Source organism: Streptomyces flavotricini (assembly GCF_020639365.1).
GTDB classification, from domain to species: Bacteria; Actinomycetota; Actinomycetes; order Streptomycetales; family Streptomycetaceae; genus Streptomyces; species Streptomyces flavotricini.
Genome location: NZ_JAINUL010000001.1, coordinates 8,301,823 through 8,343,094 on the forward strand (window position 1 = coordinate 8,301,823; position 41,272 = coordinate 8,343,094).

Genomic DNA, 41,272 nt, shown 5'->3' on the forward strand with positions numbered 1-41,272 from the left:
GAGGACCGCGAACGAACCGCGACCGGAGAACTCCGGGACGCACGAGCACGGTTCGCCGCCCTCGCCACAACGGTCCGCTCGCGCGCCCTGGCCGCCGCCCTGCACACCGTCGGCCGATGCCTCCAAGCCGCAGAACGGGATGCGGAGGCCGGAGCGGAACTACTCGACGCGCAGACCGTAGAGATCGTCCACCTCCGCTCCCGGCCCGCCGCACCCCGCCCCGCCTCCGCCCGGGCACTGACCGCGGTCGTACCGAACAACTGGGAAGAACTCGCCCACCAGGCACGCCACGCGTGCGTGCACCTCGTCCTCGCGGACATCACCGAAACCACCCACCCCCTGCGCGGCCACCCCCTCGAGCAGGTCTGGATCCGCCGCACCTGGCAGACCCTGGCCACACTGAACAGCTACGCCGCGGCGAAGACCGCACACGGACCCCGACTCCTGCCGCACCTGGCCGCCTACCTGCGCTGGCCGGACGCCGCCACGCTCTTCCCCGCGACCCGCCACGCCCCCCGCGAATCCGCACGCCTCATGGCCAGTCCCCGCCTGCACGAGGCCCGTTGCTTCCCCGTGCCGCGCACCATCCACCCTTCGGGCCGGGTCTTCATGGGTGAGCACGTCCGCATCGGCTCAGGCCGCCCCCCGGCCCCGCGCCTGCACCTCTACGACGACACCGGCGGCCGCACCGGACAGATCCACATCGGATACATCGGCACGCACCTCCCCAGCCTCCGCACCAACTGAGCCTGGCCGTCCCACGCCTCGCTTCAGGGGCGGTCGATGCCGTCCGTGTCGAGGGTGCCGGCGGCGATCTGCGCGGCGAGGTCAGAGAGTTTGATCCGGTGGCTGCGGGCGTGGCGGCGCAGTGCGGTGAACGCGGCGTCGGGGTCGGTCCGCCAGCGCTCGGCGAGGATGCCCTTGGCCTGCTCGATGGTGATGCGGCTGTTCAGCGCCGCTTCCAGCTGCTGGTGCTCGGCGATCTGGCGGTCGATGGTGCGCTGCTGGAGGATGGCGATGGTCGCGACGTCGGCGAGGGTCTGGGCCAGGCGTACGTCGGCTGGGGTGAGGGTGCGGGTGTCCCGGTGAAAGAGGTTGAGGGCGCCGATGACATGGTGGCGCAGGCGCATGGGCAGGGCATGGGTGGTGGCGAACCCGGCCGTGCGGGCGCGGGCGGCGAAGGCGGGGAAACCGACCGTGGCCGCAGGGGTGTTGAGGTCGACATTCAGCCAGATCTGGCCGGTGCGGTGGCATTCGACGCACGGGCCCTCATCGTGCTGGAGGGCGAAGAGTTCCAGCAGTCGTGTGTGCTCGTCGGAGGCGGCGATCAGCTGGAGGGTGTCGCTGTTGTCGACGAGCATGACGCCTGCGGCGGAGACATCGAGGAGTTCGACGCAGCGTTCGCACAGTCGCTGAAGGAAGTCGATCAGGTCGAAATCGTCGAGCACCGTGTCGACGGCTTCGATGACGACTTCCAGGACGCGGGCTTCGCGGTTCATGGCCTTCACTCCTTCGTTCGGCCAGATGCGTCCGGCTCCGGTAGTTCTCGAAAATGCACCCGCCGGGCCACCACGTCCGCGGCGACGTCGGCGACGGGGCGGGCATGGCGGTAGGAATAGGCGCGCAGGAGCAGCAGGGCCTGGGGCAGGGTGACGTCTGCCTGCACGCTGATCATTCCGGTGGCCTGGTGCACGGCCGCACGGTGGAACTGGGTGTGACCCTCCGTGGTGGCGGAGGTCTGCGGGTCGAGGGGTCTGTCGAGGATCACGGCGAGCATGGCGGCCGCCAGGATCCGGGCGTCCATGACGGCCCGGGCCGTCATGGGGCCGGGGGCGGCACGCTGGAAGGTCACCGTGCCCAGGCATGCGCCGCCCAGGTGCAGTGGCATGCAGAACACCGCCCGCACGCCGAGTGCGACCGCCTCGCCCAGCAGCATCGGCCACCGGCCCGCTTCCACGGTGCCCAGTTCGGGCTCACTCACGGCGCTGAGGCGGGCAGCGGCGTCCCAGGCAGGGCCTTGTCCGAGCGTGAACTGCAAGTCCTCGAAGTCCGCGCTGACACCGGGGGAACACCACACGAGCTCGCTGAACCCCTGCGCCGTGGTCAGGGAGACCGCGAGGCCGTCGAAGCCCAGGACGACGGCGCAGCGGGCCGGGTCACCGCCGAAGAAGTCCGAGCTGCCCGTTTCGGGACGGAGCTGGGCGAGGACCTGGGCCATCGCGTCACTACCCGGCATGTGCCTCACCTCCCCGCCCCGACTCGCAGGCCCGCGAGGTTGCCTCCAGCTTAGACCCGGCTCAGGGCCCGGCTGGCCGTCTCCCGCATGCTGGAAACGCCGGGACGGCGGCCGTCCCGGTCCGGTGTCAGGGAGGAAACGTCACTCCAGACGCGTTCGGGTGAATGCGCTGCGTCACGGAGGTGTAGGGGCCGCACGAACCGCCACGCTTACCGCCCTACCGGGGCCCCCGCAGGCCGCCGCCTGTCCCTTCCAGCACGGGCGCTTGTGAATGCCCCGCCCGCGCTCCGCCCGACACTTGTCGGCCTTGTGGCCCGGCCGACGATGCCGGCGCTTCCCGTGGTCCTACACGGTGGCCGGCAGGATGTGGTCGCCGACCTTGTCCGTGCTCAGGCACAGCGAGCAGACGACCGCGTCGTGGGCGACACAGGCGGCGAGATCGGGACGCTCGTAGGACTGGTGGCAGACGTGGCAGTCGAGGGTGGCTGCGCTTGGGTTCCCATCGGCGTCCAGCAGGGGCTCGCTGATGCCGTCGTCGCTGCGGCGCAGGTAGTAGCGGCCCTTGGTGACCACGGCCATCAGCGGGGTGACGACGAAGGCGATGACGGCTGCGGCCACGGGCGAGTACGGCTGGAGGGTGTCGCCGAGGAGGTGGAAGTACATGGCGATCGACAGGCCGGAGGCGGCGACGAAGGCCACGACCCCGACCGGATTGACCGCGTGGAGCATGCCCCGGCGGAACTCCGGCTGGAGCGGGGACAGCTTCAGCGCGTACTTGTTGATGCCGATGTCGGTGGCCACGGTGACCACCCAGGCGATCGCGCAGTTCGAGTAGAAGCCCAGGATGCTGCCCAGGAAGCTGAACATGTCGGCTTCCATCATGGCGAGTGCGAAGGCCAGGTTGACCAGGACGAACATCATGCGGCCGGGGTAGTGCTTGGTGACGCGGGTGAAGGAGTTCGTCCAGGCCAGTGAGCCGGAGTACGCGTTCGTCACGTTGATCTTGATCTGGCTGATGACCACCAGGACCACGGCCAGCGGGATGACCATCCAGGACGGCATCATCGCGTCGAAGGCGCTGCGGAACTGCTGGATGGGCTCGGGAGCAGCCGCCGGTCCGACCTCGGCGATGATGTACACGGCCAGGAAGACACCGATGGCCTGCTTGAGCGCACCGAGCACGACCCACCCGGGACCGGCCATGACCACGGCGGTCCACCAGGCGCGCTTGTTCTCCTCGGTCTTGGGCGGCATGAAGCGCAAGTAGTCGATCTGCTCCCCGATCTGCGCGATCAAGGACAGGCACACACCCGCTCCGAGCATGACGGAGGCGGTGTTGACGGCGCCGTCGCCGTTCGTGCCGGGGTAGGCCAGGAAGCGGTCGACGGTGCCGGGGTCGTTGGTGATCAGGTAGACCAGCGGACCGGCCATGAGCAGCAGCCAGATCGGGGTGGTCCACACCTGGAGCGTGCTGAGCGCCTTCATGCCGTAGACGACCAGCGGGATCACCATGAGTGTGGAGATGGCGTACCCCAGCCACAGCGGCAGCCCGAGGCCCAGTTTGAGGCCTTGGGCCATGATCGAGCCTTCAAGAGCGAAGAAGATGAAGGTGAAGCTGGCGAAGATGACGCTGGTGACGACCGAGCCGTAGTAGCCGAAGCCGGAGCCGCGGGTGATCAGGTCGAGGTCGATGTTGTAGCGTGCGCCGTAGTATGCCAGCGGGAATCCGGTGATGAAGATGACGACCGCGGCGACGGCGATGGCCACGAGCGCGTTGCCGGTTCCGTGGGCCAGGCCGATGCCGGCGCCGATGGAGAAGTCGGCCATGTAGGCGATGCCGCCGAGCGCCGTGGTGGCCACCACCATGGGCGTCCAGCGGCGGTAACTGCGGGGCGCGAAACGGAGGGTGTAGTCCTCCAGCGTCTCCTTGACCGCCTGGTCGGCAGGGGTCCTCGTCGTTTCTGTGGTGGTCCGTCGTGACTCGGTGGTGCTCATGCCACGCCTCCCGTTGGCGCTCGGTGCAGGTGATGCGATGCGATGCGGAGCCCCGTATGGCGCCGTTGGCAGGACGGGGGTGGTGGGGTCATGAGTGTTTTGCGGCAACCCTGTTCACGGCTGCGGTCCCACGGTCGCTCACGCTAGAAAGCGGTTGTTACCCCGGGTGCGCGTTGCGGTGAACACCTTGTTGCCGCAGGCGGCGCCGCCGCCTACGTACGCTGCACTCGCGCAGGCCCGGGCCGCTTGTTGGCCCGACGGGCGGACCGGACATGGCTGGAGTCGCCCGCGTGCCAGACCTGCTTGTCCGCGGAGGTTGCGTGCGACGACTCGACGGTGATGCGGACCTTCGTGACCTCGCCGACGCGGAACGGACGCCGCTGGCCGCCCGCCCCCTGATCCGGGGTCAGCCGGCGCGTGTGACCTTGCCGTCCTTCCCGGTGATCGTCGCCGTGACGCGGTGCGGCAGGGCAGACTCGCCGATCTTGTCGGCCCGCACGGAGACGCCCGGGGTGATGATCAGGTCCAGGAGCCTGATCGGCTCCTGCCGCCGCTGGCACCTTCTGCCGATTCCCGGGATCCGGGTGAGGGAGGTCGCCCGGGGAGATGTCCAGCCCAACCGACTCCCCATGGCCGTCGGACCCCGGGGCATCCGGACCGGCAGAGCGCCTTCGACGGACTGCCGGGTGGGCCGCTGGGCAGCGCGACCGGAGACGGGGGCGGCGATGCCCTCGGTGCGCAGCGCGGTCTGGTCGTGCATGCGGCCGGGCCGCAGGGCGCCGGACCACAGGGTGCGGCCCTGGTGGTCGCTGATCGTGGTGGTCTTGAGGGTGTTCTGCCTGTGCTTGCCGGAGACGAAGGCGCGGCGGCCAGGCCGGCCTGCCCCGGGGCGGTTGACCTGGGCTTCCATCCCGTCGATCCGCAGAGTCACGGCCTCGGCTTCTGCATAGGCGAAAACATCGGCCAGGGTGCGCAGGCGCACACCGGGACGGTCGGGAACGGCGAACCCCTGCTCGGCGAGCAGCGGGCGGATCTCGGCGAGGGCCCGGCCGATCGTGGAGGACCCCGCCTCGTGGAGCACCCCGAGGGCCTCATGGGTAAGGCCAGTCCGCAGATGTGTGAGTCGAGTGTGGCCAGCAGCCGGTCGGTGAAGACGAATTCGTGCTTCGGCCCGGTTCCTGCCTGACGCTGGCGGGCTCCCTCGCGCCGTTGGTGGCGTGCAGACTCACAGCGCGCCTCCCGACGCGGAGCGAGTTCTTCCACCAGCGCGCCCAGATGCTTACCCGAGAGGCCGCAGAAGGCATGATGTGACATGGCCGCGCGGACTTGTTCGATCTTCACAACCCAGACAACTCGCGCGGCCTTCCGTATGTTGCCTGCCGTGACCGAGATCGATCGCGAGGCAGTCCGTGACGAAACCGGCGTCGCGTCGCGCAGCGCGCCCTGATCGCGATCTGGCTGCCCCGGCGGGGTCGCGGAGCTTGATCGCTCGCTGACTCGCCGCGCTCGCTCACAGCTGCCTCCAGGCCGTCGATACAGGTAGCGACCGGGCTGGCTCTGGTCACCTGTCTGTGCGGTCTAGACCGGGGCCCCGGGCGTTGTACCGGACTACGGCAGGACGAGAGGCACGGTGATGGTGAGGTGTTCGTCGGTGGTCGGCAGGGCGGTGGCAAGAGCGTTCATACGAGCTGCGAGGTGGCCGATCACCCGGCTGGTCAGTTCCTCGTCCCACTCCGCTGTGCCTTCCGGTGGCAGGCGCATCTCCCCCCTGGCAGGCGGGTTGTCACCGAGATAGCGCGCGGTGTCCATGTTGACGCCCCAACAGGCCAGTGCGATCTTCACCTGCCCGGGTGCCGCCCACTGCGCCCGGATGTGGGCGCACATGCTGAAGCCGTCCCCGCCGAATGTGACCGTAGTGGAGAACGACCTGCCACGGGGGTATTGCCGTATCAGCTTGAGTACTGCTGGTTCCACAACGGCTCGCGCCATAGGTTCCGTATACACCGTCTGCCCCCTGTCGAGCCTGGCCTTCAGCATTCCAGACGGGGCCTGCGGCGGACAGATCGTCTGCCGTCCCGACCGCTTCCTCTCCGGGGGAACGCTGTGCACCTCGTGGTACTCGGCAGCGCCGTCGCCCGGCACCTACCGGAGATCCGCCGGATGTTCCCCTCGGCTGTAGGCGCCTCGCCGTGGCAGTTCATCGAGACCGGCCCCGGCGACGGCGTGTGGGACAAACGGCGCGATGCCGGACCCCGTGCCGGCTGCGAGCCAGGCATGCGGTTCACCCGCATCGTGCCCGGGGCCCAGCTCATCCACGGCATCAACCCCCTCCACCAGGGGTGCTGCCGCAAGTTCATCACCGGCCTCACCTCAGGCCGGTGACCGATTCCCGACATCGCCTCCGCGGAACGGCAACTGCGGCGGGCGTTCCTGTCTCTGGGTGGACAGGGGCTATGCCGGGAGACCTATCGGTGTGGGTCAGGACTGGCCTTGCTGCGTCATGTTGCGCGGCTGCGCCTGTTCTTCGGTCGGTGCCCCTTCCTCTGAGCCGTCATGGGCGTCCTCGTCACCGGCGACGGCGGTGACGACGAGTTCGGGCTCGTCGGCGCGGAGGTCACCCATCCGAGACGGAGCAGGCAGCGGCTCGATCACCAACCAGGCCTGATCCCTCAGTCCATGTCGTCGCACCAGCAACGACCAACCGACTTTGCGGACACGGCCCAGAGCGTCGGGGCGCCTCCCGGCCTCGTGGCGAGCCGCTGACGCTCGACGGCGTCATGGACCGGGGTGGCCGATCCGGCCAGGACGCCACGGAGGCCCCGCGCGCCGCTGCCCGGAGGCCAACCGAGCCGAGCCGTCGGGTGGGAGATGAGGAGCTGGTCACCAGGCAATTGCGGAGGAACCCGCGTTGGCTGCGGGGAAACAAGAACGGGGGATATTACTCACCACTTCGAAGAGGGTCGGTGTTCGAAGTGGCAGGCGAAAAGCGTAAATTATAGCGATTTCAACTTCGGGGTCATATGAATTACGGGAAGCGTCGGCGCGCCCGTGCCGCGGAAATTTCGTGAGATCACCCGCCTGGCGGCTCTTCTCGTATTTGGCGGGTTTGAATTTATTTTTGGACGAAGGGATCTGCCTCGTGTGAGTTAATCCGGCCCCATTTGACGAAGGGGGTATCGGATGATAATAACGGCGAATCTTGATATTTTCGTTGCGCATCGCGGGATTGAGTATGTTTTTAATCCTCCCTGCTTCTTGCTGTCTGTTTTTGACGCGTGAATGTTGCTGCGTAATATGCGGCGACAAGACAAGGCTTCCCGGGCGATCGGTAGGAGCCCGGTACGCCACGGCCCCCCATAGGAAGTGGCCCCCTCGATGAAGCTAAATATCCAAGCGGCTCAGCGCCGCACCTTTTCCGGCTGGCTGGCTTCGGCCGTCGCCGTAACGGTTGCCGGTGTCATGGCCGTTGGGATGCCGACGCAGGCCCTGGCCATCGCGACAGCCGTGCCTCTGGGCACCACCGCCAGCTACTCCGTTCTTGCAGGTCAGGGGGTCACCAATACGGGCCCAACGGTGATCGACCACGACCTCGGGACGCACCCGAACCCGGCCATCACCGGATTCCCGCCCGGCCGGGTCCTCGGTGCCGTGCACCCGGCGGATGCTCAGGCCCTCCAGGCCAAGAGCGATCTGATCATCGCCTACAACAACGCGGCCGGCCAGGCCGAGGACTTCGACCTTCCGGCGGCCATCGGCTCCGGAACGTCCGGCCCCACCGAGCTGATTCCGGGCGTCTACACAAGAGACCCGGCCGGCAGTGTCGGACTCACCGGCGACCTGGTCCTGAATGCCGGGGGAAACGCCAACGCAGTCTGGGTGTTCCAGATTCCCGCAGCCCTGACGACGGCAACCTCCAGCCGGATCCTCCTCACGAACGGCGCTTCGCCGTGCAACGTGTTCTGGCAGATCGGGAGTTCGGCTGAGCTCAACACCAACACCACCTTCGTGGGCACCATCATGGCCCTGACTTCGATCTTCCTGCGAACCGGGACGAACATCGAGGGTCGGGCCCTGGCCCGTAACGGTGAAGTGACGATGGACAACAACCGGATCTTCCTCGGCGGGTGCGCCACCGGCGGAACCACCACGGGAACCACCACGGGCACGACCACGGGCACGACCACCGCCGGCACGACGACCGGCACGACCACCGGAACTCCGACCGCCGGATCGACGACCGGTACGACTGTGGGTCTGATCGGTGGTGGCCTCCTGGGCGGACCGATCGTCGACCTCGTGTCCGGCGGCACCTCGGGGAACATCGCCGGCAACACCTCCGGCAATACGGCCGGGAACACGACGGGCGGGCACGGCGGTCAGCCTGGCAAGCCGGGCCACGGCGGGCCGGGCGGCCCGGACCACGGCGGCTTGGAGCACTACGGGCCGAAGCACAACGGGCCGGAGCACGGCGGGCCGGAGCACGGCGGGCCGGACAAGGGGCATGACGAGGGACCTGGTAAGCCGGACCACGGCCACGGCCACGGCCACGACGGGAAGCCCGCCGACCACTACGGGTACGGCAACAAGCCCGCGGGCCACGAGGGCTAGGCAGCAGGCTGCACGAACCCCGTTCATCGGATGACGGCGCGCGGCGGGAACCTCATCGAAGCCGCCGCGCGCCGTCGGTGAGTCGCTCAGACCTCAGACGAACAGTAGACATGAGAAGGACCGGGTGGGCGGTGTCGAGCGGAATTGAATCTGCGGGCGTGAAGGAACTTCATCAATCCGATTCCGGCCCGGTCCCCCGACAACGTGATGACGAAGTGGCCATGCCGAGCAAGCGGCCCATGGGAGTTCGCGCAATGCAAGCTGGGCTGCGCACTGCCGTGGCCGTCTGCCTGGTGACGACTCTGGTTCACGTCGTCCTGGTCTTCCTTCACGTGGCCCCCGCCAACCCTGTGTCGAAGCGGTACAGCTCACAGGTGAACGGGTGGGTGTACCCGCTCTTCGAACAGAACTGGCGGCTCTTCGCCCCAGACCCCGATTCCTTCAACCGAACAATCCTGGCGAGAACAGCACATTCCGACTCCAAAGGATCGGTGCAGGTGACCCCCTGGTTCGACCTGGCTGCCGTGGACCATTCCGCAGTCGACCACAATGTTTTTCCGAGTCATACGTCCCAGAACCTGCTGCGCCGCGCCTGGACCTCTTACGTCGAAACACATGGAGGAAGCGACACGGCACGCTCGGAACGGGCCGTGATGCTGCAGACGTACCTGCGGAATGTCGCTGCGGACCGCGTAGCCGCCCTCAACGGCGGTGGCGGCACCTTCGAGTTCATTCAGCTCCGGGTCATCACACTGCCCGTCGCTGCGCCCGGCGCAGCGTCCCGGAACCGCCCGCCGGCACCCAGCGAGGACCGGCTCCTGCCCTGGTGGAAGGTGACCTCGCATGGGAAGTGAACAGATCCCCCAGTTCCCTTCCACGGCGCCCACGCCGCACCGGCGTGCGGCTCAGGAGGCTTCGGTCGCCGGCACGGCCGACCGGTGGTTCCTGGAGCGGATCGGTGCCCTGTGGGCGCTTCTCACCCACCGTCCGGTCTCCCTGTACGCCGCGTCGGTTCTGCGCATCGGCTACGGGCTGCTCTATCTGGTCTACCTGCTGCGCGAGTTCCCGCATCGTGACGAGATCTGGGGGCCCGGCTCGCCCTGGACACCGGCGCTGGCGCGACAGCTCTTCGACCAAACGGGCTGGAACAGCATCCTGATCCTGTCCGACAACCGCGCCTACTTCGAACTCTGCTACGTGATGGCCCTCGTCACGTCGGCGCTGTTCATGCTGGGCTGGCGGACCCGGGCCATGTCTGTCCTCTTCGCCGTCGTGGTGGCCTCGTTCCATGCCAGGTCGATCTTCATGACGGACGGGGGCGACAACCTGATCCTGCTGATGGCCCTCTACCTCGTCCTCACCTCGTGCGGTCGGCGCTGGTCTCTGGACGCGCGCAGGAACCGGCTCTTGGCAGCCCGTGCGGGAGACGTGCCGGAGCCGGTGAGGAGCTTCTCCGCACAACAACTCCACGATGCCCGTACCACCTTGACCACGGTGGTGCACAACTGCGCCATGCTCGTCATCGCGGCACAGGTCTGCTTCCTCTACGGATCGGCAGGCCTGTACAAGGTCCAGGGCCCGACCTGGGGGAGCGGCACCGCTCTCCACTACGCGCTGAACCTCGAACTCTTCCAGCCCTGGCCCGCACTCTCCCACCTCGTGGACGAGTACCCGATGATGATCGCGATCGCCAGCTACCTGACGGTGCTCTTGCAGGTCGCCTTCCCGTTCGTACTCTTCGGCAGGCTCAAGTACCCCGTTCTGACCGTGCTGCTGGGCATGCACATCGGCATCGCAGTGCTCCTGGGACTGCCTCTCTTCTCCGGCGCGATGATCGTTGCGGACGCCGTGTTCCTTCCCGACCGCTTCTACGCCTTCCTGCCGCGCCTGTGGCGACGCGCGGCACAGCGCACGGGGACGCGGCCGTCGGCCCCCGACCGAGCGGCAGGAGCCGTATCCGTACCTCCGCAGGGCAGGCCCGGAGTACCCGGCTCCACGCATCGAGCCGTCTCTGCGCAGAAGGACATCACGCCGGCTACCGGGCTCGCATCCGAGCACGGCTGAGCAGCCGCGCGGACGGCGGCGCGGTCACGGGCTGCGCCGGCCGTAGTGCGGGATGAGGCCGCGGTGGCGGCACAGGAAGGCACGGTCAACCCGGGCAGGAGGGCTGGGTCCTCCTGCCGGGCGGACGATGGACGGTGTCGGCCTGGAGCCCCGCATCGTCCAGGGCGACGTCGAGTCGTGCTTCTTCGCCGGGCCCAGGCAGCACTCCTTCCCGTGATTTGCCCAGACTTCCGCCGGAACATCAGGTCCAGCGGCCTCCTGGCTGATGAGACCGATGCCTCGGTCGGCTTCGAACGATTGCACGACACCGCAGGGCGACATGCTTCCGCTTCCGGCTCCGCGCCGTAGTGGCACGCATCCTCGGCCGCCGAGCTCGGGGAACACTCTGCTGCTCAGCTCCCGCATCACAGCGCTCTGCCGCCTCATCGCCTCCGCGATGCCCGAGTCCGCCTGGCGCGGCCGCGCGGCCGCGCGGTGCGCGATTCCGGCCGGATCAGTGGGTTCGGTGGTATCTCGTGGGAGGACCGCCACGGGTCGCACGGTGTGTACGTGCCGCGAAGGAGCGGCCTGGCCCCCATTCTGAGGCCAGGCCGTTCCCGGCAGGGGGTGAGCGGGCGATCCCACGCCCGCTGTAGACGGTCGTGCGGTGATCAGAGGAGCAGAGCGGTGACGGAGACGGGCCCGATCGTGGTGTTCGCGAACTTCCTCTCGGACTTGGCGGTCGATCTGGACGAGGGGCAGATCCTGACGACGTGGGCCCAGCAGGCGCCGCGGAAGGTGTGGCTGCTTCGGCCGGGGGACGTGTTCGTCACTCCCGTGCCGCTGAGCCGAGAGTTCCTGCTGTACGCGTATGGGCTGACCGGCGTACCCCCGGATGCGGTGGCTGTCATCGAGGTGCCCCCCGCCGGAGCCGTCCCGCTGGCGCGGGCGGTGCGCGAGGCCGGCCTCGTGGAGCAGGTCCGGGCTCTCGCCGGGGACCGGGGTGCGGCGCTGCTGCCGACGGCTTTGGACGCGTCGGCGATCGCGTTCGCCCGAGAAGTCGGCCTCGCGGTGCGCCCGTACCCCACGGTCGAGGCAGCCGAAGCAGCCCTGAAGATGACCATGCTGCTCAATACGAAGACCGGCTTCCGCGGGACGGCCGGGAAGCTGGGCATGAGGCTGCCGACGGGGCGGATGTGCCGGCGCCCGGCGGCGGATGGCGTGGCGCGTGACCTCTTGAGGGATCACGAGCGCGTCGTGGTGAAGCCCGACCGTTCGGCGGGAGGCCACGGGATGCGCTTCGTGTGCCGCGATGACCTGAGGGGCGGGGCGAGCCTGTCGCTTGATGCGGTCGGCGGGCCCGAGGGTCTGTGGGTGGTGGAGGAGTGCCTCGACGTGGCCGAATCGGTCAGTGTCCAGCTGGAGGTGACCGCCTCTGGGACGCACGTGCTCTTCAGCGGAGCGATGCGCACGGTCCAGGGTTCCTTCACGGGATACGCTTCTCCGCTGCCGCCGTCCTGCGCGCATGTGGCCGGCGAGTTGGAGGAGTGGGGGATGGCCTTGGGAGGCCATCTGGCCGAGAACGGCTATGCCGGGCCCTTCGGGCTCGACGCGCTGGTGGACACGGACGGTGTCGCGTACGCGAGTGAGAGCAACATCCGCCGTACGGCCACCACCACACCGCACGCCATGGTCACCCGGCTGACCGAGGGATCGACCAACGCACGGCCGGCGTGGTCGGTGTCGAAGGGGTGGACGCGGACTCCCATGGATTTCGGCGAGGTGCTGGCCCGGCTCCGGGCTTCCCGCCTCGCGTTCGACCCGGATCGTGGCGAGGGTGTGGTTCTCTACGCGGACGCGCCGCCCGACGGCCGTTCCTGGCGGTACGCGGTGATTGCCAGGAGCGCCTGGGACGTTGAGGAGCAGGAAGCCGCGTTGGTCGAGGTTCTCGAATTCGAGGGTGGCTGACCCGCACGAAGTCGGTCCCGGCACCCAGGAAGGGTGCCGGGACCGGCGCCGTCATGCGCGGAGCGGATCAGGCGGGGCGGCCGCCGAAGGGGGCGCCGGTGCCGTAGTACGTGCCCAGCTCCTCTCGGTATCCGGCGTCGCCGAGGTGCTTGTCCCGGTGGAACTCGGGGGCGTTCTTGATCTGTTCCTTGGTGCGGTCGACGAAGACCTTCTTGTCCTCCGGGTCGATCCTGACGACGGTGCTCGCCGGGAGCAGGACCTCCTTGCCGAAGATCCAGACGCCGGTGTCGACCACCAGGTAGGTGTCGCCGACCTCGTCGGAGTGCTTGTCGACCGTGCCGATGCTCCCGTCGGTCGCCTCGACCTTGTAGCCGGTCAGATCGGTACCGGCCAGGTAGCCGGACGTCGACTTGTAACTCCACACATGTTCAGTCACGCGAAAACAACTCCTCGGTCAATGGAGGACGGCGGCGAAATGCTTCTCCGTCGATCCTCCTTTTCCGTACGTCGTGCTCGGCGGTGCGGTTGTGCTGCGTTCCGCCTGGACTTCATCTGCCCCGCCTCTACGACTTCACGCACCCGGATCCAATTGCCGGGCCGGGACGGCCGTCGATCCTTGGAGGTGAGCAGGTCCCCGGCCGCATCACGGCGACCGTCCCGGCTTCCCTATGCTGCCTCCGGTATCCGCACCCATTTTCTTCTGGGTTCGCGAGGGCCTGACGAAGCCAACACGGCGGTGGCCGGTCACCCCCTACCGGGAGGGGGTGACCGGCCACCGCCGTGCAGTTTTGTTCCTTATCCTGATTGCTGGGCAGGAGGCTTCGTCTACGTTTGACGACGGTGCTTCGACGGAGCCTCGTCGGGGGCGATGCATCTGGGGGCATCTGGGGGTGCCGCCTTACGCTGCTTGGCCCAATCGGCCACTCGGCGAAGCGTTCTTCGGGCAGAACAACCTTCATGAACAGCAATCACGAGATGGATCCCGCACACCAGGTGCCGGACGAAGTCGACGAGAAGACGGTTCGAGCACTGGGTGCGCTCTCGAAGGCGCTGGAAACCACGGAGCGGGCCCGTGGTCACCTCTACGGGTTTCACCAGCTGACCGGGACCGCGGACTTCGAGCTCGGCGACGCCGTGCGACTCCTGAGGGAGGCGGGGCACGTAGAGCATGCCGCCCGCGTCGAGAAAGAGATCGTCGGCCGCAATGTCATCCCAGGGCACTGGACGTTCCAGATCATCGAGGCCTACAACGCCACCTATTACCAGCCCTTCGCCGCGGTGGAACGCGACATCGTGGACGAAGTGGCCGGTGGGCGGGACCACCTTCTGGAGGCCCGGCTCAAAACGGTTCGACGCACGCCCCACCATCCTGACCACACCGCAGTGCCCCCCTCCTCCTGATGGAAAGGCCGGCTCGGCGAAGGCGCGGAAGAGGCCCACCGCAACGGAGCTGACCGGTCGAAGCTTCCTCATGCAGCGGCGTGCGCGCCGACGGCCTGTCAGGTAGCAGCGTGTCCGGGACGACGAGGCTGATGCGCCGGCTCGGCTTCAGCCCGCAGGTCCCCGCACGTCGGGTGGCCGAGCGCGACGAGCATGCCGTGACGGTATGGAAGGAGGTGACCTGGGCGGAGGCAAAAGAGCGCGGGCGGCCTGCGGGGGTTGCATCTGCTTCGAGGTCGAGGCAGGCTTCACGGGCCGTCCGCCCACGGGGCGCACCTGGGGCCGGCGTGGCCGCACCCCGGTTGTGACGGTGAGCGGTCGCCGCTCGGGGCGTTTGTCGGTTGCCGGGATAGATCGCCATGCGGCCGGGCTCCCGCACCCGGCTGTGCCACCGCCTTCGCACCCACCCCGCGGGCAGGGGCAAGCGCCGCAGCATGGGCGAGCGCGACTTCATCGCCCTCATCGACGGTGTCCACCATCTCGGAGCGCGATGGCTGACGGTGTTCCTGCTGCCCGCCTACTCGCCCGACCTCACCCCCCGTCGAATGGGTCTGGGCCCACGCCAAACGCAGCCTGGCCAATCTCGCCGTCATGGCCCTCGACCGGCTCGAGTCCCTCGTCCGCAACCGGCTCAAACGCCTGCAGTACCGACCCGATACCCTCGACGGCTTCATAGCCGGCAGGCACCGGCCTGAGCCTCGACACCGCCCGCCTCCTGACCGACTGACGTCAGCAGGCGGGCGGGGTGCAGGGGTCCGTGGCTCAGGGGAAGGTGTCGACGGTGAACAGGCATCAGCCCGGGCCGGAAGACGCGCTTGCGGCCGAGGCGGTCGGCGGCGGAACCGGCCGACGTCAGCAGGGTGGCCAGGGCGATGGTGCAGGCATCCAGGCGCCATTGGAGCCTGGTCGCCGAGGGGTTCACGTCCTGCCGGATCGCGGGCAGGGCGACGTTGAGGATGGTGGTGTCGAGGCTGCCCAGCAGCACGCTCAGTCAGCAGACGGCCAGTAGGAGCAGCTGCTGGCCCTGGCCCTGGCCCGGCTCGGGGACGCGGGTGCTTCCCATTCAGCGCCTGGTCTCGGCGAAGTCCGCTACGGCGAGGAGAAGTTGGCCGGGGGTCTCGATCTGGGGCATGTGCCCCGTATCGGGGAGGAGGCGGAACTCTGCGTCGGGGAAGGCGGCGGCGTAGGCGCGGCCGTAGTCGGCGTCGACGACCTGGTCGCTGGCGCCCCACACGACGAGGGTCGGCAGTGCGACGGTGGCCAGCCGTCCGCGCAGTCCCGGGTCTGCCATCGCGTGCGGGCCCGAGTAGACCTCCAGGGCGGAGCGGTTGGCGGCCATGGCGGTGCGTGCGGCCTCCCGGAGGGTGGCGGGATCGACGGCGAACGCGGCGGGGTCGTGGAAGGCGAGCTTCGACAGTTCGGCGGGCGTGAGGGAGAAGGTGTCGGCGATGGGGTGGCCGGGGACGTGGATGCCGGCCGCGTTCACGAGGACGACGGCGCTGATCCGGTCGCTGCCGACCAGGGCCAGCTCGGCGGCGATCCAGCCGCCGATGGAGTTGCCGACGACGGTGACCCCTGTGAGGTCGAGCTCGTCCAGCAGTAGGGCGTAGCTCTCGGCCAGGGTGGCGACGTCGGTCAGCCAGTCGGGGCGGTGGGTGCCGCCGAAGCCGGGATGGACCGGGGTGAGGACCCTGGCGTCGCGCTGCTCCGCGATGAGCCGCGCGAACGGGGCGACGGTCTGGGGTCCGCCGCCACCATGCAGCAGTAGATAGGTGCGGCCCTCGCCCTGGTCGTCGACGGTGAGGTCGAGTGTGCCGCAGGGGTGGGCGAGGGTGTGGACGGTGCTGGTCACGGGATTCCTCCTGGACGGTACTTGGGGAGTCATGCGAAGTCGGTGGCGGGGACGGTGGCGTAGCGGCTCATCGCCTCAACGGTTGCCTGCGGGGTCAGCTCCCCGGCGCCGGCGATCATGTCGCGCAGATCGCGGAAGTACCGCACGTAGAGGTCGGGCGTGAAGGTGTTGATCATCACGGCCGGTTCGTCGCCGAGGTTGGCGAAGGTGTGCGGGGCGCCGGGCGGGATCATCGCGAGCGTGCCGGGCGAGGCGACGTGGACCGTCTCCCCGATGGTGAAGTGCACGGTGCCGGAGACGACGTAGAAGCCCTCGTCGTGCTGGGCGTGCCGGTGCTGCGGGGGCCCTTCGGTGTGAGGGGCGAGGGTGATCTCGCCGATCCCGAGCCGGTGGCCGGTGGTGGTGCCGTCCTCGAGGATGCGCATCTGGGTCCGCCCCAGGCGGATCGTCTCGCCGCCGTCCGGTCCGACCACGGAAACCTGTGTCATCGCTGCCCCTTCGTGAGAGTTCGCTCTCACGAGAGTAGGAGGGTGGACCTCCATCATGCAAGTGCACTCTCATAATGAGAGAGCGGTGATAGGGTCGGTGTGCAGGTACACGGAGGAACGGGAGCGCAGTGATGACGACAGGGATCGGGGCGGGCCGCAGCAATCAGAAGCAGCGCACGCGCACCGCGATCGTCGAGGCCGCCCGCGCGCTCATTGCTACCGGCGCGGAGGTGACCATGCCCGCGATCGCCCGCGCGGCGCTGGTCTCCGAGGCCACCGCCTACCGGTACTTCCCCGACCTTCCCTCGCTCGTCGGCGAGTCTCTGGCCGGAGTCTGGCCCGCGCCCGCCGACGCGCTGCGGCCGGTCGCCCGCTCCACCGATCCGGTCGAACGGGTGGCCTTCGCCTGCGAGTTCCTGCTCCGCGGAGTCCTCGCCCGCCAGGGGGCGGTACGCGCCATGATCGCAGCCACCGTCACCCGGCCCGAGACGGCCACCGTGCGACCTGGTATCCGCTTCGGCTTGATCGACCAGGCCCTGATCCCGCTGCGGGACACTCTGGGGGCGACGGATCCGGAAGCGTTCGCCCAGCTCGAACGGGACCTCGCCGTCACTGTGAGTGCGGAGGCCCTCTTCTGTCTCATGGATCTGTGCGGGCTCGCCCCCGACGAGGCCGTGGCCAGCGCCGTACGGACCGCGAGTACGCTCACCGAGGCCGCCGTACGCCGGACCGCCCACCGCTGACGGCCGGCCGGGACGGTACTGCCGGACGGCGCTCGACCTCCTCGCCGACCCGTTCGGCCCGCGTGGCGCGGGAGGTAGCCGACGACCGCGCCGTGCTTGTCGGCGTACCACTCGATCGTTTCGCGGATGCGGGCCGGTTGGGGAGAGGGACGTCGCGGTATTCGGTGGGCTTGCGGTGCTTGAGGCGGCCGTAGGTCTTGGTGGTCTGGTTGACCTGTTCGGTGATGCGGTAGACGCCACCGGCGACGAGGTGGTTGAGGTTGACGGCGAAGGCTCCGCCGTTGCGCAGGCCCCAGCCACGCATCAGGTCGGCGATCAGGAGGAACCGGTCGTCGCCGGCGGTGCGTACGTCGCGGAGCTGCGCGGGGGAGGGGTGACCGCACGTTCGGGGCCGGAACGCCCAGGACGGGGTCCTCAGTGTAGATACCGAGGCGGTAGGCGTCGAGGAGGACCGACTTCACCTGGTCGCAGCAGTGGGACTGGGTCGCGAGGCCGGCGCCGTTGCGTTCCATGGTGCGGATGAAGCCGTCGACGAACTTGTGGTCGAAGGTGCTCATCCTGCGGCTGCCGAGGACGGGGAGGATGTGGTTCTCGAGCTCGCCCGCGACAAAGGGCGGACGACACAGAGGTACGCTCAGGGACCCCCCGTGCTGCTGCGCTGTAGCACGTGGCCTGCGCAGGTCCCCCAACCCAGTGTCCCAGCCGTCCACATGGACGACCATTCGGCGATCGGCGCGCCGTCTGTGGTCTGCACGGTGTGCCAGTGTCCGGGTCGATGCCGATGTCCACGCCCCGACCCCGCTGTACCACGTCTTCGGTGACCTGAAAGTCCTCACCCCAGCAGAAGTCCTCCGCTACACCGACACCCACCGCGCACACCCCTTCGACGAGGTGTTCGGCTCCGCGGCAGCCCGCGCGGCCTGAGGGGACGCACGGGAGGAATGCGGCGGCATCGTTCTCCCCGGCGCTGCCGGCGCTGCCGGCGCGCAGGGCAATCGTGTGCCCTGAGTGATCGTTTCCGTGGTGAATCCGGGCGCCCACACGGGTGAGTTGGCTGTTCACGCCTGTCGGAGCGCATGCGAGTCGCGCTACACCCAGCCATGTGACTGTCCAACCACCACGGTGGTCTACGAGCCGGCCCGCTGAGCCGGCCCACGGATCAGGGACAGGGCATGGCGACCGGGGACGGCCTCCCCGGCGGCGGGTTCACCATCATGAGGGCGGCTCCAGGTGAGGACGAACATGTACGGCAGGAACAGGCGGGCCCGGCGCGGGCCCTTGGCGGTCGCGGCGCTCTCCGCGGCGGCTTTGCTCTTCACGCAGGGCACAGCATCGGCGGCGAGCGGGAACTGGTACCTCCCCCTTCCCGGCGGCACGTACGTGCCGGGCTCCAAGGTCTCCTGGACGCCCCGCGTCGTGTGCGATCAGGGCCCGTGCACCTACGACACCGAGTGGAGGCTGTCGGTCAGGGCCCTTTCCGACGCGGAGTTCTTCAACGAGGTGGGTTCCTCCTTCGCCCTGGTCAAGGGCCGGGACGGAGCCCAGGTCGGGACCTGCACCGTGGACAGCGCCACCGAGGTGCGCTGCGCGGCCACGGGCAACGGGTCGGTGGGCACTGGGGACGACCTGCGCCCCGCGCGGGAACTCGCTCTGAGGGCTGCGTCTTCGTCTTGTACCGCGACGGCTGAGGTGTTGTGGTTCGAGGTGGGCGGGACTGTCGATGCCGGGCCGGACGACGACGTGATCACCCCCACCACCGGGGGGCGCTGCGAGTAGAGGTAAGGGGGTATCCCCGGCAGGGCGATGGTGTTGGGGACGGTGCGCGGGGCCGGGAGGGCGGTCTGCCGGTCCGGTGGGCGGATGAAGCCGAGCGCCAGGCGCTCCTCGGTCTTGCGCAGGACCGTCCGGACACCACCGTTGTCTACGGGCCCGCGCCCTGATCCGATCCAGTCCGGCCATCCCATCGCGCTGGGGCTGTTCAGTGATTAGGCTGCCGTACGGATGCGTGAGGGCCGGGGCGGGCGCTCGCGCGGCGGGTAGCGGGAGGCCTGCGGGGCCCCGGGCCGCGGACAAGTTCGGTGAGGAGAGCGGTGAGCTCCGCAGGGAGCGGTACGGCCGCATCTCGGACCACCGACACCGACAGGTGGGCCTGGTAGCCCACGGTCGGCGCGGAAGGGTTGACGTCCGCCTCGTACAGCGGCTGGTCGCCGGGGAGGGTGGTCCCGTCGAGTGGGCTCTCGGCCGCGCGCCGCCAGCCGCACGAGCAGCTGCCCCGCAGGAGCGCGGCCCGGGGCCTGCCGTCGTAGGCGTGCCACTCCGTTGACGACGGCATGCTCGGACCGCTGCCGACGTCGAAGTGGACCGGTCCCGGCTCGCTGCAGGCGGCCAGGAGCACCCCCACCGACCCCTGGTGCGCGGCCCCCAACACGCCTTGAGCGCCCTGTCCATGACGACCCACCCCCTTCCCGGCCATTGCGCGATCGGACTGCCCACTGGCCGGCCCGAGGCCTCCGGGCTGCCGCGCTCGGGGTGCCCGCGTACCGGGATCCACCGAAAGCGGTACAGAGCTGGCTCGCAGTTCTGCAGCACCGGCGATCGGGCGGTCCGCTCAGGGGTGCACCACCGGCCTGCCGCAGGGCATGACCGGATGCGCGAAGTGCGTACTTGCGTGCGAAGAATTCCGCAGAACGGCTGTTACCCAGTCAACTGGTCCGACCGGGTGAGGGGGTGGGGCACTGCGCCCGGGGGTGCGCCGGAGCGCGCCGAACCTGATGCCCGGTTCGCGGGGCAGGTGGGTGTAGCGGTCAGTGAATGGCAGGGGCATGTTCGGGCCGAATGCGTGCAGTATGCAGGTGACCGTGACGGATATGTCCCTGTCCGGTAACCGGCGTCTGAGGGGGCTGTGCCGGGGGTCGTGCCGCGTTCAGAGTGTGGCCCTCGGCTCGCTCCGGGCCGACACCGCAAGTGCCCTCGCCGACCTGTTTCGGCTGGCGGGGCACTGTTCTTGAGGGAGCACCACCCATGTCTTCTGCTTCTTCCTCCGCCAGCCGTATCGCCGCCACCCTCCTGGCCGCCGGCGCCATCGTCTCCGCCGCCGCGCTGCCGGCGGCCGCCCAGGAAGGTCACCATCAGCGCCCGCGGGTGGAGATCAGCCGGGTCCAGGCCGACAGCCCCGGACGCGACGACCACTCCAACCGCTCCCTGAACAACGAGTGGGTTGAGATCACCAACACCACCCGCGACGCCGTCAACCTCCGCGGCTGGACCCTGCGCGACAGCGACGGCAACCGCTACCGCTTCGACAACGTCCGCCTCAACGGCCGCGCCACCCTCCGCATCCACACCGGCGCCGGCCACAACACCCGCACCGACGTGTTCCAGAACAGCCGCGACTACATCTGGGGCAACCAGGGCGACACCGCCACGCTGCGCGATGACCGCGGCCGCACGGTCGACACCGAGTCCTGGGGCCGACGCCACCACTGACCGGTGTCAAGGTGTCGGCGGCCGCCTGGACGGCGGGCGGCCGCCGACACCGCACCTAACGGGGCCGCCGCGAGTCCCTCGACCCACTCGTGGTCCCGGAACCGGTCGCGGAGACCAGCGCCAACACCGCCATCGACCGAGGGCCCGGCGCCGCCCCGCAACGCTTCGCACTGCTGCGCCCGGACGACACTGTGGTCGACATGCCGGGTTCGGTGAAGGCGTACAGTCCTTCAGTGGCTGATCTGCTCAGCCTGTGATGGCGTGGGCTGGTCGGGTGCGGCCGTAACCGCGCGGTTGCTGAATCGTTTATCCATATCGTCGCGTCAGATGCACAACCGCTCCCCCCTCTTGCGGTGCCGCGACCGGTGGCCCCGGGATCCCCCTGTCCCGGGGCCTCGCCATGTCTGCACGGGAGCTGCAGGTTTGCTGGTGCCGGGCGGGTTTTCCGCGGTTTCTCACTGGATGTCCGTGGCTGCAGGGGTGAGGTACCCGTTGATGGCGTCGCTGCGGAATTGGGCTCGGCGGAGGCCGTCTCGTAACTGGTTGATGTGGCGGTCGGGCTCGGCCCGCAACGCGTACGCCGATCACTGTTCGCGCGCCACCGTCCTGCCTAATGCGGCAGTCCGTCCGGGATTCCCCCCGGAGGGCGGCCGACTGTCGGCGGGTCCTGTTCCACGGGGAAAAGGGATAGGGCACCTGTCACTTCGAGGAGGCGCTGGAGCTGGGGGTTGGGGGCGGCGAGGCGGATGACGGTGCCGGTCTCCTGCGCTGCGCGTCGCGCTGTGAGGAGTGCGTTGAGTCCCGAGGAGTCGCAGAAGGTGAGGAGGCTGCAGTCGACCGCCACGGGCCTGGTTGGTGAGGCGTGGGTGAGTGCTTCGATGAGCGCGAGCTGCAGGGCAGGTGCTGTCTCGATGTCGATCTCCCCGGCGGGCCGGACCGTGACCGCGCGGTCCTGAACCTCTACGGCGATGCCGTTGCCGCCGGCCTCCCGGGGCGGTTGTTCGGCCATGGTGGATCACTCCTTGGATCTACGGGTGCGGCCCCTCCGGATGCCCTTGGCCAGTCGGCGGTTCGGGGGCTACGGGTCACGTGCTGCGTTGGTCGTGGGTGTCCTGGCGGAGTTGGTCGGTGTGGCGGGTCAGGGCGTCGATGCGGTCGGCGAGTTCGGCATCCTCAGGGCGGAGGTGGGTCCGGGTGTCGGCCAGGGGGGCGCACGAGCCGGGCGGCGTCGTTGTCGGTGAGGGCCGGTTCAGGTCTCCGATGGTGGTCTCGGAGTCGGCCGGGAGGCTGGTGAGGGCGGTGATCTGGCCGGCGAGGCGGCGCAGGTCGGCCGCGTTGTCGCGGGCCGTATCCACGGCATCCGTGGCATCCGCGGGCTGGGATCCTCGACGGCGACCTCGATCGTGCCGGGGTGGGCGGCGAGGCGGAGCGTGTGGACACCACCACCGTGGCGCAGGCCGGCTGCCCGCGGGTTTCGAGGAACGCCCGGGCGGCCTGGCGCGCCCCGGGGATGGCGGACAGAGGACGAGGGCTGTGTGCTCGGCGCTCATCGTGGTCATCGCGCGCTCCGGGTCTGTTGTCGGTGTCCGGCCCTGCCTGCCCGGCCGTTGTGCCCCCGCCAGCAGTCGCTCAACCCGGCAGCACGTGATTACCTCAGGGACATGAACGCGAAAATCTATGTTGGCTGGAGTAGACATTGGGCTGCGGGGTGGTTATGGTTTCTCTCGTAACACAGAGAGATAACTGGGCCTGGCAGAGACGAACTGCCGGCAGCAATACCCGCAGTACAGGTAGTTGCAGTTCAGTAGGGCGGTGCGGTGGTGGAGTCTCGAAGCCAGTGCGGTTGCAGGACGGCGACGGGACTGACGGCCGGACCGGGTGGCCCGCAGTGATCAGGGGCCGCCGCGAGCAGTACCAGCAGTTAACGCAGTGGCAGTACCTGTAAGTGCAGTACCCAGCAGTGAAGTCAGTGGGCAGTACCTCGGTGAAGGCGTCGGCTGCGGGCGCGCGCACCGGGAGGTTCGGCAGTGGGGTTCTAAGCCAGAGCAGACGCAGGATGGGCGACGGGGCTGGCTGCCGGAACGTGGCGCTTGGTCGGGCCACGAGCAGTAAAGAAGTGCGCAGTACCAGCAGTTCGCAGTTCCCCGCTTGGTAAGCAATTGATCATCCGAGGGATGAACGGAGGAATTGGGCGCCATCAGGATCGCCCGGGCGGAAGTCTGAGCCCGGGTACCGCAGGACATCGATAGTGAGGTGGTCTCCGGTCAAGCAAACGCGATCCCCGCAGCCCCGACAGCGTTCCGGTCGGGTCCGCGGACACAGAGGGCCGGTGCAGTATCGGGGCCGGCAGATGGTGTAGTAGTTCCTTCGGGGCCCTGGTGCCGTACGGCACCAGGGCCCCTCAACGTGTTCTATGAGAGAGGTGCAATGACAGTAGAGAACCCGACCGGCCCGCTCGGCGGTCACCTGGACGACGACGACTACCCTGCCTACACGATGGGCCGGGCCGCCGAAATGCTCGGCACCACGCAGGGCTTCCTCCGCGCCATCGGCGAAGCCCGCCTCATCACCCCGCTCCGCTCCGAAGGCGGCCACCGCCGCTACTCCCGCTACCAGCTGCGGATCGCCGCCCGTGCGCGGGAGCTCGTCGACCAGGGCACTCCCATCGAGGCGGCCTGCCGCATCATCATCTTGGAAGACCAGCTCGAGGAAGCGCAGCGCATCAACGCCGAGTACCGCCGCGCCGCCGAATCGGCGGATACGACAGCCGCGACCTGAGTCGGGGAGGACCCGCGACCCGCGCATCCAGGTCGGGCCTGACACGGTCTGCCCCTGCCGGCGAACTGTCGCGTCCAAGCAGACCTGTGCCGACGCGGCCCGCGACCTCGCGAGATGCCCTGTCTCGACCAGAACCCGCACGTCCGCGCTGGCAGGTCGGATTCCGCATGCGGGTTTCCTCCCTTCCAGCTCCAGGATTTCCGAGAACCCGCTTGTTTCGCCGCAAGACGGACGGAAGGGACGGCCGGTGCGGAGGCCGGGCACGAAGGCTTCCAGGAGGACGCGACGGAAGCGCCGGCGCTGGGCGGGGTGAGGTGGTGGAGGGCGGCGCACCCGAGGTCGCCCAGCGTTCCTCCAGCGGGGCCATGACGGCCTGGACGGTGTCTTCGTCTCCGCCGGTGATGTCCAGCACCGCCAGGCCGGGCTCCGCGCTGTACTGCTCGTCGATCGGCTCCCTGACCGCTGCCACGTCTGTGGAAGCGAGGCGGTTCTCCGGCGGCCCCGTTCCACCCGCCCAAGGGGTCGGGGCGCAGCCCCCGTCGCGGTCTCGGTGGCCGGAGCCGCCGTTGCATCCGAACGTACCCCGCCGCCCAAGACGCCAGTGGTGCTGCCCGGGCAGGTCATGATCTGCATGAAACGAGGGCTCCGCCGCGTCACTGCCCCCGCTTCCATCGACCAGACCGCGCAATTCAATGCACAAACACTGCGAGTTTTCAGTACAGCCTCCGTTGGTCATGCTGGTTCCCTCGGGACAAGATCTTGCGATCAGGGAGGGCCCATGCGCCTTCGAGACGAACTGCCCGTAGACCACCGCCTCAGCCAGGTGTACAGGGGCGGCGCGGCCCTGTGCGGGCTGCTGCTCCTCGTCTTCGGCTGCCTCGGCTTCACCGACAGCCTGTCTTCCTTCGGCACGCAGGGGCAGCGCATCGCGGGCCTGGCCACCAATGACCTGCTGAGCGCGGTCTCGGTGGCCTTCGGGCTGCTGCTGATCATCGCGGCGGCAGTGGGGGGCAACCTCGCCTCCACCGTGAACATCGTCGTCGGCATCCTCTTCCTGGCGAGCGGGTTCGTCCACCTGTTCCTCATCGGGCATGACGGCAACATCCTCGACTTCGGCATGTCGAACGTCTTCTTCAGCTTCCTGATGGGCCTGCTGATCATGACCTTCGGGATGTACGGCCGGGTCAGCGGCGGGTTGCCGCACGACAACCCTTACTGGCGCCGCCGCCACCCCGAGCAGACGGTGCTCGCAGCAGCGCTCTCCCGCCCTCAGGTCGGCACCGCAGCTACCGACGCCGACCGGATTCCGGAGCGCCGAGATGACCACTCCTGAAGCAGCACGGGTGCTGGTCGTCGGCGCTACCGGAGAATTGGGCCGGCTTGCGACACGTGAACTGTTCGATCGCGGCGCCCACCTCGCCCTGGCCGGGCGCAACGAGAAGAGGCTGGCCGAGACGGCCGCGCGCACGGGCTGTCCTACCCGAGTCTTGGACGCCTACGACCTCGACGCCTGCGCCGGAGCGGGCCCGTGGGCGCTGTCGGAGCTGGGCGGCCTGGACGGGGTCCTCGTCACGGTGGGGGTCGCGGGCTTCGGGCCGGCCGCCGCGGTCCCGAACGCCGCCGCCGAGCACCTGATGACCGTCAACGCGCTGTGCCCCATGGCTGTGCTGAGGGGAGCTGTACCCGTAGTGCGCGACGGCGGGTTCCTGTCCGCGGTCAGCGGTGCGATCGTCATCGCCCCGCTGACCGGGACCGCGGACTACGCCGCTTCGAAAGCCGCCTTGGCCTGCTGGCTGGGCGTCCTGGCCCGTGAAGTGCGCAGGCGGCGTATCGCCGTGGTGGACGCCCGGCTCCGCCACCTGGATACCGGATTTGCTTCCCGCGCCGTAGTGGGAAGCCCGCCACCTCTCCAGCGGGGCGCGGATCCCGCGCCTGAGGTGCATGCGCTGGTGGACGAGCTCATGGGTTGCCTCGACGATCTCGCGCCCGAACGGACCTCGACCACACCAGGGCAGGTGGGAATTGCGCCTGCCCGACGCCGCTGACAGCGACAGGAGGAGTCATGTCCACATCAAAGGTCCCACCAGAAGAGACGCCCGAGGTGGAGGGCTCGACGGCATCCGCCCATCAGGAGCGTCCCGACGGAGGGGTGTGGGAGCACCCGTGGGCCATCCTGGGCCTCATCGCCGTCGGGGCGGTCACGGTGGCAGCGTTCTTCGTCGTCCGCATCGCCGGGTGGTGAATCACGCCCCAGCCGAAGCCATCTATCGGTTGCGCGCTGCCAGAGACCCGTTGAGGCCTGTGGCGAACGCACACCAGAGGGCATAGGGGGCCAGCATCTTGGCCGCCGTGCGGTCGACGCGCCAGGTCCTGTGAATCAGTTCCGCGTTGCTGAAGTCGAGAAGGAGCGTGCCGAAAAGTCCAGCCCGAGGGCTCCGGCAACCGAAGAACAGCCACGTCCACGCGGCGTTCAGAGCCAGATTCGTTCCCAGGCTCGCAGCCACCCTCACCCGATCCTTCCCCTGCGCCGCTCCCAGCGCCCTTCCACCGGCCACGGCGAGGGAAATGTACAAGGGGGTCCACACCACCCCGAAGGCCTGCGGGGGAGGCTGCCACGCAGGCTTGTCCAGCGACCTGTACCAAGAGCTGGCCGGGTCCACTGCCACCGACCCCAGGGCTGCGGTCGCCGTCACCGCGGCTGACGCTGCTGCGTAGTACCGCCACCTTCGGCGCTTCTGATGCGCCTCGTCACGTTCACCAACCAGACTCACACTAGGCATTTTGCCCTGTATGTCTGCTCAATCGCGGCTTTTCCGCTTCGGAAGCGGGTCGGCGCGGCGAGTTTTCACGCGGCGGAGGTGGTGTTGAAGCCGAAGCGAGACACGCCGGGCACATGCCGTATCCGGCGGTCTTCCCCGCCGGGCTCGACGCCCGGGCGGGGGAGGAGCCGCTGCGCCCGGTCGCCGCTCCTGCGGCGCAGGAATTCAGCGAGCCATGACACGCGGCAGGGCTGAAGCCACGTCGTCCGCGAGACGGTTGACGTCCTTGCGCAAGAATGGAGCCGCAAGACGTGCGATGCCTTTGAAGTGAAAGGTCGCGGAGTAGGTCAGTCGGGTCGACTCGTCGGATACCGGCGTGAAGCGAAGGTCGTCCGTAATCAGGACCGTGCTGTTCTCGCCCGTGAACACGAGCCGGTCCGTTTCTTCGACGTCGAGCTGGTACAGCACTTCGCGGGTGCGCCCGCGGAAGCGGGAGACGTTACGCCAGCGCGAGCCCGGTCCCAATGCCCCTGGGGTCAGAGGGACACAGGAGACGGTTGCGGGATCCCACTCCTGAGTGTGCGCGAAGTCCGCGAGGTAAACCACCGCGTCATGCATCGGGCACGGAATGAGCATGGTGCGCGCAACCTGGATCACGGTCGCCTCCTCGGAGGATTGTCGCTTTCGTGTAAAGGTCTTCTGGTCGTTGCCGTTCCTCGGATGCACTGCCTCGGTGCGCGCTCGTCCTGCGATCCGGATTCACGAGCGGATGTCCTCCAAAGGGGGAGAGAGCCGCCCGCTGTGTGTGCCGGCCTCGGGCCTTGCCCCGTCCGGCTCCTTCGTGGTCCCGACTCGCATCGATTGCGCGTCGTAGAAGTAGAATAGGCGCCATGACCGAATCGTCCCTCGGTGTTACGACTGGTGCGGTGGCACGGCGCCTGGGGGTCTCACCGACTACGGTGCGTTCCTGGGAACAGCGTTACGGAATCGGACCAGCGGTACGCGAAGGTGGCAGGCACCGGCGGTGGATGCCGGGCGATGTGGCGATGCTGGAAGAAATGTGCCGACTCACCTCGTCCGGAATCCCTCCGGCTGAGGCCGCTCGGGCAGCTGCGACCTTGCGCCGTGAGCCCGGTCCGGACGTCAGTGTTCAGCCACCTCCGCCTGCGGCGCAGGAAGCGGTCGTGCCGCCGGGCGGCCCGCAGCAACGTCAGGGCGGTCCGGGCAGTGGACTGCCCCTCGGCGAGGTGCGTCAAGAATGCCGCGGCCTGGCGCGTGCAGCGGTGCGGCTCGACAGCCTGGCCATGGAGACCCTGCTGCAGCAGACCATGCAGGCTCATGGCCTGCTGATCGCGTGGGAGGAGGTGATGGTGCCGACACTGCATGCGGTGGGGCGTAAGTGGGAGTCCACGGATGATCGGTACGTCGAGGTGGAACACCTGCTGTCGTGGCATGTTTCGACCGTGCTGCGGCGTGCGGCAGTGACCGCGCCCCTGGTCTCGGCCCACGTGGCACCGGTGGTGCTGGCCTGCCTTCCCGGGGAGCAACACACGCTGCCGTTGGAGGCGCTTGCCGCCGGACTGGCCGAACGAGGCCTGCCGACGCGCATGTTCGGCGCGGCGGTGCCGGCGGAGGCCCTGCGGGCCGCTGTGGGCCGGTCCGGTCCGAAGGCTGTCGTGCTGTGGTCACAGTCCCGCTCGACAGCGGACAACACTCTGGCACGCCAGGTGGCATCGACGGCGTTCGGCCTCAAGGGAGCACGGACCACCCCTCTGGTTCTGCTCGCGGGCCCAGGGTGGTCGGTGCGGGCCGCGACTGCAGGTATGAGGCGTCCTCTCGGGCTGCGGGAAGCGCTGGATGCGATTTCCGCGCTCTACGCGGAGCCGGACGCGGTCGTCGCAGCCGGCGAGTCCCCACCGCTGATGCGTCGGCGCGTGCCCGGCGGACGAGGGCCCGGGGGTGTCGGGCAGAAGTGACCCAGCCCTTCTCGTCGTGCACCAAGTACACCTCTCGTCCGTCGAGGTGGCCCGACCGGCTCACCCGGCGGGCACCAGGGGGAGCACGATGACTCCTCGAACGCAGGAGGGCCCGGTGGCCCGCAAGGCCGCGCGGCAGTCGATGGCGTGTCCGATGAAGAAGACCCGGATGCCGCCAGCAGCGGCGCGGCCGCAGGTCGTTGGCGCGTCCGCCATGGAGCAGACCACTACGCCGGAGGGGACCCGGGGCCAGGAGCGGACAGCCAGCCCTTGAGGCAGGACGGCCCACCTGAGCCTTCTGATCTTCAACCTTGCCGGTCCGCAGGGCTTGGCGGACGCGGAGGCCGGGGAAGGAACCCGCTGGTGCGGGCCTGGTAGTCGGCGTACCCGGGGCGGTCGGCCATGTGCGCTTCGAGTAGGCGTTTGCCACTCCCCTTGATCAGCAGGGCGCTCATCAAGAGCGGGGAGACGAGGGTCGCGGCCGCGGTCTGCCAGGTGACGCAGGCCGTCAGGTACAGGCCCCACCAGACGAGGAAGTCGCCGAAGTAGTTGGGGTGCCGGGTCCAGGCCCACAGCCCGCGGTCCATGATGCGGCCCCTGTTCGAGGGATCTGCGTTGAACCGGGCGAGCTGGTGGTCCCCGAGCGCCTCGAAGAACAGTCCGGCGGCCCACAGGGCCAGCCCCAGCGCGGCCGCGGCGTCCAGGGGCTGGGGGAGCAGTACGGCGAACTGGACGGGCAGGGACACCAGCCAGACCAGGGAGCCCTGGAGAAGGTAGATGCTGCGCAGGGCGTACACGTTCTGGTTGCCGCGTGCCCGGGCGAGCATGCGGGCATAGCGCGGATCCTCCGCCTGTCCCCGTCCGCGCCGTGCGATGTGCACCGCGAGGCGCAGCCCCCACACCACGGTGGCAAGGGCCACCACGGTCCTTCGTGCCGGGTCGCCCTGGCCGGCCGAGAGGATCCAGGCGACGGCGGCGACGGAGGCGAAGGCCAGGCCCCAGGCGCTGTCGACGATCCGGTGCACCCCTTTGACCGTGCCCACGGCAAACGTGACAAGCATGACGGTAAGCGCTGTGCCCGCCGATGCGACGAGGACGGTGGCGAGGGCTCCCGTGTCAACGGAACTCATGACAGTGGCCCGTTCGTGGATTCGTGAGCCGCTGTCCCGTCGGTGAGCACGAGCTGGCGGACATCGAGGTAGCGGGAGCGGAAGCCGGCCTCGGAGTAGGCGAGGTAGAGCTCCCACATCCGGCGGAAAGCGTCGTCGAAGCCGAGGGCGGTCACCTCGGCGGACTGGTGGAGGAACCGCTCGCGCCACAGGCGGAGCGTTTCCGCGTAGTGGTCGCCGTAGCCGGTGTCGTGGACGATGGACAGTCCAGCGGCCGCGCTCTGCTTCGCGATGGCCTCCCGGGAGGGGATGAGGCCTCCGGGAAAGACGTACTTGCTGATCCAGGTGTGCGTGCGGGCGGTGTTCAGCATCCGCTCGTGGGGCATGGTGATGGCCTGGAGTACGGCACGGCCGCCGGGAGCCAGCAGGCTGCGCAGGGCGCCGAAGTAGGCGGGCCAGTAGGCGGCTCCGACGGCTTCGATCATCTCGACGCTCACGACGGCGTCGTACCTGCCTTCGGCACGACGGTAGTCGCACAGCTCGACGGTGACCCGGTCTGCGACCCCGGCATCCGCGATGCGCTTCAGGGCCAACTCGCGTTGCTCCCGGGAGAGGGTGACGGTGCGGACGCGGGCGCCACGCGCGGCGGCCCGGATGGCGAGTTCACCCCAGCCTGTGCCGATCTCCAGGAGGCTGGAGCCCGATCCGGTCCCGGCGAGGTCGAGAAGCCGGTCGATCTTGCGATGCTGCGCCGCGGGCAGATCGGCGATGCCGGCCGGAAGAGAAGTGAAGACGGCCGAGGAGTAGGTGAGGGTCGGGTCGAGGAAGGTGGCGAAGAGCTCGTTGGACAGGTCATAGTGCCGCTGGATGTTGCGGCGGGCTCCCTCGACGGTGTTCAGGTCCGAGGCCGGGCGGCTGCGGACCCAGACGCCCCGCACACCGCGCAGAGCCTGCGGCACGAGGTCGTCCACGTGGCAGGCGAGGACGGTCAGCACCCCGACCAGGTCATCACTGTCCCATTCGCCCGCCATATAGGACTCGCCGAAGCCGATCAGGCCGTCCGCGCCGATCCGCCGGTAGAAGGAGTCGGGCTCGCGCAGAGTCAGTGTCGGCGGGCAGCCCGCACTTCCCTTGGGCTGCGGGGGAACCTTCGTCCCGACGCCGGCGATCCGCACCCGCAACGGCAGTCGGTGAAAGGCGCGCTCCACGATCCGGCGGGCGACGTGCGTGCGCAGGGCCGATGCGCGTGGTAGGCGGGCGACCTCGGGCCAGCGCGTGGCGTCCACCAGGTGACGGCCGGCGCGGGTCTCGCCGTGGGGAGCGGGAGGAAGGGTGAGGGTCACGGCGCGTCTTCCTGGACGGGATGGGCCGGGCGGGTGGGCCGCGGCTGGACGGGGAGGCCTTTGAGGTAGAGGCGGATGCCGTGCCGGCGGATGCCGAGCGACACTCCGGCGGTGGACCACGGGTTACGCAGCAGGGCCGCGACCAGGGAGCGGGTTCCGGCAGGACGGTGCGTTCCGCGGACGGTGGCGGTCAGAGGTCGTGAACCGTCTGCTTGGCAGAGCTGGACGGTCAAGTCGAGGCGGTCTCCGGGCAGCGGCAGCCTCATCCGGTAGCTGCCCTCGACGTCGAAGAACGGGGACACGTAGAAGTCCTTGGGCACCTCGTCACGGGCTTGGGCGTCAGGGTGCAGGAGGTAGCAGTGGCGTTCGCCGTAGGTGTTGTGGACCTCGGCGACGACACAGACGAGACTGCCGGACGTGTTGTGGCACCAGTACAGCGTCAGGGGGTTGAAGACATGTCCCAGCACGCGTGCGTGGGCCAGCATGAGAACCCGCCCGCCGGCGCTGGTTCCCTGGGCGGCGAGGTAGGCGTCGATCCCGGCGCGCAGGGTGGGGGTGTCGCCCGTGAAGTGGTCGCGGGGGTCGAAGCGGGCGAGCGGGCGCAGGATGCGGGGCATGACCGGAAGGTCGTCCAGGTCGACCAGCCACATGTACGTCCGATGCCCGAGGACGTACCTGAACGGCGAGGACCGCACGTGCCTCACCTCGGCCGCGTACAGGGCGGGGACATGTGGTGGTGCCGGGTGGGCGGGGGCGGAGGTCACCAGGTCACCCCGAGGTGTCTGGCCGCCTCGGCGCCCGAGCGGCAGCCGTCCTCGTGGAAACCCCACCCGTGATAGGCGCCCGCGAAGACGGTGACGCCGTTGTTGAGGGTGGGCAGCATCCGCTGCGCCGCCACCGACTCGGTTGTGTAGACCGGGTGTTCATAGACCATTCGGGCCAGGATGGTGCTCTCGTCGATCCGGTCACCGGGGTTGAGCGTGACGATGTGCGGCTCGCGGCCGGGCAGATGCTGAAGCCGGTTCATGTCATAGCTGACCTGAACGGAACCGGGCCGGGCCGAGCAGGAAGGGAGCCAGTAGTTCCACGACGCCCGGGCATGGCCGGAGCGAGGCAGCAGCGAGGTGTCACGGTGCAGCACGGTCGGATTGCGGGAGTAGGTGAAGGCACCGAGGACGCGGCGTTCCTGCTCCGTGGGGTCGGCCAACAGGCGAAGTGCCTGGTCGGGGTGGACGGCGATGACGACCGCGGCGTGCTCGGCCGACTCTCCGTCCTCGGTGAACAGGCGCACCCGGTCGGCTCCGCGCACGATCTTGCGGACCGGTGTGGAGGTCAGAACGCGGGCCGGGGACTTGGCGGCCTGCTCGACGTAGGCCTTGGATCCTCCGGTGACGGTCTTCCACTGCGGGGACCCGGTGACCGACAGCAGCCCGTGGTGGTCTAGGAAGCGGAAGAGGTACGCGGCAGGGTACTGCAGGGCGGTGGCCGGCGGGCAGGACCAGACGGCCGCAACCAGGGGGATCGCGAAGTGGCTGACAAAGTAGGACGAGAAGCGGTGCTCGCGCAGGAAGCGGCCCAGGGTGGAGGCCGTGTCGTCGGCGGCGAGCAGCCGACGCGCGGCGCGATGGAACCGGGGCACGTCGGCGAGCATCAGCAGATGGCGTCCGCGGAGCAGGTTGGCTCCGCCGAGGAGTCCGAGCGGGCCTCGGGCGCCGGCGTACTCCAGGCCGCAGCCGTCGCACCGGACCGACATGCTCATCTCGGAGTCCTGAGTGGTCACGCCGAGCTCACGCAGGAGGCGATTCAGGTGGGGATAGGTGCGGTCGTTGTGGACGATGAAACCGGTGTCCACCCTGACCGTTCCGCCACCGCTGGTCGGGACTTCGTGGGTGTGCGCGTGGCCGCCGAGCCGGTCATCCGCCTCGTAGAGGACCACGTCCTGGCTCCGGGACAAGATGTGCGCGGCCGTGAGTCCGGACACGCCTGCGCCCACCACCGCGATGCTTCTTCGGTCCATCCTGTCCACCCCTGGTGTCTTGGTCCTGGGAAACGCTGTTTCCACGGCCCGGCTCTCATCAGTCGATTGGGTGCGGCGCCCTGCTGGACGGGTGCGCTTGTCAGCGCCCGGCTTCCACGGCGTCTGCGACCACGCGGAGGCGGAGCCGTTGGATCCCCCGCCGGGCGTGGCTCTTGACGCTGCCGAGTGGCATCCCGGTGCGGTCAGCGATCTGTACCTGGGTGAGATCGGCGAAGTAGGAAAGGGTCAGTACGTCGCGCTGGGCCCGCGGCAGCCGGGCGAGTTCCCTGGTGATCACGATCCGGTCGATCACCTGCTCGGGTCCCCCGACCGTCTCATCGCAGCGATGCCTGCCCACCGCGGCCACAAGCTCCAGGCGCCGGGTTCGCGCGCTCAGGGCGTCCACCGTCTTGAGCCGGGTGATGCCCATGAGCCACGCCGGCAGCGTGCCGCGATCGGGCCGGAACCCGGCTCGCCCTCGCCATGCGGCGACGAACACCTGCTGGGCGACATCCTCGGCATCGAGCGCGTCGCCCAGGACGCGCAAGGCATATGCGTGAACGAGACGACTCCACCGCCGGTGTGCCAGCGACAGCCACCGCTCATCGCCGCGGACAAGCAACGAGGCGATTTCCGCGTCCGAGACCGCATCGTCGAGCCGTGGCCGGGATCCTGCCGGTCGGCCGATGTTCTTGCCTCGCGCGAGCGATGCAGCCATGACCCCTCCTCCTCCGCTTCGCCGTAGATCGCGTCCGCCGGAGCGGGGGGAGCCAGCGCGGGAGGAAGGCAACCGCCGCAATCCGGCGGACGCGATGCGATCAGGGTCATCGGGCCAGAGTGGTCTGATCAACTTGCAGCGTTTCTGCATTGAATCTGCATGGTCAGGCGAGCTCTGGGACCCAGCGCCGGACATGGGCGCCGTCCGGGTCGTAGCGCCGGCCCTGAGGCACCGGGTTGCGGATCCGGTTGGGGGCGGGTGTGCGTGCCGGTGCCGGCCACGCACTGCCAGTTCAGCTGGTTGTTGGCCACCTCGCCGTCCACCGGCAGGCTCAGGAAGTGGCGGGCGCCCTCACGCCAGTCGATGTAGAGGGCCTTGGTCAGGAACGAGGCGACGGTGAGCCGGCCCCGGCCGTGTATCCACCCCTCTCATGGGCGAGCTGGCGCATGGCGACGTCGACGACCGGGTACCCCGTCCTTGCCTCGCGCCGCCGGCCGGCTGGCGCACCGGGACGCCAGCCACCACTGACCTGCCCGACCGGCATGGTTACCCGTCTCGGTGTCTCCTCATCTGTCCGCCGCTTCGATGGCGAGCGGCGGGCTGCCCCGGCAGGGAATGGCGGCAAGATGGAATGCGCACGCCCTCCAGGGTTCCCCCGCAGCGGTCGGCCGCTTGTCCCCGAACCGTGTGCCTTTGCTCTGCGCCTGCGGCCGCAGCCCCTCGTTCATGCCCTTAGACGTTGCCCCGTCGGGGCGGACGTGTCCCAGGGGCTCGTTTGCCTCGGGCAGACGGGCGGGGGCTCATCTCCTTACGAGGGTGAGCTGACGGTTCATCTCGGCGAGGAAGCGCACCACCACGTGGAGTTCGTCGTCACTGAAGCGTGCGCGGGCGGCGTCGGTGCTTTGGGCCAGGGGGCGAAAGTAGTCCCGGGCGACCTGTTTGGCTGCCTGGGCGTAGTGCAGGTGGACCACCCGGCGGTCGTCGGCGGCCCGGACGCGGCGGATGTGGCCGGTCTTCTCCAGTCGGTCCAGGCATGCGGTCATGGCACCGGAGGTGAGGTTCATCTGCTTGCGGAGCCGGCCCGGGGTCATGGGGCCGGTTTCTTCGGCGTCGTCTGCGTCCAGTACGGCGATGAGGGCCTGGACGTCGGTGAGGTGGAGGCCCTGGGTATGGGCGAACTCCTGCGCGATGCGGTTGAACTCTGCGTTCATCCGGCGCAGCAAGACAGCGAACGACTGCAACCCGATCGGGTCGTCGGCCGGAAGTGAAGACGAGGGGCTGTCGGTGTCGCGCATGACCACAGCATATAATCTCTCAATGATTGACATTCTTTATGATTGACTTAACCTCTCGGGCAAGGGGCTCACCTTGAAGAAGACACCGCGCTGGGCCCGCTGGATCGTGCCGCTCGCGCTGCTGATCGTGTGGCTCGGCATCGGCGGGACGCTGGGACCGTACGCGGGGAAGCTGGGCGAGGTCGCCACCAACGACCAGGCGGCGTTCCTGCCGCGCAACGCCGAGTCCACGCAGGCCCTCGAAGCCCGCAAGGCGTTCGAGACGTCGCCTTCCATCCCCGCCATCATCGTCTGGACGGCAAACGGCAACCCGGTCACCTCCGAACAGCAGGAGGCCGCCACCCGAGCGGTCACCGCTCTCGTCGGCAAACCCGGCGTCGCCGCTCCGCCCTCCCCGGCCTTCCTTTCAGCCGACGGCCGAGCTCTCCAGGCCGTCGTGCCGCTGGCCACCAACCTGGGCGAGGAGATCCCGGCAGTCCTGGAGGAGGTGCGGCAGGCCGCTCAGCAGGTAACGGCGACCACGGTCCAGATCGCCGGCCCCGCGGCCAGCCAGGCGGACCTGGCCGATGCGTTCGCCGGCATCGACGGACTGCTGCTCGGCGTGGCCCTGGGGGCGGTGCTGCTGATTCTGCTCCTGGTCTACCGCAGCGTTCTGCTGCCACTGGTGATCATCATCAGTGCGGTGTTCGCCCTCGGTCTGGCCTGCGCGGTGGTCTATGCGCTGGCCGACCGGGGCGCGGTACGGGTCGACGGCCAAGTCCAGGGGATCTTGTCGATCCTGGTCATCGGCGCCGCAACCGACTACGCCCTGCTCCTGGCAGCGCGCTTCCGTGAGGAACTCGCCCGACAGGACGACCGCACGAAGGCGGCAGTGGCCGCCGTGCGCCGGTCGGCCGGAGCCATCACCGCCAGCGCGGCGACCGTGGCCCTGGGTCTCTTGGCTCTGCTGGCCAGCGACCTGACGAACAACCGGGCCCTTGGGCCGGTCGGCGCCATCGGCATCGCCTGCTCCGTCCTCACCACCCTCACCTTCCTGCCTGCCGCTCTGGTGGTGCTGGGCCGGGCCGCCTACTGGCCTGCCACTCCCAAGCCCGCCGACGCCACCGCCGAAGGCCACAACGTGTGGCGCCGTATCGCCGCAATGATCAACCGGGCACCACGGCGGGTGTGGATGTCCACCGCGCTCCTGCTCGCGGTACTTGCAGGGTTCTCGTCAACACTGTCGTCCAAGGGTGTGCCACTGGACGAGATCTTCGTCAACGAAGCCCCTTCGGTCAGTGCCCAGCAGACCTTGGCCCGGCATTTTCCCGGTGGATCAGGCAACCCGGCCGTGATCATCACCAACGTTGGCAAAGCCGCTGAAGTACGAGCGGCCGCCGAATCCACGGACGGCGTTGCAGCCGTCACCCCGGTCACCGCGACCGGCCGACCGGGAACCGGGGATCCGCTCGTCGTGGACGGCCGCGTGCGCCTGGACGCCACGCTCGACGCCGCAGCCGACAGCGACGCTGCAAAGGAGACAATCCAGCGGCTGCGCGACGAGGTGCACGCACTCCCCGGCGCCGAAGCCCTGGTCGGCGGCTATACCGCTCAGCAGTACGACACCCAGCAGACCGCGGCCCGCGACCGCACCGTCATCGTCCCGATCGTCCTCGGCATCATCCTGCTGATCCTGATCGCACTCCTGCGGTCCGTACTCGTGCCCGTCCTGCTTGTCGCGACCGTCGCCCTCAACTTCCTTGCGACGCTCGGTGTGTCCGCCCTCGTCTTCGAACACCTGCTGGGCTTCACCGGCACGGACGCCTCCGTACCGCTCTACGGCTTCGTGTTCCTCGTCGCCCTCGGCGTCGACTACAACATCTTCCTCATGTCCCGCGTCCGCGAGGAAGCCCTCACCCACGGCACGCGCCAGGGCGTCCTGCGCGGGCTCATCACCACGGGAGGCGTCATCACCTCCGCCGGCGTCGTCCTCGCCGCGACCTTCGCCGCACTGATGGTGATCCCCCTGGCCTTCCTCGTCCAGATCGCCTTCATCGTCGCCTTCGGCGTCCTGCTCGACACCCTCGTCGTGCGCTCACTGCTGGTACCGGCCCTCGTCATTGACATCGGCCCTCGCGCCTGGTGGCCCAGCGCACTGGCTCGGCCCATGGCGCCGCACGTACCTGATTCCGCACCGCTGCTGGGGGACAGCAAGCCGTAGCCTCGCGGCTCTCCCCCCGGCTTCGGGCATCTCTTTCGGCGGGAGAGAAGGCGGACCGGGACCGGAGGCAGCCCGCCTGGGCATGGAAGCGGGCCGGACGCCGAACCCCACTGATCAGATCACGCCGAGTCCGAGCGTCCCCCCCGCTCCTGCACGCCGGGCTGCGTACCTGCGCACCCGGTCGTAGTGGTAAAGCCAGTGGGCCCTGCCTGCCCAAGGCGGCGAAACGCCACTGCAGCCCTGCGTCGGGTCCTGGCGCCGAGCGCTCAGCGACGGCAGCGCCAGGGCCCGCGCCCGGGTCGACCACGTCTTCTCACGGAGCAGGGCTGCCGTCGTGACGGTGATGAGTTGCGGGATGCGCACCCGAACTCCCCGGTGAATGATCAGAATGAGCCGACTCCGGGACGTCGGGCGTGGGCATGGCAAATGCTGCTGTTGGGAGGTTCAACGGCGGTTGCGGCTTTGTGGAGTTCGGCGGTGAGTTGCGCGCCGGTCAGCAGGGCGAGGTTGGAGAGCCAGAGCCAGATGAGGAAGACGACGATCCCGGCGAGGGAGCCGTAGAGGCGGTTGTAGGTGCCCAGCACTGAGGTGTAGAGGGCGAAGCCCGCCGAAACGGTCAGCCACAGGGCGGCGGCGAGGGTTCCGCCGGGCAGGCTGCGGCGCTGCCGGTGGGCGGAGGCCGGTCCGGTGTGGAAGAGGACGGCGACGAGGACCGCGACGAGGCACAGCAGCAGGGGCCATCGCAGGATGTTCCAGAGGAGCGGAACGCTGTTGTCCAGGTGGAGGAGTCCTCCGATAGTCCTGGCGACGGGGCCGCTCAGGATCAGGACGAGCGCGCTGACGGCGAGCAGGACGAGCAGGGCCAGGGCGGTGGCGAGGATGCGATGGGCTTTGCGCCAGGGGGAGCGGCGATCGGGGACGCGGTGCATGTGGTGCAGGGCACGGCGGAAGACGGCCAGGTAGCTGCAGGAGGACCACAGGGCGCTGACGGTTCCCGCGGTCAGGAGTGTCCAGGTGGTGGAGTGCCGCTCCAGGGCGCTGGTGAGCAGGTCGTGGAGTTCGCTGCCGGACTGGCCCGGGGCGTAGTGGGTGACGAGTGCGGTGAACTGTGCGGCGGCGTCCGGGCTGATGATCGCGAAGGCGAGGACGGTGACGAGCAGGGCGGGCAGGATCGCCAGGATGGCGTAGTAGGTGAGTGCGGCCGCGTAGTCGCTGATGTCGTCGTTCCACATGGTCACCGGTGTGCGGCGCAGGGCCGGCCACCAGGTGCGGGCGGTGCGGGCGGGGACCTGGTGGTCCGGGTGGGTGTCAGCGGACATGCGGTATCCGGTGGGTGAGGTGGCTCATGCGCAGGCGGGTGTCGATCTCGTAGGGTGCGGCCGCGCTGGCGGCTTCGGCGGTGAGGGCCCTGAGGGGCCCGACGACGGTGCCGGGAGTGGCGTCCGGCTCCAGCCATACCCGCAGGTGCAGCTGAAGGGTTCGTCGGCGGGTGTGGAGGTGGACGCGGCAGCGGCCGATGCCGTCCACGGTCAGGGCGCGTTCGGTCAGTGCCGCTTCCAGGGCCCGCGTGCGCAGGGAGCCTCCCGCCGTGGCCAGGGGCAAGAGGGGACGGCGCCCGACGTGGATCTGGCCGAGGAGCCACCAGGCGAGCAGCGCAGTGGCGAGGACTCCCGCCGCGATGACGCTGGGAGTCCACCAGGTGTGGGCACGCAGGTCGGCCAGGCCGCCGCGGTCGAGCAGGACGGTGCCGGGCGGCGGAGAGGGCCAGCCATCAGGGAGCCGTGCGAGGAGCGTGGTCCAGGCGCAGGCCAGCCAGGTACCGCCCACCAGCAGGGCAACGCCGACCGTGGCCAGGACGCTCCGGTTGACGGCCATTCGGGGCGCGCTCACGGGGTCGGTCCCTTTAGCTCTGCCTTGGTGCGGGCGGGGTCGGCCGTGCGAAGCGGAGTCTGCCGGGTCGGTTCCGCGGTGATGGTCACCGTGCGGCGCAGGGTGCGGCGGAGCAGGCAGTCGGCGAGGACACGGTCGGTGGCGTCGGTTGCCTGCCGCAGAGCGGCCTCCCGGTCGCCGAAGGCAAGGCTGGCCCGGACGGTGAGGCTACGGCGCCCCGGGCGTACCCGTACCGCCTCCACGCCGTCGAAGTCGCCGACGGCATCCCGCACCAGGGTGGCCACGGTGGATCGGTCCACGGCGATGTTCGCCCGCCTATCGTCGGCGGTGAGGGTCAGCTGCCCGCGGCGCCCGGGGGTGAGCGCCAGGGCGAGCAGCCACGCGCCAGCGCCGGCGGCAGCGAGGGCCGCGATCGTCACGGCCAGATCGCCGGGCCCGTGACCGGCCAGCCAGTCCACGACGCGCAGACGCCAGGCGGCCGCGGCGTGGTGGGTGGCGTGGACACGGATGACATCGGCGGTCACAGCGGCACAGGCCGTCGCGGCCACAAGGACCACAACGGCCATCGGGGCACGGCGGGCCGACCACCACCTGCGCGCCGACCGTGTACTTGCGGGCACGGGAGCGTCGGCCGGCGCCGTCGGGGCGGATTCGGTGGCGCCGGCCTTGTGACCGGCCAGCCGGGTCACGGACACATGTGGTGAGGTCACCTCCAGGCCGGTGAGCTGCCGGGTGCGGTCGGTGACGTGCTGCTGCACGCTACGCAGCGTCTCGGACAGCGGGGCGGGGTAGGGCAGGGCCACGTCCAGTGCGATGGAGGCCCTCCGGCCGTGCACGCTCGCGGAACCCTTGGCCGTGCCTGCCAGGGCTGCGGGCAGCACCTCGCCCGCCGCCCGCTCGGCGATCTTCCGCACGGCCTTGTCCGCGATGGTGGTCGAACCGCGTGCGGCCGGGGCGGTCATCGCCTGCTCCGCTCGAACATCTCCCGCAGCTCGTACGGTCGTCCGCCCCGGTCGAGCCAGGAACCGGCCGCGTATCCGGCCGTTCCGAGAGCGGCGACCAGAAGGAACGCTCCGAAGCCCCCGAAGTACCCGGCGAACGCCAGAGCCATCCCGACGGTCATCCCGATGAACGCTCTGCTCATATCATCTCCGCTCTTTCTGCCAGCCCCCCGCAGGAGGTGTCCTCCTGAACCTTTCGGCACCCCCCGGAGATCACTCCACGCGGGGCTCGACCGACGACTCCGGGGCGTCGTCGTCGGGAAGGTGCACATCATTGATGGCGATGTTGACCTCCACGACCTCCAGACCGGTGATCCGCTCCACCGCCGAGATCACGTTCTCCCGCACGTCGCCGGCCACCTCCGTGATCGAGACCCCGTACTCGACCACCAGATCCACGTCGATGGCGGTCTGCCGCTCCCCGACCTCGACCTTCACACCGCGGCCGACGTTGGGACGGCCACCGGGCACACGGTCACGGACCGCACCGAACGTGCGGGACAGCCCGCCCCCCATGTCGTGAACGCCCGGAACCTCCCGTGCGGCGATGCCCGCCACCTTCACGACGACGACATCGGCGATCGACGTTTTCCCCCGCGTCCCGGCCGGCTCGTCCACACCCGTCTTCCCGAGGAACACCTCGGTCGTGCCCGCGGACACGGCACCCGTCTTCCGGGCGGGACGCTCGTCAGACACGGGAACCTGCTGCTGGATGGTCATGGCCTGTATCCCTTTCCTGGGCGCTCTCAAGTGCTTTCACTCGGATAGACACCGCTCCACACCCGCTGTGACGCACGTGCCCCGGAAAATCTGCCGTCAACTCTGCGACCCGTCTGCGAGAACCGGCCCGCAGGTACAAGACCGGAGCGACGCTGCGCATGTCAGGGTCATGAACGGGCAACGGGCAACGGGCAACGGGCAGCGGGCATACGAGCGCACGTGTCATGACCTGCGCTTCACCGCCGGGGGCCTGCAGGAAGGTGGACAGCCGTCATCACGCGCACACCACGCAGTGATCAGCGGGGCCGGGCACGAGCAAGTCTTCGCTGCATCCGTCACCCCGCACGCACCACCGGTCACGGCCACCCCCGCCGAATCGTACGCACCGCGATCCGACCATCCATGAATCATTCGGTAAAGATCCAAGACAGACGAATCGACCCCTGAGGAGTCCGTTTCCCGACTGCGGCGCGTACGGGCGGACGGTGCAGGAGAGAGGAGCCCGGGTGGTGGTGTGAGTGTCAGGGTGTGGGAGGGACGGCGCGGGCGAGGGGTTCGAGGTCTCCGTAGAGCGCGGCGTGGAGTGCGGCGGCGAGTTCGCGGGCTC

The 41,272-nt window shown here is 69.2% G+C and carries 43 protein-coding genes and 5 pseudogenes (1 of these 48 cut by a window edge); 19 read left to right on the top strand and 29 right to left on the bottom strand.

Going from position 1 to position 41,272, the window contains the following annotated elements; genetic code table 11:
* A protein-coding gene (locus K7B10_RS38065; protein ID WP_229343961.1) for a hypothetical protein crosses the window boundary here: on the top strand, nucleotides 1-747 show its end. 972 nt of this gene lie to the left of the window's left edge; 747 of the gene's 1,719 nt are visible here — the last part of the coding sequence; its start codon lies beyond the left edge, outside the window; its stop codon occupies nucleotides 745-747.
* 23 nt (nucleotides 748-770) lie between these two features.
* Here the strand turns inward: K7B10_RS38065 and K7B10_RS38070 are convergent, their stop codons facing one another.
* From K7B10_RS38070 to K7B10_RS38095, 6 genes and pseudogenes are all read right to left on the bottom strand, one after another.
* A complete protein-coding gene (locus K7B10_RS38070; protein WP_229343964.1) occupies nucleotides 771-1,499 on the bottom strand; it encodes a GAF and ANTAR domain-containing protein in 729 nt (242 codons plus the stop codon).
* Nucleotides 1,500-1,504: 5 nt separating this feature from the next.
* A complete protein-coding gene (locus K7B10_RS38075; protein WP_229343966.1) occupies nucleotides 1,505-2,236 on the bottom strand; it encodes an ANTAR domain-containing protein in 732 nt (243 codons plus the stop codon).
* 345 nt (nucleotides 2,237-2,581) lie between these two features.
* Complete coding sequence (locus K7B10_RS38080; RefSeq protein WP_229343969.1) at nucleotides 2,582-4,231, bottom strand: purine-cytosine permease family protein; 1,650 nt, start codon at nucleotides 4,229-4,231, stop codon at nucleotides 2,582-2,584.
* A gap of 212 nt (nucleotides 4,232-4,443) precedes the next feature.
* Nucleotides 4,444-4,775 (bottom strand): annotated as a pseudogene (locus K7B10_RS38085) (hypothetical protein); the annotation flags it as partial.
* Between the two features lie 237 nt (nucleotides 4,776-5,012).
* Nucleotides 5,013-5,141: pseudogene (locus tag K7B10_RS41720) on the bottom strand (transposase family protein); the annotation flags it as partial.
* A 698-nt stretch (nucleotides 5,142-5,839) separates the two neighbouring features.
* On the bottom strand, nucleotides 5,840-6,073 hold the full coding sequence (locus K7B10_RS38095) for a hypothetical protein (protein WP_229343971.1): 234 nt from the start codon (nucleotides 6,071-6,073) through the stop codon (nucleotides 5,840-5,842).
* 261 nt (nucleotides 6,074-6,334) lie between these two features.
* Between K7B10_RS38095 and K7B10_RS38100 the strand changes: the two genes are divergently transcribed.
* Nucleotides 6,335-6,613: a hypothetical protein gene (locus K7B10_RS38100; protein ID WP_229343973.1), complete on the top strand. Its 279-nt coding sequence runs from the start codon at nucleotides 6,335-6,337 to the stop codon at nucleotides 6,611-6,613.
* 96 nt (nucleotides 6,614-6,709) lie between these two features.
* Here K7B10_RS38100 and K7B10_RS38105 read toward each other — a convergent pair whose 3' ends face one another.
* Nucleotides 6,710-6,886, bottom strand: coding sequence for a hypothetical protein (locus K7B10_RS38105; RefSeq protein WP_229343976.1), 177 nt, complete (start codon nucleotides 6,884-6,886; stop codon nucleotides 6,710-6,712).
* Between the two features lie 720 nt (nucleotides 6,887-7,606).
* Between K7B10_RS38105 and K7B10_RS38110 the strand changes: the two genes are divergently transcribed.
* The 4 genes from K7B10_RS38110 (at nucleotide 7,607) to K7B10_RS38125 (ending at nucleotide 12,850) form a co-directional block, all read left to right on the top strand.
* Nucleotides 7,607-8,839 (top strand): ice-binding family protein, encoded by a 1,233-nt coding sequence (locus K7B10_RS38110; protein ID WP_229345712.1) that lies wholly within the window; start codon nucleotides 7,607-7,609, stop codon nucleotides 8,837-8,839.
* Nucleotides 8,840-8,949: 110 nt separating this feature from the next.
* Nucleotides 8,950-9,693 (top strand): DUF5819 family protein, encoded by a 744-nt coding sequence (locus K7B10_RS38115; protein ID WP_229343978.1) that lies wholly within the window; start codon nucleotides 8,950-8,952, stop codon nucleotides 9,691-9,693.
* A complete protein-coding gene (locus K7B10_RS38120; protein WP_229343980.1) occupies nucleotides 9,683-10,903 on the top strand; it encodes an HTTM domain-containing protein in 1,221 nt (406 codons plus the stop codon). Before K7B10_RS38115 ends, K7B10_RS38120 begins: the two co-directional genes overlap by 11 nt.
* 687 nt (nucleotides 10,904-11,590) lie before the next feature.
* Nucleotides 11,591-12,850, top strand: coding sequence for a preATP grasp domain-containing protein (locus tag K7B10_RS38125; RefSeq protein WP_229343982.1), 1,260 nt, complete (start codon nucleotides 11,591-11,593; stop codon nucleotides 12,848-12,850).
* 67 nt (nucleotides 12,851-12,917) lie between these two features.
* On the opposite strand, the gene K7B10_RS38130 is transcribed toward K7B10_RS38125, so the two are convergent.
* Nucleotides 12,918-13,286, bottom strand: coding sequence for a PRC-barrel domain-containing protein (locus K7B10_RS38130; protein WP_229343984.1), 369 nt, complete (start codon nucleotides 13,284-13,286; stop codon nucleotides 12,918-12,920).
* 521 nt (nucleotides 13,287-13,807) lie between these two features.
* Between K7B10_RS38130 and K7B10_RS38135 the strand changes: the two genes are divergently transcribed.
* Together K7B10_RS38135 and K7B10_RS41830 are read left to right on the top strand one after the other, a co-directional pair.
* Entirely contained in the window at nucleotides 13,808-14,251 is a 444-nt protein-coding gene (locus tag K7B10_RS38135; protein WP_229343986.1) for a hypothetical protein, read from the top strand.
* Between the two features lie 107 nt (nucleotides 14,252-14,358).
* Nucleotides 14,359-14,971, top strand: a pseudogene (locus K7B10_RS41830) (winged helix-turn-helix domain-containing protein); the annotation flags it as partial.
* On the opposite strand, the gene K7B10_RS38145 reads toward K7B10_RS41830, so the two are convergent.
* The 3 genes from K7B10_RS38145 to K7B10_RS38155 form a co-directional block, all read right to left on the bottom strand.
* Complete coding sequence (locus K7B10_RS38145) at nucleotides 14,961-15,275, bottom strand: MFS transporter (protein WP_229343988.1); 315 nt, start codon at nucleotides 15,273-15,275, stop codon at nucleotides 14,961-14,963. The pseudogene K7B10_RS41830 and the gene K7B10_RS38145 sit on opposite strands and share 11 nt — an antisense overlap.
* 78 nt (nucleotides 15,276-15,353) lie before the next feature.
* Nucleotides 15,354-16,142: an alpha/beta fold hydrolase gene (locus tag K7B10_RS38150; protein WP_229343990.1), complete on the bottom strand. Its 789-nt coding sequence runs from the start codon at nucleotides 16,140-16,142 to the stop codon at nucleotides 15,354-15,356.
* A 29-nt stretch (nucleotides 16,143-16,171) separates the two neighbouring features.
* Nucleotides 16,172-16,630 carry a cupin domain-containing protein gene (locus tag K7B10_RS38155; protein WP_229343992.1) on the bottom strand — a complete coding sequence of 153 codons (459 nt, stop codon included), beginning with the start codon at nucleotides 16,628-16,630 and terminating at the stop codon, nucleotides 16,172-16,174.
* Nucleotides 16,631-16,761: 131 nt separating this feature from the next.
* Between K7B10_RS38155 and K7B10_RS38160 the strand changes: the two genes are divergently transcribed.
* Nucleotides 16,762-17,373, top strand: coding sequence for a TetR/AcrR family transcriptional regulator (locus K7B10_RS38160; RefSeq protein WP_229343995.1), 612 nt, complete (start codon nucleotides 16,762-16,764; stop codon nucleotides 17,371-17,373).
* Here the strand turns inward: K7B10_RS38160 and K7B10_RS38165 are convergent.
* Nucleotides 17,336-17,677, bottom strand: a complete 342-nt coding sequence (locus K7B10_RS38165; RefSeq protein WP_229343997.1) for a hypothetical protein — start codon at nucleotides 17,675-17,677, stop codon at nucleotides 17,336-17,338. The two genes, K7B10_RS38160 and K7B10_RS38165, sit on opposite strands and share 38 nt — an antisense overlap.
* A gap of 938 nt (nucleotides 17,678-18,615) precedes the next feature.
* Here K7B10_RS38165 and K7B10_RS38170 point away from each other — a divergent pair.
* The 3 genes from K7B10_RS38170 (at nucleotide 18,616) to K7B10_RS38180 (ending at nucleotide 21,116) form a co-directional block, all read left to right on the top strand.
* Nucleotides 18,616-19,149 carry a hypothetical protein gene (locus K7B10_RS38170; RefSeq protein WP_229344000.1) on the top strand — a complete coding sequence of 178 codons (534 nt, stop codon included), beginning with the start codon at nucleotides 18,616-18,618 and terminating at the stop codon, nucleotides 19,147-19,149.
* A 1,245-nt stretch (nucleotides 19,150-20,394) separates the two neighbouring features.
* Entirely contained in the window at nucleotides 20,395-20,859 is a 465-nt protein-coding gene (locus K7B10_RS38175) for a lamin tail domain-containing protein (protein ID WP_229344002.1), read from the top strand.
* Between the two features lie 89 nt (nucleotides 20,860-20,948).
* Nucleotides 20,949-21,116 (top strand): hypothetical protein, encoded by a 168-nt coding sequence (locus K7B10_RS38180; RefSeq protein WP_229344004.1) that lies wholly within the window; start codon nucleotides 20,949-20,951, stop codon nucleotides 21,114-21,116.
* Between the two features lie 353 nt (nucleotides 21,117-21,469).
* Here the strand turns inward: K7B10_RS38180 and K7B10_RS38185 are convergent, their stop codons facing one another.
* Together K7B10_RS38185 and K7B10_RS38190 are read right to left on the bottom strand one after the other, a co-directional pair.
* On the bottom strand, nucleotides 21,470-21,868 hold the full coding sequence (locus K7B10_RS38185; RefSeq protein WP_229344007.1) for an STAS domain-containing protein: 399 nt from the start codon (nucleotides 21,866-21,868) through the stop codon (nucleotides 21,470-21,472).
* A 76-nt stretch (nucleotides 21,869-21,944) separates the two neighbouring features.
* Entirely contained in the window at nucleotides 21,945-22,214 is a 270-nt protein-coding gene (locus K7B10_RS38190) for a hypothetical protein (RefSeq protein ID WP_229344010.1), read from the bottom strand.
* A gap of 1,072 nt (nucleotides 22,215-23,286) precedes the next feature.
* Here K7B10_RS38190 and K7B10_RS38195 point away from each other — a divergent pair.
* Nucleotides 23,287-23,637, top strand: a complete 351-nt coding sequence (locus K7B10_RS38195; protein WP_229344012.1) for a MerR family transcriptional regulator — start codon at nucleotides 23,287-23,289, stop codon at nucleotides 23,635-23,637.
* Here K7B10_RS38195 and K7B10_RS38200 read toward each other — a convergent pair.
* Complete coding sequence (locus tag K7B10_RS38200; RefSeq protein WP_229344014.1) at nucleotides 23,582-24,373, bottom strand: DUF6207 family protein; 792 nt, start codon at nucleotides 24,371-24,373, stop codon at nucleotides 23,582-23,584. The genes K7B10_RS38195 and K7B10_RS38200 overlap by 56 nt on opposite strands.
* Nucleotides 24,374-24,415: 42 nt before the next feature.
* Between K7B10_RS38200 and K7B10_RS38205 the strand changes: the two genes are divergently transcribed.
* From K7B10_RS38205 to K7B10_RS38215, 3 genes are read left to right on the top strand one after another with little or no spacing between them, the layout of a single operon-like run.
* A complete protein-coding gene (locus tag K7B10_RS38205; protein ID WP_229344017.1) occupies nucleotides 24,416-24,970 on the top strand; it encodes a DUF4383 domain-containing protein in 555 nt (184 codons plus the stop codon).
* Entirely contained in the window at nucleotides 24,957-25,682 is a 726-nt protein-coding gene (locus K7B10_RS38210; protein ID WP_229344019.1) for an SDR family NAD(P)-dependent oxidoreductase, read from the top strand. Before K7B10_RS38205 ends, K7B10_RS38210 begins: the two co-directional genes overlap by 14 nt.
* Nucleotides 25,604-25,879: a DUF6480 family protein gene (locus K7B10_RS38215; RefSeq protein ID WP_372481516.1), complete on the top strand. Its 276-nt coding sequence runs from the start codon at nucleotides 25,604-25,606 to the stop codon at nucleotides 25,877-25,879. Before K7B10_RS38210 ends, K7B10_RS38215 begins: the two co-directional genes overlap by 79 nt.
* A gap of 22 nt (nucleotides 25,880-25,901) precedes the next feature.
* On the opposite strand, the gene K7B10_RS38220 is transcribed toward K7B10_RS38215, so the two are convergent.
* Together K7B10_RS38220 and K7B10_RS38225 are read right to left on the bottom strand one after the other, a co-directional pair.
* Entirely contained in the window at nucleotides 25,902-26,417 is a 516-nt protein-coding gene (locus tag K7B10_RS38220) for a TspO/MBR family protein (protein ID WP_229344024.1), read from the bottom strand.
* Between the two features lie 204 nt (nucleotides 26,418-26,621).
* The gene (locus tag K7B10_RS38225) at nucleotides 26,622-27,053 is read right to left on the bottom strand and encodes an SRPBCC family protein (protein WP_229344026.1); all 432 of its coding nucleotides are present in this window, start codon (nucleotides 27,051-27,053) and stop codon (nucleotides 26,622-26,624) included.
* 233 nt (nucleotides 27,054-27,286) lie between these two features.
* Between K7B10_RS38225 and K7B10_RS41730 the strand changes: the two are divergent.
* Both K7B10_RS41730 and K7B10_RS41735 read left to right on the top strand, forming a co-directional pair.
* Nucleotides 27,287-27,448: pseudogene (locus tag K7B10_RS41730) on the top strand (MerR family DNA-binding transcriptional regulator); the annotation flags it as partial.
* A gap of 246 nt (nucleotides 27,449-27,694) precedes the next feature.
* Nucleotides 27,695-28,372 carry a B12-binding domain-containing protein gene (locus tag K7B10_RS41735; protein ID WP_504967679.1) on the top strand — a complete coding sequence of 226 codons (678 nt, stop codon included), beginning with the start codon at nucleotides 27,695-27,697 and terminating at the stop codon, nucleotides 28,370-28,372.
* A 305-nt stretch (nucleotides 28,373-28,677) separates the two neighbouring features.
* Here the strand turns inward: K7B10_RS41735 and K7B10_RS38235 are convergent, their stop codons facing one another.
* The 7 genes and pseudogenes from K7B10_RS38235 to K7B10_RS38265 all read right to left on the bottom strand — a co-directional run bounded on the left by K7B10_RS38235 (nucleotide 28,678) and on the right by K7B10_RS38265 (nucleotide 34,854).
* Complete coding sequence (locus tag K7B10_RS38235) at nucleotides 28,678-29,502, bottom strand: DUF1295 domain-containing protein (protein WP_229344031.1); 825 nt, start codon at nucleotides 29,500-29,502, stop codon at nucleotides 28,678-28,680.
* Nucleotides 29,499-30,824, bottom strand: coding sequence for an SAM-dependent methyltransferase (locus K7B10_RS38240; RefSeq protein ID WP_229344033.1), 1,326 nt, complete (start codon nucleotides 30,822-30,824; stop codon nucleotides 29,499-29,501). Before K7B10_RS38240 ends, K7B10_RS38235 begins: the two co-directional genes overlap by 4 nt.
* Nucleotides 30,821-31,588, bottom strand: coding sequence for a DUF1365 domain-containing protein (locus tag K7B10_RS38245; protein ID WP_229344035.1), 768 nt, complete (start codon nucleotides 31,586-31,588; stop codon nucleotides 30,821-30,823). The genes K7B10_RS38240 and K7B10_RS38245 overlap by 4 nt, the downstream gene beginning before the upstream one ends.
* The gene (locus K7B10_RS38250) at nucleotides 31,585-32,841 is read right to left on the bottom strand and encodes an NAD(P)/FAD-dependent oxidoreductase (protein ID WP_229344038.1); all 1,257 of its coding nucleotides are present in this window, start codon (nucleotides 32,839-32,841) and stop codon (nucleotides 31,585-31,587) included. The genes K7B10_RS38245 and K7B10_RS38250 overlap by 4 nt, the downstream gene beginning before the upstream one ends.
* 100 nt (nucleotides 32,842-32,941) lie before the next feature.
* Complete coding sequence (locus tag K7B10_RS38255) at nucleotides 32,942-33,559, bottom strand: sigma-70 family RNA polymerase sigma factor (protein WP_229344041.1); 618 nt, start codon at nucleotides 33,557-33,559, stop codon at nucleotides 32,942-32,944.
* A 166-nt stretch (nucleotides 33,560-33,725) separates the two neighbouring features.
* Nucleotides 33,726-34,046: pseudogene (locus tag K7B10_RS38260) on the bottom strand (FAD-binding domain-containing protein); the annotation flags it as partial.
* Nucleotides 34,047-34,359: 313 nt separating this feature from the next.
* Entirely contained in the window at nucleotides 34,360-34,854 is a 495-nt protein-coding gene (locus K7B10_RS38265) for a MarR family winged helix-turn-helix transcriptional regulator (protein WP_229344043.1), read from the bottom strand.
* 73 nt (nucleotides 34,855-34,927) lie between these two features.
* Between K7B10_RS38265 and K7B10_RS38270 the strand changes: the two genes are divergently transcribed.
* On the top strand, nucleotides 34,928-37,054 hold the full coding sequence (locus tag K7B10_RS38270; protein ID WP_229344045.1) for an MMPL family transporter: 2,127 nt from the start codon (nucleotides 34,928-34,930) through the stop codon (nucleotides 37,052-37,054).
* A 383-nt stretch (nucleotides 37,055-37,437) separates the two neighbouring features.
* On the opposite strand, the gene K7B10_RS38275 is transcribed toward K7B10_RS38270, so the two are convergent.
* From K7B10_RS38275 to K7B10_RS38295, 5 genes are all read right to left on the bottom strand, one after another.
* Complete coding sequence (locus K7B10_RS38275) at nucleotides 37,438-38,373, bottom strand: YihY/virulence factor BrkB family protein (protein ID WP_229344047.1); 936 nt, start codon at nucleotides 38,371-38,373, stop codon at nucleotides 37,438-37,440.
* A complete protein-coding gene (locus K7B10_RS38280; protein WP_229344049.1) occupies nucleotides 38,363-38,944 on the bottom strand; it encodes an Asp23/Gls24 family envelope stress response protein in 582 nt (193 codons plus the stop codon). The genes K7B10_RS38275 and K7B10_RS38280 overlap by 11 nt, the downstream gene beginning before the upstream one ends.
* Nucleotides 38,941-39,906, bottom strand: coding sequence for a DUF6286 domain-containing Asp23/Gls24 family envelope stress response protein (locus tag K7B10_RS38285; RefSeq protein ID WP_229344051.1), 966 nt, complete (start codon nucleotides 39,904-39,906; stop codon nucleotides 38,941-38,943). Before K7B10_RS38285 ends, K7B10_RS38280 begins: the two co-directional genes overlap by 4 nt.
* Nucleotides 39,903-40,088, bottom strand: coding sequence for a hypothetical protein (locus tag K7B10_RS38290; RefSeq protein WP_229344053.1), 186 nt, complete (start codon nucleotides 40,086-40,088; stop codon nucleotides 39,903-39,905). Before K7B10_RS38290 ends, K7B10_RS38285 begins: the two co-directional genes overlap by 4 nt.
* 70 nt (nucleotides 40,089-40,158) lie before the next feature.
* A complete protein-coding gene (locus K7B10_RS38295) occupies nucleotides 40,159-40,665 on the bottom strand; it encodes an Asp23/Gls24 family envelope stress response protein (protein WP_229344055.1) in 507 nt (168 codons plus the stop codon).
* Between the last annotated feature and the right edge of the window lie 607 nt (nucleotides 40,666-41,272).

What these genes read in the sequence shown, in the direction of transcription:
- K7B10_RS38075 (WP_229343966.1), bottom strand. Translation starts at nt 2,236, where the DNA reads ATGCCGGGTAGTGACGCGATGGCCCAGGTCCTCGCCCAGCTCCGTCCC.
- K7B10_RS38235 (WP_229344031.1), bottom strand. Translation starts at nt 29,502, where the DNA reads ATGAGTTCCGTTGACACGGGAGCCCTCGCCACCGTCCTCGTCGCATCG.
- K7B10_RS38170 (WP_229344000.1), top strand. Translation starts at nt 18,616, where the DNA reads ATGTACGGCAGGAACAGGCGGGCCCGGCGCGGGCCCTTGGCGGTCGCG.
- K7B10_RS38160 (WP_229343995.1), top strand. Translation starts at nt 16,762, where the DNA reads ATGACGACAGGGATCGGGGCGGGCCGCAGCAATCAGAAGCAGCGCACG.
- K7B10_RS38115 (WP_229343978.1), top strand. Translation starts at nt 8,950, where the DNA reads ATGAGAAGGACCGGGTGGGCGGTGTCGAGCGGAATTGAATCTGCGGGC.
- K7B10_RS38200 (WP_229344014.1), bottom strand. Translation starts at nt 24,373, where the DNA reads ATGACCAACGGAGGCTGTACTGAAAACTCGCAGTGTTTGTGCATTGAA.
- K7B10_RS38165 (WP_229343997.1), bottom strand. Translation starts at nt 17,677, where the DNA reads ATGCGTGGCTGGGGCCTGCGCAACGGCGGAGCCTTCGCCGTCAACCTC.
- K7B10_RS38250 (WP_229344038.1), bottom strand. Translation starts at nt 32,841, where the DNA reads ATGGACCGAAGAAGCATCGCGGTGGTGGGCGCAGGCGTGTCCGGACTC.
- K7B10_RS38290 (WP_229344053.1), bottom strand. Translation starts at nt 40,088, where the DNA reads ATGAGCAGAGCGTTCATCGGGATGACCGTCGGGATGGCTCTGGCGTTC.
- K7B10_RS38255 (WP_229344041.1), bottom strand. Translation starts at nt 33,559, where the DNA reads ATGGCTGCATCGCTCGCGCGAGGCAAGAACATCGGCCGACCGGCAGGA.
- K7B10_RS38220 (WP_229344024.1), bottom strand. Translation starts at nt 26,417, where the DNA reads ATGCCTAGTGTGAGTCTGGTTGGTGAACGTGACGAGGCGCATCAGAAG.
- K7B10_RS38080 (WP_229343969.1), bottom strand. Translation starts at nt 4,231, where the DNA reads ATGAGCACCACCGAGTCACGACGGACCACCACAGAAACGACGAGGACC.
- K7B10_RS38070 (WP_229343964.1), bottom strand. Translation starts at nt 1,499, where the DNA reads ATGAACCGCGAAGCCCGCGTCCTGGAAGTCGTCATCGAAGCCGTCGAC.
- K7B10_RS38120 (WP_229343980.1), top strand. Translation starts at nt 9,683, where the DNA reads ATGGGAAGTGAACAGATCCCCCAGTTCCCTTCCACGGCGCCCACGCCG.
- K7B10_RS38195 (WP_229344012.1), top strand. Translation starts at nt 23,287, where the DNA reads ATGACAGTAGAGAACCCGACCGGCCCGCTCGGCGGTCACCTGGACGAC.
- K7B10_RS38155 (WP_229343992.1), bottom strand. Translation starts at nt 16,630, where the DNA reads ATGACACAGGTTTCCGTGGTCGGACCGGACGGCGGCGAGACGATCCGC.
- K7B10_RS38295 (WP_229344055.1), bottom strand. Translation starts at nt 40,665, where the DNA reads ATGACCATCCAGCAGCAGGTTCCCGTGTCTGACGAGCGTCCCGCCCGG.
- K7B10_RS38175 (WP_229344002.1), top strand. Translation starts at nt 20,395, where the DNA reads ATGTCTTCTGCTTCTTCCTCCGCCAGCCGTATCGCCGCCACCCTCCTG.
- K7B10_RS38205 (WP_229344017.1), top strand. Translation starts at nt 24,416, where the DNA reads ATGCGCCTTCGAGACGAACTGCCCGTAGACCACCGCCTCAGCCAGGTG.
- K7B10_RS38135 (WP_229343986.1), top strand. Translation starts at nt 13,808, where the DNA reads ATGAACAGCAATCACGAGATGGATCCCGCACACCAGGTGCCGGACGAA.
- K7B10_RS38210 (WP_229344019.1), top strand. Translation starts at nt 24,957, where the DNA reads ATGACCACTCCTGAAGCAGCACGGGTGCTGGTCGTCGGCGCTACCGGA.
- K7B10_RS38265 (WP_229344043.1), bottom strand. Translation starts at nt 34,854, where the DNA reads ATGCGCGACACCGACAGCCCCTCGTCTTCACTTCCGGCCGACGACCCG.
- K7B10_RS38110 (WP_229345712.1), top strand. Translation starts at nt 7,607, where the DNA reads ATGAAGCTAAATATCCAAGCGGCTCAGCGCCGCACCTTTTCCGGCTGG.
- K7B10_RS38185 (WP_229344007.1), bottom strand. Translation starts at nt 21,868, where the DNA reads ATGGCCGAACAACCGCCCCGGGAGGCCGGCGGCAACGGCATCGCCGTA.
- K7B10_RS38275 (WP_229344047.1), bottom strand. Translation starts at nt 38,373, where the DNA reads ATGTCCGCTGACACCCACCCGGACCACCAGGTCCCCGCCCGCACCGCC.
- K7B10_RS38285 (WP_229344051.1), bottom strand. Translation starts at nt 39,906, where the DNA reads ATGACCGCCCCGGCCGCACGCGGTTCGACCACCATCGCGGACAAGGCC.